This is a genomic window from Tolumonas auensis DSM 9187, assembly GCF_000023065.1.
GTDB classification, from domain to species: domain Bacteria; phylum Pseudomonadota; class Gammaproteobacteria; order Enterobacterales; family Aeromonadaceae; genus Tolumonas; species Tolumonas auensis.
Genome location: NC_012691.1, coordinates 864,559 through 910,000, shown reverse-complemented (window position 1 = coordinate 910,000; position 45,442 = coordinate 864,559). Strand labels below are relative to the sequence as shown.

General features: G+C 50.4%; 44 protein-coding genes (1 of these 44 cut by a window edge). 20 read left to right on the top strand and 24 right to left on the bottom strand.

Annotation, left to right across the window (positions count from 1 at the left end; translation table 11 throughout):
* Positions 1-218: 218 nt before the first annotated feature.
* The 5 genes from cydD (at position 219) to TOLA_RS04245 (ending at position 5,171) form a co-directional block, all read left to right on the top strand.
* Complete coding sequence (cydD, locus tag TOLA_RS04265) at positions 219-2,003, top strand: heme ABC transporter permease/ATP-binding protein CydD (protein ID WP_012729060.1); 1,785 nt, start codon at positions 219-221, stop codon at positions 2,001-2,003.
* Positions 1,996-3,741: a heme ABC transporter ATP-binding protein/permease CydC gene (gene cydC / locus TOLA_RS04260; protein WP_012729059.1), complete on the top strand. Its 1,746-nt coding sequence runs from the start codon at positions 1,996-1,998 to the stop codon at positions 3,739-3,741. The genes cydD and cydC overlap by 8 nt, the downstream gene beginning before the upstream one ends.
* Positions 3,742-3,828: 87 nt before the next feature.
* Positions 3,829-4,206, top strand: coding sequence for an Rcs stress response system protein RcsF (gene rcsF / locus TOLA_RS04255; RefSeq protein ID WP_012729058.1), 378 nt, complete (start codon positions 3,829-3,831; stop codon positions 4,204-4,206).
* Between the two features lie 3 nt (positions 4,207-4,209).
* Positions 4,210-4,935 carry a tRNA (N6-threonylcarbamoyladenosine(37)-N6)-methyltransferase TrmO gene (tsaA, locus tag TOLA_RS04250; protein WP_012729057.1) on the top strand — a complete coding sequence of 242 codons (726 nt, stop codon included), beginning with the start codon at positions 4,210-4,212 and terminating at the stop codon, positions 4,933-4,935.
* Between the two features lie 11 nt (positions 4,936-4,946).
* Positions 4,947-5,171 carry a hypothetical protein gene (locus TOLA_RS04245; RefSeq protein ID WP_012729056.1) on the top strand — a complete coding sequence of 75 codons (225 nt, stop codon included), beginning with the start codon at positions 4,947-4,949 and terminating at the stop codon, positions 5,169-5,171.
* Between the two features lie 36 nt (positions 5,172-5,207).
* Here TOLA_RS04245 and TOLA_RS04240 read toward each other — a convergent pair whose 3' ends face one another.
* Complete coding sequence (locus TOLA_RS04240; RefSeq protein ID WP_012729055.1) at positions 5,208-5,948, bottom strand: phosphatase; 741 nt, start codon at positions 5,946-5,948, stop codon at positions 5,208-5,210.
* Positions 5,949-6,144: 196 nt separating this feature from the next.
* Between TOLA_RS04240 and TOLA_RS04235 the strand changes: the two genes are divergently transcribed.
* A complete protein-coding gene (locus TOLA_RS04235; RefSeq protein ID WP_012729054.1) occupies positions 6,145-7,869 on the top strand; it encodes a proline--tRNA ligase in 1,725 nt (574 codons plus the stop codon).
* 45 nt (positions 7,870-7,914) lie between these two features.
* Here TOLA_RS04235 and tilS read toward each other — a convergent pair whose 3' ends face one another.
* From tilS to hemA, 6 genes are all read right to left on the bottom strand, one after another.
* A complete protein-coding gene (gene tilS / locus TOLA_RS04230; RefSeq protein WP_218916117.1) occupies positions 7,915-9,255 on the bottom strand; it encodes a tRNA lysidine(34) synthetase TilS in 1,341 nt (446 codons plus the stop codon).
* Between the two features lie 178 nt (positions 9,256-9,433).
* Positions 9,434-10,285 (bottom strand): 3-deoxy-8-phosphooctulonate synthase, encoded by an 852-nt coding sequence (kdsA, locus tag TOLA_RS04225; protein WP_012729052.1) that lies wholly within the window; start codon positions 10,283-10,285, stop codon positions 9,434-9,436.
* An 11-nt stretch (positions 10,286-10,296) separates the two neighbouring features.
* On the bottom strand, positions 10,297-11,097 hold the full coding sequence (locus TOLA_RS04220; protein ID WP_041609685.1) for a SirB1 family protein: 801 nt from the start codon (positions 11,095-11,097) through the stop codon (positions 10,297-10,299).
* Positions 11,098-11,104: 7 nt separating this feature from the next.
* Positions 11,105-11,953 carry a peptide chain release factor N(5)-glutamine methyltransferase gene (gene prmC, locus TOLA_RS04215; RefSeq protein WP_012729050.1) on the bottom strand — a complete coding sequence of 283 codons (849 nt, stop codon included), beginning with the start codon at positions 11,951-11,953 and terminating at the stop codon, positions 11,105-11,107.
* Positions 11,953-13,041, bottom strand: a complete 1,089-nt coding sequence (prfA, locus tag TOLA_RS04210) for a peptide chain release factor 1 (RefSeq protein WP_012729049.1) — start codon at positions 13,039-13,041, stop codon at positions 11,953-11,955. The genes prmC and prfA overlap by 1 nt, the downstream gene beginning before the upstream one ends.
* Before the next feature lie 48 nt (positions 13,042-13,089).
* Positions 13,090-14,352 carry a glutamyl-tRNA reductase gene (gene hemA / locus TOLA_RS04205; protein WP_012729048.1) on the bottom strand — a complete coding sequence of 421 codons (1,263 nt, stop codon included), beginning with the start codon at positions 14,350-14,352 and terminating at the stop codon, positions 13,090-13,092.
* A 109-nt stretch (positions 14,353-14,461) separates the two neighbouring features.
* Here hemA and lolB point away from each other — a divergent pair, with 109 nt between their 5' ends.
* From lolB to TOLA_RS04190, 3 genes are all read left to right on the top strand, one after another.
* Positions 14,462-15,046, top strand: coding sequence for a lipoprotein insertase outer membrane protein LolB (gene lolB, locus TOLA_RS04200; protein WP_012729047.1), 585 nt, complete (start codon positions 14,462-14,464; stop codon positions 15,044-15,046).
* Positions 15,046-15,903, top strand: a complete 858-nt coding sequence (gene ispE, locus TOLA_RS04195; protein ID WP_012729046.1) for a 4-(cytidine 5'-diphospho)-2-C-methyl-D-erythritol kinase — start codon at positions 15,046-15,048, stop codon at positions 15,901-15,903. Before lolB ends, ispE begins: the two co-directional genes overlap by 1 nt.
* A 69-nt stretch (positions 15,904-15,972) precedes the next feature.
* Positions 15,973-16,920, top strand: coding sequence for a ribose-phosphate pyrophosphokinase (locus TOLA_RS04190; protein ID WP_012729045.1), 948 nt, complete (start codon positions 15,973-15,975; stop codon positions 16,918-16,920).
* Between the two features lie 65 nt (positions 16,921-16,985).
* Here the strand turns inward: TOLA_RS04190 and TOLA_RS04185 are convergent, their stop codons facing one another.
* Together TOLA_RS04185 and TOLA_RS04180 are read right to left on the bottom strand one after the other, a co-directional pair.
* Positions 16,986-17,759 carry an ABC transporter permease gene (locus TOLA_RS04185; RefSeq protein ID WP_012729044.1) on the bottom strand — a complete coding sequence of 258 codons (774 nt, stop codon included), beginning with the start codon at positions 17,757-17,759 and terminating at the stop codon, positions 16,986-16,988.
* Entirely contained in the window at positions 17,756-18,673 is a 918-nt protein-coding gene (locus TOLA_RS04180; RefSeq protein WP_012729043.1) for an ABC transporter ATP-binding protein, read from the bottom strand. The genes TOLA_RS04185 and TOLA_RS04180 overlap by 4 nt, the downstream gene beginning before the upstream one ends.
* Positions 18,674-19,145: 472 nt before the next feature.
* Here TOLA_RS04180 and TOLA_RS04175 point away from each other — a divergent pair, with 472 nt between their 5' ends.
* Genes TOLA_RS04175 through TOLA_RS04165 form a run of 3 tightly spaced genes read left to right on the top strand, consistent with a single transcriptional unit; the run spans position 19,146 to position 23,016 of the window.
* On the top strand, positions 19,146-20,516 hold the full coding sequence (locus TOLA_RS04175) for a sucrose-specific PTS transporter subunit IIBC (protein ID WP_012729042.1): 1,371 nt from the start codon (positions 19,146-19,148) through the stop codon (positions 20,514-20,516).
* Positions 20,516-21,931: a sucrose-6-phosphate hydrolase gene (locus TOLA_RS04170; protein WP_012729041.1), complete on the top strand. Its 1,416-nt coding sequence runs from the start codon at positions 20,516-20,518 to the stop codon at positions 21,929-21,931. Before TOLA_RS04175 ends, TOLA_RS04170 begins: the two co-directional genes overlap by 1 nt.
* Before the next feature lie 26 nt (positions 21,932-21,957).
* Complete coding sequence (locus tag TOLA_RS04165; RefSeq protein ID WP_218916116.1) at positions 21,958-23,016, top strand: LacI family DNA-binding transcriptional regulator; 1,059 nt, start codon at positions 21,958-21,960, stop codon at positions 23,014-23,016.
* Positions 23,017-23,054: 38 nt separating this feature from the next.
* On the opposite strand, the gene hpt is transcribed toward TOLA_RS04165, so the two are convergent.
* From hpt to TOLA_RS04130, 7 genes are all read right to left on the bottom strand, one after another.
* Positions 23,055-23,585 (bottom strand): hypoxanthine phosphoribosyltransferase, encoded by a 531-nt coding sequence (hpt, locus tag TOLA_RS04160; protein WP_041609684.1) that lies wholly within the window; start codon positions 23,583-23,585, stop codon positions 23,055-23,057.
* A gap of 208 nt (positions 23,586-23,793) precedes the next feature.
* A complete protein-coding gene (locus TOLA_RS04155) occupies positions 23,794-25,053 on the bottom strand; it encodes a glutamate-5-semialdehyde dehydrogenase (protein WP_012729038.1) in 1,260 nt (419 codons plus the stop codon).
* A gap of 12 nt (positions 25,054-25,065) precedes the next feature.
* Complete coding sequence (gene proB, locus TOLA_RS04150; RefSeq protein ID WP_012729037.1) at positions 25,066-26,169, bottom strand: glutamate 5-kinase; 1,104 nt, start codon at positions 26,167-26,169, stop codon at positions 25,066-25,068.
* 92 nt (positions 26,170-26,261) lie between these two features.
* Positions 26,262-27,536 carry an esterase FrsA gene (gene frsA / locus TOLA_RS04145; protein WP_012729036.1) on the bottom strand — a complete coding sequence of 425 codons (1,275 nt, stop codon included), beginning with the start codon at positions 27,534-27,536 and terminating at the stop codon, positions 26,262-26,264.
* An 81-nt stretch (positions 27,537-27,617) separates the two neighbouring features.
* Entirely contained in the window at positions 27,618-28,082 is a 465-nt protein-coding gene (gene gpt, locus TOLA_RS04140; protein WP_012729035.1) for a xanthine phosphoribosyltransferase, read from the bottom strand.
* A gap of 56 nt (positions 28,083-28,138) precedes the next feature.
* Positions 28,139-29,869, bottom strand: coding sequence for a bifunctional metallophosphatase/5'-nucleotidase (locus TOLA_RS04135; RefSeq protein WP_012729034.1), 1,731 nt, complete (start codon positions 29,867-29,869; stop codon positions 28,139-28,141).
* Between the two features lie 79 nt (positions 29,870-29,948).
* Complete coding sequence (locus TOLA_RS04130) at positions 29,949-30,134, bottom strand: hypothetical protein (protein WP_041609462.1); 186 nt, start codon at positions 30,132-30,134, stop codon at positions 29,949-29,951.
* Here TOLA_RS04130 and TOLA_RS04125 point away from each other — a divergent pair.
* Both TOLA_RS04125 and TOLA_RS04120 read left to right on the top strand, forming a co-directional pair.
* Positions 30,133-30,423 carry a hypothetical protein gene (locus TOLA_RS04125; RefSeq protein WP_012729033.1) on the top strand — a complete coding sequence of 97 codons (291 nt, stop codon included), beginning with the start codon at positions 30,133-30,135 and terminating at the stop codon, positions 30,421-30,423. The genes TOLA_RS04130 and TOLA_RS04125 overlap by 2 nt on opposite strands.
* Positions 30,424-30,498: 75 nt before the next feature.
* Positions 30,499-31,959, top strand: coding sequence for an aminoacyl-histidine dipeptidase (locus tag TOLA_RS04120; RefSeq protein ID WP_012729032.1), 1,461 nt, complete (start codon positions 30,499-30,501; stop codon positions 31,957-31,959).
* A gap of 26 nt (positions 31,960-31,985) precedes the next feature.
* On the opposite strand, the gene dinB is transcribed toward TOLA_RS04120, so the two are convergent.
* The 4 genes from dinB to TOLA_RS04100 form a co-directional block, all read right to left on the bottom strand.
* Positions 31,986-33,041, bottom strand: coding sequence for a DNA polymerase IV (dinB, locus tag TOLA_RS04115; RefSeq protein ID WP_012729031.1), 1,056 nt, complete (start codon positions 33,039-33,041; stop codon positions 31,986-31,988).
* Between the two features lie 69 nt (positions 33,042-33,110).
* Entirely contained in the window at positions 33,111-34,022 is a 912-nt protein-coding gene (locus TOLA_RS04110; RefSeq protein ID WP_411354438.1) for an aldo/keto reductase, read from the bottom strand.
* A 117-nt stretch (positions 34,023-34,139) separates the two neighbouring features.
* Positions 34,140-35,177, bottom strand: coding sequence for an FAD:protein FMN transferase ApbE (locus TOLA_RS04105; RefSeq protein ID WP_012729029.1), 1,038 nt, complete (start codon positions 35,175-35,177; stop codon positions 34,140-34,142).
* 27 nt (positions 35,178-35,204) lie between these two features.
* The gene (locus TOLA_RS04100) at positions 35,205-35,513 is read right to left on the bottom strand and encodes a BolA family protein (RefSeq protein ID WP_012729028.1); all 309 of its coding nucleotides are present in this window, start codon (positions 35,511-35,513) and stop codon (positions 35,205-35,207) included.
* Positions 35,514-35,698: 185 nt separating this feature from the next.
* Here TOLA_RS04100 and TOLA_RS04095 point away from each other — a divergent pair, with 185 nt between their 5' ends.
* The 4 genes from TOLA_RS04095 to TOLA_RS04080 all read left to right on the top strand — a co-directional run bounded on the left by TOLA_RS04095 (position 35,699) and on the right by TOLA_RS04080 (position 38,270).
* A complete protein-coding gene (locus TOLA_RS04095; RefSeq protein ID WP_012729027.1) occupies positions 35,699-35,884 on the top strand; it encodes a DUF3606 domain-containing protein in 186 nt (61 codons plus the stop codon).
* Positions 35,885-35,998: 114 nt separating this feature from the next.
* The gene (locus TOLA_RS04090; RefSeq protein ID WP_012729026.1) at positions 35,999-37,135 is read left to right on the top strand and encodes a methyltransferase; all 1,137 of its coding nucleotides are present in this window, start codon (positions 35,999-36,001) and stop codon (positions 37,133-37,135) included.
* An 8-nt stretch (positions 37,136-37,143) separates the two neighbouring features.
* Positions 37,144-37,716 carry a YajG family lipoprotein gene (locus tag TOLA_RS04085; protein ID WP_012729025.1) on the top strand — a complete coding sequence of 191 codons (573 nt, stop codon included), beginning with the start codon at positions 37,144-37,146 and terminating at the stop codon, positions 37,714-37,716.
* The gene (locus TOLA_RS04080) at positions 37,716-38,270 is read left to right on the top strand and encodes a peptidylprolyl isomerase (protein WP_012729024.1); all 555 of its coding nucleotides are present in this window, start codon (positions 37,716-37,718) and stop codon (positions 38,268-38,270) included. Before TOLA_RS04085 ends, TOLA_RS04080 begins: the two co-directional genes overlap by 1 nt.
* Before the next feature lie 58 nt (positions 38,271-38,328).
* Here the strand turns inward: TOLA_RS04080 and TOLA_RS04075 are convergent, their stop codons facing one another.
* Both TOLA_RS04075 and TOLA_RS04070 read right to left on the bottom strand, forming a co-directional pair.
* The gene (locus tag TOLA_RS04075) at positions 38,329-39,567 is read right to left on the bottom strand and encodes an AmpG family muropeptide MFS transporter (RefSeq protein ID WP_012729023.1); all 1,239 of its coding nucleotides are present in this window, start codon (positions 39,565-39,567) and stop codon (positions 38,329-38,331) included.
* A gap of 75 nt (positions 39,568-39,642) precedes the next feature.
* Entirely contained in the window at positions 39,643-40,125 is a 483-nt protein-coding gene (locus tag TOLA_RS04070) for a YajQ family cyclic di-GMP-binding protein (protein ID WP_012729022.1), read from the bottom strand.
* Positions 40,126-40,265: 140 nt separating this feature from the next.
* Between TOLA_RS04070 and TOLA_RS04065 the strand changes: the two genes are divergently transcribed.
* Positions 40,266-41,171: a ketopantoate reductase family protein gene (locus TOLA_RS04065; RefSeq protein ID WP_012729021.1), complete on the top strand. Its 906-nt coding sequence runs from the start codon at positions 40,266-40,268 to the stop codon at positions 41,169-41,171.
* An 8-nt stretch (positions 41,172-41,179) separates the two neighbouring features.
* A complete protein-coding gene (locus TOLA_RS04060) occupies positions 41,180-41,746 on the top strand; it encodes a DJ-1 family glyoxalase III (RefSeq protein ID WP_012729020.1) in 567 nt (188 codons plus the stop codon).
* Positions 41,747-41,891: 145 nt separating this feature from the next.
* Here the strand turns inward: TOLA_RS04060 and mrcB are convergent, their stop codons facing one another.
* A complete protein-coding gene (gene mrcB, locus TOLA_RS04055; protein ID WP_012729019.1) occupies positions 41,892-44,195 on the bottom strand; it encodes a penicillin-binding protein 1B in 2,304 nt (767 codons plus the stop codon).
* Positions 44,196-44,211: 16 nt separating this feature from the next.
* Positions 44,212-45,442, bottom strand: the 3' portion of a protein-coding gene (hrpB, locus tag TOLA_RS04050) for an ATP-dependent helicase HrpB (RefSeq protein WP_012729018.1). Its footprint extends 1,211 nt past the window's final position; the window shows 1,231 of its 2,442 coding nt (coding positions 1,212-2,442); its start codon lies beyond the right edge, outside the window; the stop codon is at positions 44,212-44,214.

Below are 45,442 nucleotides of genomic sequence, written 5' to 3'. Positions count from 1 at the left end.
CTCTGTCGCGGCGTCTGCCGTCTCAGTGGGGCCGCATTATAGGGAGCCGAACTTTTTAGGCAAGCGCTTTTAGGGAGTTTTTGCGAAAAAGGATGCTGTTCGTCTAATTAACGACCACTTCGTTGATTATAGTCTGTTTTTTACCCAACAATTAAGCCATTGCTATTACCTATACGTATAAGTAGGCTTGCTGCATTCAATTTATATGTTTATTTATTATGGATAAAAGTCGTCAACAAGAGCTGACCAGATGGTTACGTCAGCACAGATCTCTTGCTAAACCATGGTCTTCTTTATGTATTTTATCAGGTGCCCTATCGACTTTATTGCTGATTGCTCAGGCATGGTTACTTGCAACCATATTGCATGGCGTCATTATTGCTCAGCTTCCGCGTGATATTTTCATTTGGCATTTTGCCGGGTTATTACTCGTCGCTTTACTGCGGGCAATCTTGAGTTGGGCAAAGGAACAATTTGCGTTTATCGGCGCGACGAAAATTCGTAAACATTTTCGTCAGCAAGTGATGCATCAGTTGCAGGCCCGGGGCCCTCTTTATATTCAGCAACAACCAGTTGGCAGTTGGAGCAGTTTATTGGTAGAGCAGATTGAGCATTTGCATGACTTTTATGCGCGCTTTCTGCCGCAGTCGATGCTCTCCGGCATTCAGCCTCTTCTTATTTTGTTATTTGTATTCCCAACCAATTGGGCCAGCGGACTGATTTTATTGCTGACAGCACCTTTGATCCCACTCTTTATGATCCTGACTGGTATGGGAGCGGCTGATGCGAATCGCCGTAATTTTCAGGCATTATCGCGTCTGTCAGCCCATTTTCTGGATCGGTTACAGGGGCTGATGACTCTGCGCCTATTTTACCGGACAAAAGCTGAAGGCGAGAAAATCACACTGGCTTCAGAAGATTTCCGCGGCCGGACAATGGAAGTACTGCGCATGGCTTTTCTAAGCTCTGCAGTTCTGGAGTTTTTTGCTTCTGTTTCTATTGCATTGGTTGCTGTCTATTTTGGCTTTTCTTATCTTGATCACCTCAATTTTGGTGATTATGGCCAACTGACACTGTTCAGTGGCTTATTTGTTCTATTAATGGCACCTGACTTTTATTTACCACTCCGTGAATTAGGTGCTCATTATCATGCAAAAGCACAGGCTATTGGTGCAGCTGATTCTCTGCAATCTTTCCTGGATACAGATGTCATTACTGCTACCGGTGGTGATCAGAAGTTAGCAGATAACACTGATTTCACGATTGAGGCGAATGACTGTTGTGTGCTGGCACATGACGGCAAAGTGCTGACCGGACCGCTCTCTTTTCATATCAAATCAAATCAGTTTGTAGCGATAGTGGGTAAAACAGGCTCGGGTAAAAGTTCATTACTGAATGCCCTGCTCGGCTTTGCGCCTTACACCGGAAGCCTGAAAGTTAATGGTCTGGAATTATCCTCTTTGGATTTTACCTATTACCGGCAATATGTAGGCTGGCTTGCTCAGAATCCGCGTCTTCTGCCGGGTAGTCTGCGCGCTAATTTATTATTGGGTCATCATGACATCAGTGAAGAGTCTCTTCTGATGGCTGTAGAGCAGGCGGGTGCTTCAGAGATAATTAAAGAGAAAGGTTGGGATTATACAATTTCTGAGCAAAGTGCCGGTGTATCTGTTGGCCAGGCTCAACGACTGGCTCTGGCACGGACATTACTGAAACCCTGCCGTTTATTATTGCTTGATGAACCTACCGCCAGCTTAGACCGGATTAATGAGAAAAAGATCCTGCAGGCATTAACCCCACTCTGGCGACGACACACAACACTGCTCGTAACGCACCGGATTGACCAATTACAGCAAGCCGATCATATCCTGCTGTTACAACACGGCCAGTTAATTGCGGAAGGTAATTACGCTGAATTACATAAAAACAATGAGACATTCAGAGCATTACTTGCTCAGCCGGACGCCGCAGTTTCCGGAATAGCGGAGAGTGAATATGCGTGAGTTGCGTCCTTATCTGAAATTATTCCGGCAGCATTGGGTTATGTTGTTTCTGGGGTTAGTGTTAACCCTGTGTACCCTCCTCGCCGGACTTGGGCTGTTATCACTTTCCGGCTGGTTCTTAACGGCCTGTGCAGTTGCCGGCTTAAATGCAGCCAGTAAAGATGCGTTTAACTATATGACACCTGCCGGTGCGGTACGTTTTTTCTCGATTGTACGTACCGCCAGTCGCTGGGGCGATCGTGTTGTCAGCCATGATGCTACTTTCAGGGTTCTGACCACATTACGGATACAGTTCTGGAACAGGATCGCGCCATTATCACTGCATCAGTTACATACCTGGCGACAGGGTGAATTACTGAATCGCATGGTTGCGGATATTGATGCACTGGATAATCTCTATCTACGACTGATTACGCCCGTGCTGGCAGCTGTTTTGATTATTATCAGCCTGTTTGGCTTCACTTTATTCTTTGATGTACAACTGGCGATACTGCTGGGCGGAACCTTATTGCTGCTCGCAGTGACAGTCCCGTTACTGTTTTATCGTTTGGGAAAACAGCCTGGACAAGCGCTGATAGTCAGTCAAAGCCACCTGCGCGAAGCCTGTACAACTTATTTGGCCAATCAGGCTGATTTATTGATGTTTACTGCTGATGAGCAGTATCGTCAGACGATAGAACGAGAAGAAGAGAAATTATTCACGGCTCAGCAACGTATGACAGCCATTAATGGGTTTGCCAGTGCGCTGATGCTTGGCTTACTCAGTTTGCTGGTATGTGTCATGTTGTGGCTGGCTGCATCAGGTGTCGGGGCTCACACGCAGGCCGATCCGTTGACGGCATTAATGGTCTTCTTTGCACTGGCTTCTTTCGAAGCATTACAACCGCTGGCGGGTGCTTTTCAGTATTTATCCTCCACCCTTACTGCAGCACGACGTCTCAACCAGATTATGGAAGCAACTCCGGCGATACAGTTTGGTCAAGATGAGCAACCGGCGACCCGAGGCAGCCTTGATATTCAGGCACTGGAATTTACATATCCTAATCAGTCGGCAGCAGTCATTAATAATCTTTCGCTGCAACTCAATCCCGGTGAAAAAGTCGCCATTCTGGGTCCAACAGGATGTGGCAAATCAACACTATTGAGTTTACTGACCCGGGAATGGTCGGCAATACAAGGCAAAATATTACTGGATAACCGCTCAATTACTGATTTCAGTGATGAAGCCCTGCGAGCGTCCATGTCTGTGGTTAGTCAACGGGTTCATATATTCAGCGCTACACTGGCAGATAACTTACGTTTAGCTAAACCATCAGCCAGTGATGAAGAATTGCAGGCGGTGCTGAATAAAGTTGAACTGGATAGCTTGCTTAGTGGCGATAATCTCAAGGAAAGTTTGCGTCAGTGGCTCGGTGAAGGTGGCCGGGCATTATCCGGTGGTGAGCAACGGCGTTTATCGCTGGCGCGAGCGCTGTTACACGATGCGCCATTATTGTTACTGGATGAGGTCACTGAAGGATTAGATCCGGCAACTGAGCAGAGGATTATGCAATTGATCCTGCAGCACAGCAGGGATAAATCCGTACTGATGATCACGCACCGGTTAACTGGATTACCACAAATGGATCGAATTGCACTTCTTGAGAATGGTCAGTTCCGTATTTCGGGAGCACACAGTGAATTGCTGCAGAACGATCCTTATTATCAGAGTTTATTTTATCATCTGCAGGATGAATGACGGCCTGATGATTAATAGCGGATAGTTATCGAATCTCTGGGTCAGCCTCTCTATAATGTTGTTTCTTATAAATGAGAGGCTGACTTGATGAAAACGCTGCCCTTTACCGCCCTGATGCTTACTATGCTAAGCGGCTGTAGCCTGTTTCAGGTAAATACCAATCTCGATAAAGAAAACTTCACCGAATATTTTAAACCAAGCTCAGTGGCCGTGATGGATAAGGCACAGTTACTGGATGCAGATGCAACACCGGTTGGTACTGTGGAAGGTGAATCCTGTCAGAGCGATACTACTCAGCCAGTTCCTAATATTACTGATGCGCAGACCGATGCCCGACGAAAAGCAGCAGATATGGGCGGTAATGCCGTGGTATTCGGCAAATGCGCGGTTGTGCCGCCATCTTCTGAATGTATATCCAGCCTGGTTTGTTATGGTCAGGTCTATCAGGTTAAAGACAGCGAATAATTTATGTCTGAGGTTGTGGCAACTCAAGCAATCACCCTGTCTACAATCGGGGTGATCCATTCTCCTTATCAGGAAAAGTTTGCTGTTCCGCGGCAGCCGGGACTGGTTACGGCGATCAATGCACAGCTGGAATTGTTACCACCATATAACGATCCCCATTGTGTGCGCGGACTGGAAGAGTTCAGTCACTTATGGCTGATGTTTCTGTTTCATGAAAATGGAACAAATGAATGGCATCCTACGGTTCGTCCTCCCCGGTTAGGTGGTAATCAGCGCGTAGGCGTATTTGCGTCGCGTAGCCCTTTCCGTCCTAATCCGGTGGGATTATCTGTGGTTGAGTTAAAAGCAATTCACCAACAAGGCAACCGGGTATGGCTGGAACTGGGTGGCGTTGATTTGGTCAATGGAACACCGGTGATAGACATTAAGCCCTATCTTCCGTTTGTTGACAGTCTGCCCCAGGCTCGCGGCGGTTTTGCGCCGGAAGCGCCGGTGACAATGCCGGTCAGTTTTACCGAAGAAATGGATATCCGTTGTCAGAAAATCTCGGTAACCCACCCGGGATTTAAAGAATTCCTGCAGCAGGTGATCGCACAGGATCCACGGCCGGCCTACCGCAAGCAGAATGATGACGATAAAATATACGGTGTCCGCTTGCTGACATTTAATATCAACTGGCAAGTAAAAAATGGAATTGCCACCATTTGTGCCATTACAGATATCGGATAAGGAGTCAGATCATGATACATGCAGCATGGTATGTGAGTTTTGTGCTGTCAGTATTACTGTTTTTATCTACTGGTTGTGATGCGGGGCATAAGCCGCCACCAGCAGAAAAACCAAGTACACAGGATACGATCCTGAAAGATCAGCTGAAGCCGCTGGATGATGCCAAAAAAGTTGAGCAGACATTACAGCAGGCAGCAGATAAACAAGCCGAAGAGATCAGGCAGCAGACTAAATAACGTAAATGGAGCCATCATGGCTCCATTTTTTATTGGCTATAAACCTGCAAATTCGGGAATATGCGGTTTACCACGGGATTCAAGAAAATCCAATAATACGCGGGGGCTACGGTTCAGCACTCTGTCAGCCGGAAAATCGACATCATCCAGAATAGCCTGACTCATCTCCAGATCACCCAGACTGTATGCAATATGTGAATCGGAGCCCATACTCACCCAGCCACCGGCATCACGCACCGCTTTGGCAATGGCTGTACAGTTAACATCACTGCCGACCCGTGAATGCAGAAATGAGGAATTATTGATCTCCAGAGCAACGTTATATTTTGCTGCTGCTTCAGCAATAGCATGGATATCAACCGGAAATTTTGGATTACCCGGATGGGTGATCACATGGACCAGACCTTTTTTCATCGCGTTGATCATGGCCCGGGTATTGGTATCACGATCTTTCGGTGCAAAAACCTGTTCATGAAAACCAGCCAGAACAATATCTAACTCATTCAGCATTTTTTCATTGCAGTCAATTTCACCGAATTCATCTTTGATGTTGGCTTCGATGCCACGCAGAATACCGACCCCATCCACCATTCGCGGGATTACCCGTGAATTGATGAAATGCCAGGCATGTGGTGCATCGGCCATGTCCGGACCGTGGTCGGTGGTAGCGAATAAGACGATGCCTTTGCGTTTGGCTTCGGCAATATAATCATGAATCGTGCTGTAGGCGTGTGAGCTGGCCAGGGTATGAGTGTGGGTATCGACCTGATAGCGCATGGTTTAACTACTCCCCTTCTGTCATTATTGTCAGCATATCACAAAAGTCTTTTTTCCGGCGAATCGCGGTGCTTTTCTCCACCTTGATCATTTTTCCCTTGGGGGGTTATCCCGCAGCCTGCTAGAATTTTGCCCCAATTTCAGAATATAACCGGCGATGATGCCGGGTTAACGCTCAATAAACGAAGGATCCAGCATGCGTACCAGCCAATATCTGCTTTCCACGCTCAAAGAAACACCGAATGATGCAGAAGTGATCAGCCATCAACTTATGCTGCGTGCCGGAATGATCCGGAAACTGGCTTCCGGCCTGTACACCTGGCTGCCAACCGGTCTGCGAGTGTTACACAAAGTTGAAGCTATCGTGCGTGAAGAAATGAATAAGGCAGGTGCAATTGAGGTTTCTATGCCTGTCGTTCAGCCAGCAGAATTATGGCAGGAATCAGGCCGCTGGGAACAATATGGTCCGGAACTGTGCCGTCTGACGGACCGTCACAACCGTCCTTTTGTATTAGGCCCGACACATGAAGAAGTTGTCACTGCGCTGGTCCGCTATGAAGTAAACAGTTACAAACAACTGCCACTGAATCTGTATCAGATCCAGACCAAATTCCGTGACGAAGTCCGTCCGCGTTTCGGTGTTATGCGTGGCCGTGAGTTCACCATGAAAGATGCTTACTCTTTCCATATGAACAAAGAAAGCCTGATCGAAACCTACGGCAAAATGCATCAGGCCTACTGCAATATTTTCTCTCGCATGGGGCTGGATTTCCGTCCTGTGCTGGCAGATACCGGCTCTATCGGTGGTACTGGCTCACACGAATTCCACGTTCTGGCCAACAGCGGTGAAGACCTGATTGCTTTCTCTACCGAATCTGATTACGCCGCTAACGTTGAAATGGCGGAAGCACTGGCCCCAGCCGGTGAGCGTCCTGCACCAACCGAATCTGCAACCAAAATCGCCACACCAAATGCGCATACTATCGCTGAAGTATCGGCTTACCTGAAAGTGGCTGAACAGCAAACGCTTAAAACATTGCTGGTCAAAGGTGAAGAAGACGAACAAGGTAAAGCTGGTGTCATCGCGCTGGTATTGCGTGGCGACCATGAGCTGAACGAAATCAAAGCAGAAAAAATTGCTGGTGTTGCTGCGCCACTGACGTTTGCCAGTGAAGAAGAGATCCGTGCCGTTGCCGGTTGTGATGCCGGTTCTATCGGCCCGCAAAATCTGCAGTGTCGTGTGATTGTTGATCGTAGCGCCGCTCATCTGGCTGATTTTGTTTGTGGTGCAAACGAAAACGATTTCCACATGACCGGTATGAACTGGGATCGCGATGTTCAGGGCTATGAAGTTGCCGACATCCGTAACGTTGTGGAAGGTGATCCAAGCCCATGCGGTAAAGGCACTCTGCTGCTGAAACGTGGTATCGAAGTAGGTCATATTTTCCAGCTCGGCACTAAATACTCCGAAGCGATGAACGCGACCGTACTGAATGAAGCCGGTAAAGCAACCGTCATGGAAATGGGTTGCTATGGTATCGGTGTTACCCGTGTGGTAGCAGCAGCCATTGAACAGAACTTTGATGATCGCGGCATTATCTGGACCGACTCTATCGCGCCATTCCAGGTGGTTATCATTCCAATGAACATGCATAAATCAGAGCGTGTACAGGAATTGGCAGAACGTTTCTACAATGAACTGCAGGCTGCAGGTGTAGAAGTACTGCTGGATGATCGCAAAGAGCGTCCGGGCGTGATGTTTGCCGATATGGAACTGATTGGTATTCCTCACTCTATCGTGATTGGCGACCGCAGTATTGATAACGGTGTTGTTGAATACAAATACCGTCGTAGCGGTGATAAAACTGAAGTTGCTATTGACGAGATCATTGCGAAAATCAAAGCGCAACTGAACAAGTAATCATTGGTCTGATAAACCGGCCTCTCAGGGGCCGGTTTTTTTATGTCAGCTATTTGGCTGCCAATCAATCCGGAGACCATTTCTATCTTCCGGGCAACAATATTCCTGACAAATAAACACGCCAGCTGCTGCGGCAACCTTATCCTGATAACAAATCACCGGCACGGTGCTGCGTAACCAGGGCGCTACACCATACTCCTGCCAGAGCTTCTTTAATTCTCTGGAATGTTGACGTCCGACAGGATGGACCTTCACCGAGCCCGGTAAATTAAATACCACTGTTAGCTGTTCATTGGGGACTGGCATACGCAGCTGAGCATGTGCGGAATGATCAGAACGCAAGGTCAAAATACCGCCAGGTAAAGACAATGGCATATCAATCTGCAGTCTCAGTATAGATGGAATGATCGGTGTGCTGACATCCGCATTCACCTGATACAACCGGTGCTGATATCGCCGGATAATCCCTTTCTGCCAGACTAGCTCCGGTGTGGCATCTTCCCGGGCTAATGCAACTTCCGGCCAGATCTTCTGCAATTGAACCTGCGACGGAACCGTGCCGGTCCGCTGTCGCAACCAGAAACGCAGCAACTGATGACGTCGTGCCAGCGAAAGATTGTCCAGCAGGCTGATATCCAAACTTCCGTCCGGATGCTGACTTGCCATCAGATCCTGTTGTGCGATTTCATCCAGCAAGGTTTCCTGTTCTGCGCATAAGCCTGCGGTACGGCTGGCTGTCGCGGTGATCTCCGGCCAGCGCTGACGCAGTAAGGGGATCACTTTCTGACGCAGGAAATTGCGATCAAAACGATCATCCTGATTACTGTCATCCTCAATCCAGCTTAACTGCTGACTGATGGCCCAGTCAGACAATTGTTGCCGGCTGAAGGTAAGTAAAGGTCGCACAAGGTGTCCGCCAGCAAATGCAGTTTTTACCGGCATTGCGGATAAGCCACGGGGACCGGAGCCCCGCTTCAGGGCCAGCAGCAAAGTTTCCAGCTGATCATCCTGATGGTGCGCGGTGAGTAAGACACCACCTTCCGGGAGGTTTTGGCGAAAAACGTCGTAGCGGGCCTGACGGGCAAGATCCTCAAGACTTTGCCGGGCCTTTTTCTCAATTTCAACACGTTTTGCTATGAATGGTACTGTCAGTACATCGCAAACCTGCGCGCAATGGGTCAGCCATTGGTCAGCCTTAGGATTTAAACCATGATGCACATGCACTGCCTGCAGGGAAAAGCCGTCTCGCTGAGATATATAACGGGCCAGCAATTCAAGTAACACGCGGGAATCGAGGCCGCCGCTGAATCCAACCAGTAAGTGCCCGGGCCGGATCAGCTGATCCAGCACAGAAAAGACACTTGCTTCCAATTCATGATGACTCACAACAGATACTTCATCGATAAAGTACAATATGCGGATATTAGCAGATCCTGTTTGTCATTACGTGAACCGGGATAATAAGCCATATTGCTTGCGGCTCGTTTACACGATAACGATGATCGGATGGAAGAAATAAAAAAAGCCCCTGAGCGGGGCTTAAAGAAAAGGAAAGCATTAATACTTAACGGGTTTCCAGCGGAGCGAAGCTCTTCACAAGATCATCAATGGCTTTCATCTGTTGCAGGAATGGCTCCAGCTTATCCAGTGGTAATGCACTAGGACCATCACAACGTGCATGTTCCGGATCAGGATGCGACTCAATAAACAAGCCAGCCAGACCAACCGCCATACCAGCGCGTGCCAGTTCAGTCACTTGCTCACGACGACCACTTGAAGCCGCACCCAGCGGGTCACGACACTGCAGGGAATGCGTTACGTCAAAAATCACCGGGCTGCCCTGGCTGGCATCTTTCATCACGCCGAAGCCCAGCATGTCGACCACCAGATTGTCATAACCGAAATTCACACCGCGTTCACACAGAATAATACGGTCGTTACCGCATTCGGCGAATTTCTCAACGATGTTCTTAACCTGTCCCGGGCTCAGGAACTGCGGTTTTTTCACGTTAATCACGTTACCTGTTTTAGCCAGAGCTTCCACCAGATCAGTCTGACGCGCCAAGAAGGCCGGTAATTGCAGCACATCCACGACTTCACCGATCGGTTTGGCTTGCCATGTTTCATGCACATCTGTGATCAGGCTGACACCGAAGGTTTTCTTCAGTTCTTCAAAAATACGCAGACCTTCTTCCATACCCGGACCACGGTAGGAATGAACTGAGGAGCGGTTGGCTTTATCCCAGCTGGCTTTAAATACCAAAGGGATGCCCAGTTTTTCAGTTACGGTGACGTAGGTTTCACAGATCGACATCGCCAGATCCCGTGACTCCAGTACATTCATGCCACCAAACAGTACGAATGGCTGATCATTAGCAACATTAATTCCGTTAAACTGAACGACTTTCTGTTTCATTCATCACTCCATCAGTGAAAAATTATGGCGTCATGATCCAGCATCGCCAGCTGTACTTTCAGTACGGCTGCAACCGGATCCTGAGGACATTGTTCAATAAAATAGGTGTAATCATGAGCTGCCAGCTGCGGACATTCCAGCTGTTCATATACCAGCCCGCGATCACGGATTTCATAGGGGTCATCGGGGTTCATCGCCAGCAAAACCTCGCTGCAGCGTAACGCCTCCGGCAAACAACGACTTTGTAACATACAACCTTTAATCACGCTCAATAAACGTGACATTATCTGACGCTGATCTGTCTCTTTTGTATATTTACTATCCATCCGGGTTAAGTCACCGAGTGTGGCTCGCAGCATTAATGACTGCTGCTCATAATCCCACTCTTCACCGGTAAACGGATCGATTAATACAGGCTTACTTTCCGGGAAAAGCAGCAAGAAGTTACCAGGGAAGCAAACACCACGCACCGGCAATTCTATCGAATGAGCCAGATGCATTAACACGATACCCAGCGTGAGCGGCAAACCAGTGCGCTGCATCAGCACCTGATCCAGCAGGCAGTTTTCCGGTGCATAGTAATTCTGCCAGTCACCGGAAAATTGCAATTCATGATAGAACGCATGCAACAGTTGTTCACGACGCCCTTTATCATCAGGGGCCGTAATATACGGCCGGAGCTCTGTACACAAAGCGCGTAGCCGCTGCAATCCGTCGATCAATACCGGTTTATCTTGTACATCTTCTGAGGCCATCAATGCCAGCATGGCAATATCCAGCCCTTCAAAATCAGTATCGTGTGTAATGTTCATCTGCGTACTACCCTGCAACATCACCGGGCCACTGACCGCCGGAAACCCGATCCTGACCACCTAAATCCGATTTGGTTGTGACTGCCTGAAAACCACGGGACGACAATAAGTCACGCACAGCCTCAGCCTGTTGCCAGCCGTGCTCCAGCAGCAACCAGCCACCGGCGGCTAAATATTCCGGAGCCTGATCAATAATTTGTCGGATATCCGCCAGACCATCTTCATCAGCAACTAAAGCTGAATGCGGCTCAAAGCGCACATCACCCTGAGCCAGATGCGGGTCAGCGGCATCAATATATGGCGGATTGGAAACAATCAGCTGGAAATTCCGCTCATTCAGCGCAGAAAACCAGTTACTCGCCAGAAAATTAACAGAAAAGCCCAGCCGGGCAGCATTGCGGCGTGCCAGATCCAGTGCGGCGGGTTCACGTTCCAGCGCCCACATTGCCAGTGCCGGGAACTCTGATTTCAGTGCCAGAGCGATCGCGCCGGTGCCCGTTCCCAGATCCAGTGCTTTCTGACCTTGCCCTTGTTCAGACAACAGCGTCAGCGCCCATTCCACCAGCGCCTCAGTATCCGGACGCGGGATCAGTGTCGCCGGGGAAACCTGTAACGGCAGTGACCAGAATTCACGCACACCGAGAATATAGGCAACCGGCTCGCCCTGTTCACGACGAACAGCAAATTGTTCAACCTGCGCCACCTGCTCCGGTGTCAGCTCCTGCTCCGGCCAGGTACGCAGATAAGTACGGGTACAACTTAATACGGCACATAACAGGCAGTCCGCATCCAGTGCGGCACTGTCACTATCGGTAAACCGCTGGATTAACTGCTGACGCAGGGAAGCTATTTGCATTAGTTATTCTCTGACAACGCGGCCAGCTGATCGGCCTGATATTCCTGCTGCAGCGGTTTGAGAAGGCTGTCTAAATCACCTTCCATCACTTCTGACAGACGATACAGCGTCAGGTTGATACGGTGATCACTGACTCGCCCCTGTGGATAGTTATACGTGCGGATACGGTCTGAACGATCACCGGTACTCAGAATACTGCGACGTGTCGAGTCAGCTTCAGCACGACGTTTGTCTTCTTCCTGCTGCGCCAGACGCGCGGCAAGAACAGACATCGCCCGCGCCTTGTTCTTATGCTGTGAACGCTCATCCTGACATTCAACGACCGTGCCCGTCGGAATATGGGTAATACGGATCGCAGAATCCGTTTTGTTGATGTGCTGACCACCGGCACCCGAGGCCCGGAAGGTATCAATACGCAGATCGGCCGGGTTGATCTCCGGGATCTCTTTTTCCGGGATCTCCGGCAACACCATGACTGTACAGGCAGACGTATGTACACGGCCCTGAGATTCGGTTTCCGGCACACGTTGTACGCGATGACCACCGGATTCAAACTTCATGATTCCGTAAACGCTGTCGCCTTCCATGCGAACGATGATCTCTTTATAGCCTCCATGTTCGCCATCGCTGGTGCTCATGATCTCCATGCGCCAGCCACGACGTTCAGAATATTTGGAGTACATGCGGAACAGATCTCCGGCAAAAATAGCCGCTTCGTCACCACCGGCACCGGCACGGATTTCCAGGAAACAGTTGCTGTCATCTTTTGGATCTTTCGGCAACAACAATACCTGTAATTCAGCTTCCACACGTTCAATCAGCTGTTTAGCTTCCGCCAGCTCTTCCTGTGCCATCGCTTTCATTTCAGCATCATCGCCAGACAACATTTCTTCAATGGCTTGCAGATCAGCTTCTGCCTGCTGATATTGCTGGAAACCCGCAACCACCTCACCCAGTTGCGAATATTCCCGGGTCAGAGCACGGAATTTATCCTGATCGGAAACCACATTCGGTTCACCCAGCAGCGCCTGAACTTCTTCATAGCGCTCCATCAGTCCTTCCAGTTTTCTGATCACTGTTTCTTTCATAGTATTCCTGTTTATATTTGTTTTTTATCAGTGCAATTTGCCTGATATTTAATTCTTTTCGTCGAGCTGTAGTGCCTGACTCAATAATGACAGTGAGGTTTTATCTCCGGCCTCACCTGCCTGACGTAACGCTTCCGTCGGAGCATGAATTAACTTGTTGGTCAGCCGTTCGCTGAACTCGGCTAACACCGCTGCCGCATCTTCACCTTGCTCGAGTTTGCGTAATGCCTGCGATAACTGTTCCTGACGAATCGCATCGGCCTGCTGACGGTAAGTACGCACCTGCGTTTGCGCTGACAAACTACGGAACCAGTTCATGAACTGCTCCCGTTCATCCTGCACTATCTGCTCAGCCTGCCGGGCCGCATGTTCCCGATGGCGCTGATTTTCAGCCACTATGCTTTGCAGATCATCAACCGTATACAGATAAGCATCGGATAACTCGCCGACTTCCTCTTCAATATCACGGGGAACCGCAATATCAATCAGCAACATGGGTTTATTACGGCGCTGTTTCAGTGCCCGCTCTACCATGCCTTTACCCAGTATTGGCAACGGACTGGCGGTCGAACTGATCACCAGATCAACATCCGGTAATACCTGCGGGATCTCATTCAAAGTGATCACATCAGCCTGCCAGGCACCGGCTATCGCCTGCGCCCGCAATAACGTACGGTTAGCAACCGTCATTTGCGATACCGATTGCCCATACAAGTGTTGTCCAACCAGCTCAATGGTTTCCCCGGCACCGATCAGCAAGACTTTTACCTGAGAGAGATCACCAAAAATCTGCCGTGCCAGCGTGACGGCCACATAAGCGACAGACACACCATAGGCACCGATCTCTGTTTCGGTTCGAACTCGCTTTGCCACACTGAAAGTCCGCTGAAACAACCGGTTTAAAAGCCCTTTGACCGATCCTTGCTTACTGGCAGTATCCAGCGCCTGTTTTACCTGACCTAATATCTGCGGTTCACCGAGCACCAGTGAATCCAGTCCGGCTGCGACACGCATCAGATGACGCACCGCCTCAGCATCCTGCATCTGGTACAGCGCTGGCTGTAATTCATCGTCACTCAGATGCTGGAAACGCGACAGCCATAGCGCAACCTCTTCACTGGCGCCGCTATCAACAGCGCAGTAAAGTTCAGTGCGATTACAGGTGGAAAGAATCACCCCTTCCCTGACACCGGGAACCGATGTTAACGCCGTCAAAGCATCATCAATACGTTCCGGACCAAAGGCTACCCGTTCACGCAATGATAATGACGCCGTTTTATGGTTTACCCCCAGCACAAACAGATGATGCATCAGGCCGTGGACTCGTCAGCAAATTTAAGGTGCTCATTCTACGAAAAAGCGGGGATCTTTGAAAGCGAAGCGCCAGCGCCTATACTGTCGCATCGTCAAAGGAGGCGTCGTGAAACTATTACAACACCTGACACTGATTTTCTGCCTGCTGATACTGACCGCCTGTAGTTCCCGTCAGCAGCAACCGGATAACACCAACTGGCGCCAGCAACGTGAAAAGCTGGAGTCAGTCACCCACTGGACCATTTCCGGCAAACTCGCCATCATCACGCCGGAGAAAAAAGGCTCGGTACGTATTCGCTGGCAGCAGAATGGTGATGACTATCATCTTAACCTGACCAGTTTGCTCGGTACCCGGGTCATGGAAATGCGAAAAACCGGCGAGCAGATCGTTATTATCGACGATAAAGGGCAGGAATACCGCGGAACAGATGCTGAATATCTGGTTTATCGTCTGACCGGCTGGCAAATGCCGGTCTACAAGTTACCGATGTGGATAAAAGGACTGCCCGGAGATACTGATTATCAGATCAACCCGAACGGTCAGGTTACCCAAATCAAAACGGCTCAGTGGCAAATGCAATATCAGACATATCAGCCTGTTGACGGCTGGATGATGCCGGAAAATATCACGTTTAAAGGTCAGCAAACCGAATTACGTCTGGTGATTAATGAGTGGAAACTGGCAAAATAATGAGTACACCTGAAAACATGGCCTGGCCGGCTCCCGCCAAACTGAATCTGTTTTTGCATGTAAATGGCCGTCGCAGCGACGGTTACCATGAATTACAGACGTTATTTATTTTCCTCGATCACTGTGACTGGTTACGTTTTCATATTAATAACAGTGATCTGGTGGATATCAAACCAGCGCTGGCAGACGTTCCGCCGGAGCAGAACCTGATCTATCGGGCTGCCATGCTGCTGAAACAATATTCCACGCAACCACTGGGTGTGATGGTCGAACTGGACAAACGTCTGCCTATGGGGGGCGGTATTGGTGGTGGCTCCTCCGATGCAGCAACCACGCTGGTGGCACTGAACTATCTCTGGAAAATAAATCTTCCTGTGGATGAGCTGGCAGAGTTGGGTCGTCAGCTGGGCGCTGATGTGCCGGTGTTTGTCCGCGGACATGCTGCTTTTGCTGAGGGTGTTGGCGAAAAACTACTCCCTGTTGAAGTGACTCAGAAATGGTATCTGGTATTAGTGCCTGAATGCCATGTCTCTACCGCAGAGATATTTCGCCATAAAGATCTCAAACGGGACACTCCCAAGCAGAACTGGCGTGAATTACAACAGGGTAACTGGCATAATGATTGTGAACCATTGGTGAAAAAGAATTACCCCGAGGTTGAAAAGGCCTTACGCTGGTTGATAGAATACGCGCCGTCGAGAATGACTGGTACTGGTGCATGTGTTTTTGCGGAATTTAAGCACGAGCACGAGGCCCGGGAAGTCTTGGCGTTGATACCGACATGGTTACGAGGTTTTGTAGCCAGAGGGGAAAACTTATCACCCCTCCATGTCGTTTTGCAACAGGTTTATGCTTGAAATGACTTAGCCGTCAACATTTCCTGCTAACCTTCACCCCCAACTGGACAAACCCAGAGGTTTAATCCCGTGCCTGACATGAAGCTGTTTGCCGGTAACGCCACACCGGAATTAGCGCAAAAGATTGCCGACCGTCTCTTCACTAAACTTGGCAGTGCAGCCGTAGGTCGCTTCAGCGATGGAGAGATCAGCGTACAAATCAACGAAAATGTACGTGGTAGTGATGTATTCATCATTCAATCAACCTGTGCCCCTACCAATGACAATCTGATGGAACTGATTGTTATGGTCGATGCGATGCGTCGTGCATCCGCAGGTCGTATTACTGCGGTAATTCCTTACTTTGGCTATGCTCGTCAGGATCGTCGTGTACGTTCTTCACGTGTACCAATTACAGCTAAAGTTGTTGCTGATTTTCTGTCCAGCGTCGGTGTTGACCGCGTATTGACTGTTGATTTGCACGCTGAGCAGATCCAGGGCTTCTTTGATGTGCCTGTTGACAACGTATTCGGTAGCCCGGTTCTGCTGGAAGACATGAAATCACGTCAACTGGAAGATCCTGTGGTTGTATCTCCGGACATCGGTGGCGTAGTGCGTGCCCGTGCTATCGCTAAACTGCTGGATGATACTGACATTGCGATCATCGACAAACGCCGTCCACGCGCCAACGTCTCTCAGGTTATGCACCTGATTGGTGATGTAGCGAATCGTGACTGCATTATCGTTGATGATATGATCGACACTGGCGGTACATTGTGTAAGGCAGCTGAAGCTCTGAAAGAGCGCGGTGCAAAACGTGTATTCGCATATGCAACCCACCCAATCTTCTCTGGTCTGGCAGCAAAAAATATTGCTGAATCAGTCATTGATGAAGTGATTATTACTGATTCTATTCCGTTGACCGATGAAATTCGCGCTCTCGGTAAAGTGAAACAGCTGACCCTGGCTCCAATGCTGGCAGAAGCTATTCGCCGTATCAGCAACGAAGAATCTATCTCTGCAATGTTTGAACATTGATTCAGATTTTTCAGAGTATAAAAAAAGCCTCCGAATTCGGAGGCTTTTTTGTTGGTAGTTTTTTCTTAATGCCGCAAACCAGTCCCTTTCTTCACCAGCCACCAGCAAGTGGTATAAAGTGCCAGAATAAACAGCGAGACCACCAGATAGGATGTCCACATCGGCACGTCAGAGATTCCGATAAAGCCATAGCGGAAACCGTTAATCATATAGATGATCGGGTTTACATGCGAAGCAGCCTGCCAGAACGGTGGTAATAATTCGATGGAGTAAAACACCCCGCCCAGATAAGTCAGTGGTGTCAGTACAAACGTCGGAATGATGCTGATATCGTCAAAACTCTTGGCAAAAATCGCATTCAACAACCCGCCCAGAGAAAATAAGATCGCCGTCAGCACTAACATGATGAATACGCTGACAGGATCATGCACCTGAAACGGCACAAAGAATAATGACACCGCCGTGACAATCGCACCAACGCATAATCCACGCGCCACACCACCCGCGACAAAGCCCCAGATGATCAGATAATTTGGCACTGGCGCCACCAGCAGCTCTTCAATATTGCGCTGAAACTTTGCACTGTAGAATGACGATGAAACATTCGAATAAGAGTTCGTGATCACCGCCATCATGATCAGACCCGGTACAATAAACTGCATGTACGTCACACCATGCATATCGCCAATCCGGCTGCCGATCAGATTACCGAAAATAACAAAATAGAGAGTCATGGTGATCGCAGGTGGCACTAAAGTCTGGATCCAAATTCGGGTAAAACGGTTAATTTCTTTACGAACCAAGCTCTGGAACGCGATCCAGTAAACGGCGCTATTCATGCCTGACGTCCTTTTTCTACTAATGAAACAAACAATTCTTCCAGCCGGTTGGCTTTATTGCGCATACTCAGCACTTTGACGTTCTGATTATTCAATTGCTCAAACACGCCATTCAGGCCATCACTTTTCTGAATTTCAACTTCCAGACTTTGCTCACCTGCCGGATGAGATTTAAAACCAGCCAGCTGAATACCGGCAGCCGGACGATCTAAATCCAGCAAGAAAGTTTCAACCTGCAATTTACTCAGCAGATTACGCATGCTGGTGTTTTCCACAATCCGGCCTTTATCGATGATGCCGATGTTACGGCACAGCATCTCGGCTTCTTCCAGATAATGGGTAGTCAGAATGATGGTGACGCCTTCTGCATTTAGTTTTTGCAGGAATTGCCACATCGAACGGCGGATCTCAATATCCACACCTGCCGTTGGTTCGTCCAGAATCAGCAGTTTCGGCTCATGCATCAGTGCACGGGCAATCATCAGGCGACGCTTCATACCACCGGACAAGGTGCGTGCCTGTTTATCCCGTTTTTCCCATAAATCGAGTTGAGTCAGGTATTTTTCCGCTCTTTCTTCCGCAATTTTACGGGGAACGCCGTAGAAACCGGCCTGTTGCACCACAATTTGTTCAACTTTCTCGAACTGGCTGAAATTAAACTCCTGCGGTACCAAGCCAATCTGTGACTTGGCATCTTCCAGGTGTGTATCTATGTCATAGCCAAAAACTTTGACAGAACCGGAAGTTTTATTGACCAGTGAGCTGATGATGCCAATGGTGGTGGATTTTCCTGCGCCATTCGGGCCAAGCAAGGCATAAAAATCACCTTCTTCCACCGCAAGATCAATCCCTTTCAGGGCTTCAACGCCTCCCTGATAGGTTTTGCGTAATTGATGAATATCGAGAGCAAGCATAGTGTCAGTGTTCTTCATATTAGAGAGAGGTAATGCACGAGGCAGACGCTCCGATTATAACCTGATCAAGATCGATCCGGCTAATAGCAAAGGTAGAACCAAAAGGAACCTTATTGGTTAAATTTTGTTAGATCGATCGCATTTGCTAAAACGGTTTAGCGAGTTTAGTTGTTTAGCTAAACCGTTTTAGTAAACTAAATATCACGTAATCAGTGACGAATTGGCATGGCAAATCGGATTTGGGTTTTAGGTTTGGAAATGCGGCAACACTGAATAGGTAAAAGATTTTAATCAGTAACGAGTTCCTGAGAAGAGTGTGCTTCCTGGCCTGGTTTCACCCCTACAGCAAAACAGACCAGGTCGCACGATATCACCCCAAAGCCGCTGTTGTGAAACAGCATCGGTTAGTGTCGTAACGGATTGAGCCCCCGTTATGACATTTAACCGGTTACATCCATTAAAGAGGAAAATCATGAATGTAACTTCTGTAGCAAATGAGCTGATCCCATTACTGGGCGGCAAAGAGAATATCGTCAGTGCAGCACACTGTGCAACACGTTTACGTCTGGTTTTGCAGGACGATAACAAAATTAATAAAAGCGCCATCGAACAGGTTGACGGCGTAAAAGGCTGCTTCAGTAATGCGGGACAAATCCAGATCATTTTTGGTACCGGCATCGTAAACAAAGTCTATGCCGCTTTTACTGCGGTTGCGGGTATCAGTCAGGCCAGTGAAGGTGATGTGAAAAAACTGGCAACACAGAAACTGAACATCGTGCAACGCGCGGCCCGTACGCTGTCGAACATTTTCGTGCCTATCATTCCGGCAATCGTGGCATCGGGTCTGCTGATGGGAACACTGGGTCTGGTACGGACTTACGGCTGGGCCAACCCTGACAGCGCTATTTTCATCATGCTGGATATGTTCAGCTCGGCGGCATTTATCATTCTGCCAATTCTGATCGGCTTTACTGCGGCACGTGAATTCGGTGGTAACCCGTATCTGGGTGCAACACTGGGGGGGATCCTTACCCATCCGGCGCTGACTAACGCCTGGACCGTCGGTAGCGGTTTTAAAACGATGGATTTTATGGGTATTGACGTAGCCATGATCGGCTACCAGGGTACAGTCTTCCCGGTATTGATCGCAGTATTGTTCATGAGCCATCTGGAAAAACAACTGCGTCGCGTTATTCCGGATTCATTAGATCTTATCCTGACTCCGTTCCTGACAGTTGTGATCACCGGGTTTGTTTCTCTGCTGTTCATTGGCCCTGCTGGTCGTGGGCTGGGTGAAGGTATCACTTTCGTTCTGACAACCCTGTATGAGCACGCTGGCTGGTTAGCAGGTCTGCTGTTCGGCGGTACTTACTCAGCAATTGTAATCACTGGTATCCACCACAGCTTCCATGCAATTGAACTCGGTCTGCTGGCGGATAAGAGCGTAGGTGTTAATTTCCTGCTGCCAATCTGGGCTATGGCGAACGTGGCGCAAGGTGGTGCTTGTCTGGCCGTTTATTTCAAAACGAAGGATGCCCGGATTAAATCTATCGCGGTTCCGGCGGGTTTATCTTGCCTGCTCGGTATCACTGAAGCCGCCATTTTCGGTATTAACCTGCGCTTTGTGAAGCCATTCTTGGCAGCACTGGCCGGTGGTGCATTGGGTGGTGCCTGGGTTGTTGCCAGCAAAGTCGGTATGACTGCGGTGGGTCTGACCGGTATCCCTGGTATCGCGATTGTGCAATCCAGCTCAGTACTGACCTATATCATCGGTATGGTTATCGCGTTCGGTGCAGCCTTTGCTATCGCTACCGTACTGCGCTACAACACGGACGCAGAATAATGTCTGAGGTTTCTTTACTGAAACAACTGGCCCGGTCGTTAATGACCGGGCAACTTATTGCCGCCAGTGACCCGCATCGCCTGCACTGGCATCTGGCACCACCGGTTGGCCTGCTGAATGATCCGAACGGTTTCATTGAAGCTCATGGCCGTTATCACCTGTTCTATCAATGGAACCCCCTCGCCTGCCGTCATGGCGCCAAATGGTGGGGACACTGGAGTTCTGCCGATTTAGTTCATTGGTGTCACGAGCCGGTTGCCCTGCTGCCGACGGAAGAGTATGAGATCAACGGTTGTTATTCCGGTTCTGCAGTACTGAACGACGGTAAAATCACGCTGATCTATACCGGCAACGTCAAATATGCCGATGGTTCCAGAACCGCTTATCAGTGTCTGGCCAGTGAAAGCAGTGATGGGTCCTACCAGAAACTGGGCCCGGTTATCTCCCTGCCGGAAGGTTATACCGGCCATGTCCGTGACCCGAAAGTCTGGCAACACGACGTACTCTGGTACATGGTGCTGGCCGCTCAGTCACCGGAAATCAAAGGCAAGGTACTTTTCTACCGTTCTGAAGATCTGCAGCAATGGCAGTTACTCGGTGAGATTGCCGGAACACATCTTAACGGCCTGAAAGAATTCGGTTATATGTGGGAATGTCCGGATCTGTTTCATCTTGACGGTCAGGATGTGTTGCTCTGCTGCCCGCAGGGGCTGGCTGCCGAAAAATATCACTATCTGAATCTGTATCAGTGTGGCTATTTTGTCGGAGCGCTGGATTATCAGCAGGCAAAATTCCCGCACGGCCAGTTCCACGAACTGGATCTCGGGTTTGAGTTTTACGCTCCGCAAACTACCGAAACAGCCGATGGCCGTCGCCTGATGTTTGGCTGGCTTGGCTTGCCGGATGATAACGAGCTGGCGCAGCCTACTGTGAAATACGGTTGGGTTAACAGCATGACCTGCCCGCGTGAGCTTTCACTGCGCAATGGCATTCTGTATCAGCAACCGGTGAAAGAGCTGCAACAGTTACGTCAGGGCAACGGCAGTCAATGGCAGGGAACAGCCGCTGAAGCACCGGCAATGGCCGCAGTATCAGCAGAACTGCTGATCGGGGTTAATGGCCCCTTCACGTTATCGCTGCGGGATAATGCGACACTAGACTGGAATGGCGAATGTCTGACACTGACCCGTCATAACTGGCGTACGCAGGAGGCGGAATCACGTTACTGGTTTGGTACACTGCAGTCATTGCAATTGCTGCTGGACAGCTCTTCGCTGGAGTTGTTTATCAATGACGGTGAAGCCTGTATGACCGCCCGCTATTTCCCTGATCCGGCAAAACAAAATCTGCACTGGCAGGGACACGGACAGCTCTCGATTCATCACTGGTTGTTGTCATCATGCGTGATAGAATGAAAAAGCTTCCCGTTACCGGATCAGATGTGAAACAACCAAACCGTATTACCATTAGTAACATCGCAGAATTAGCGGGCGTCTCTAAGGCGACCGCTAGTTTGGTATTAAACGGCAAAGGTGATGAATACCGGGTGTCGGAAGAAACGCAGCAACGGATCCTGTTGATTGCCGAAGAACACCGTTATCAACCCAGTTTCCATGCCCGGGCATTGCGTTCGTCACGCAGCCATACCATTGGTCTGGTGCTCCCTTTTCTGACCCAGTTCACGCATGCCAGTCTGGCGCGGGAGCTGGAATCACTGTTCCGTAATGTCGGAATTCAGATCATCATCGCCTGTTCGGATGAAGATCCGGAGCAGGAAAGAGTAGTGGTTAACAATCTGCTGCAACGCCAGGTAGATGGTCTGATTGTTATTTCCAGTAACACCAGTGATGAAGCTTACAGCAAGATCCACAGCTATGTACCGGTGGTACAGCTCGGCCGTCAGATTGGCGATTCCAGCCTGCCGCTGATCATGACCGATGCCACCGCCGCGACCGCCAATCTGATTCAGGTATTAGCCACGCAGTATCCGGATGAAGTCTACTATTTTGGCGGAGAACCAGGTCTCACACCGAGTAAGCAACGGCTGGAAGGGTATGCTCTTGGCCTGCAACGGGCTAATGTTTCGCCCCGTGCAGAATGGATCCGCCAGCGGAATTATTTCTCCTATTCCGGTTATGACATGATGGAAGAAGTCTGCAATGAACTGGGGCGTTCGCCCAAAGCGCTGTTCACGGCTTCGTTTTCTCTGCTGGAAGGTGTGCTGCAATATCTGAATCAGAATCCGCAGATGCAACAGGGCTTACATCTGGCCAGTTTTGATGATCATGAACTGCTGGATTTTATGCCACTGCGCATCGACAGCATCGCTCAGGATTATACCGCCCTTGCCTTCAATGCTTTCAGTGCGCTGATGGCGCTGATGGAAGACAAACCACTGTCTGCACCAGTCACCCAGAATATTCCGGCGCGTATTCGCTGGCGCCATCCGGAATCCCGTCGGCTGAGTAAACTGCTGGCAACTGATTTGCTGCCCCAATAAAAAAGCCACCCGCAGGTGGCTTTCTAAATCGCATAAGATCACTCTTGCGGGATCACTTTGCCGATAAAACGTAGGTTACGGTACAGCTGTGCGTAATCGATACCATAGCCCACGACGAATTCATCCGGAATAGTAAAGCCTGTCCATTCAACCGGGACCTGCACTTCACGGCGCGCCGGTTTATTCAGCAGCGTACAGATAGCCAGCGATTTAGGCTCACGCAGACCGATGATGTCGCGGATTTTGCTTAAGGTAAAACCGCTGTCGATGATGTCTTCCACGATCAGGACATCTTTGCCCTTGATCTCATCATCCAGATCTTTCAGTACCCGCACTTCACGGGAAGAGGTGGTGCTGTTGCCATAGCTGGACGCGGTCATGAAATCGAGACTGACCGGTAAATCGATATGCCGGCTCAAATCAGCCAGAAACAGGCAGGAACCACGCAATAATCCGATCAGCACCAGTTCAGAGGTTCCCTGATAATGCGCGGTGATCTGACGCCCCAGCTCTGCCACCTTGGCCTGTAATTCATCTTCCGGGATCATCACATCAATTCTGTGCTTCATCATAACGACTATCTACCTGTTTAAATTTGGCTGCGGGTTAGCCCGCATATTAAAACGAAAATGTGGCAATACTGCATTATACCTTGTTTATCATCGGAAGATCGCGCCGAAAGCAGGATCAACCAACTAAAATCCCGGTTAGTACAGAAACAAAAATAAAAAAAGCCACACGAACACGGGTGTGGCTTTTTCAGATTGCGGCAGTAAATCAGCTACGGCTCAGATAATCCGCCTGACCGATCCACTTGTAACTGGTCAGTTCGGTTAAGCCCATCGGACCACGGGCATGCAATTTCTGAGTAGAAACAGCAACTTCTGCCCCCAGACCAAATTGGGCGCCATCCGTGAAACGAGTCGAGGCATTCACATACACAGCCGCAGAGCCCGCAGCATTAATGAAATACTCGGCGCACTTCAGATCGTTGGTCAGAATTGCATCCGAATGGCAGGCATTATGTTCCTGCAGATGAGCAATTGCTGCTTTGACATCCGCGACCACTTTCACACCCAGCGTCAGACTCAGCCATTCGGTGTCAAAATCTTCCGCACCGGCTGCACGCAACTGTTCCGCACCCGCGGCCTGCAGCAATGCAAACGCTTTCGGTTCTGCCACCAGCGTGACTTTCTGCTGATTCATACGGGCAACCAGCGCGGGCACGATCTCAGCGGCGATTTTTTCATTCAGCAGCAACGTATCCAGTGAGTTACAGGCTGACGGACGCTGTACTTTGGCATTATCAATTACGTCGATAGCACGAATCAGATCGGCACTTTCATCCACATACAGATGGCTGACACCGAAACCACCGATGATCACCGGAATGGTGCTCTGATCTTTACACAGACGATGCAGATTCGCACCGCCGCGTGGAATGATCATGTCGACATACTGATCCATGGTCAGCAATTCGCTGACCAGCGCACGATCCGGACTTTCAATATATTGCACTGATGCTGCAGGCAGACCGGTTTTCGCCAACGCAGCCTGAATGACTTTTACCAGCGCCATGTTGGAATTAAATGTCTCACGGCCACCGCGCAGAATGCTGGCATTGCCGGTTTTCAGACACAGCGCCGCGATATCAATGGTGACGTTCGGACGCGCTTCATAAATCACGCCGATCACGCCAATCGGTACGCGGCGACGCGACAGGCGCATCCCGTTTTCCAGCACGCGACTGTCAATTTCAGAACCGACCGGATCGTCCAGCGTCACGACTTTGCGTACATCCGCCACAATCCCGGCCAGACGTGACTCATTCAGCAGCAGACGATCCAGCATGGCATCGGTTAACCCTGAGGAGCGACCGGCTTCGATATCTTTGGCATTCGCCGCCAGGATCACATCCTGCTGCAATTCCAGTTCTTCTGCCATCGCCAGCAATGCCTGATTTTTGCGTGCCGTAGCCGCAACAGCCAGCTCAAATGACGCTTCACGGGCTGCCTTGCCCATTGCTAATAAACTCATGCTCATTCTCCCTTACAGCAATACCATGTCATCGCGATGGATTGCCACCGGACCATAGCCGTAACCTAAACACGATTCGATTTCATCGGAATGATGACCGCGTACACGTTCTAATTCATCAGCAGTATAACGGGTAATACCACGCGCCAGCTCTTTACCTTCCGGTGTGATAATACGCACCGCTTCACCGCGGCCGAATTCACCGGCAATCTTAGTGATACCTTTCGGTAACAGACTGGAACCTTTGTCATGAACCGCTTTCACGGCACCGACATCAATGTGAATTTCACCGTGTGACTGCGGACCGGCCAGGATCCAGCTCTTGCGTCCTTCCAGCGGGTTGGCCTGTGCTTTAAAGCGGGTGCCCACTTTTTCGTTATTAGCCAGACGGCCCACCACTTCCGGTGTCTTGCCACTGGCAATAACCACTTCAATACCCGCACGGCAGGCAATATCGGCCGCCTGCAGTTTGGTAGACATACCACCGGTGCCGAGGCCACTCACGCTGTCACCGGCCAGACTACGCAGCTGATCGGTGATTTCGGTCACTTCCTCGATCAATGTTGCATCAGGATTAGTACGCGGATCAGCAGTAAACAGCCCTTTCTGATCGGTCAGCAGGATCAATAAATCCGCATCGGCCAGAATTGCAGCGCGAGCTGACAGGTTGTCATTATCACCGACTTTGATTTCGGCAATCGCAACGGCGTCGTTTTCGTTAATAACAGGGATAATACGGTTGTGCAGCAATGTCTGCAGCGTATCGCGCGCATTCAGATAACGTTCGCGATCTTCCAGATCAGCGCGGGTCAGCAATAACTGACCAATCTGCAGCCCGTAAATGCTGAACAGATTCTGCCATACCTGCATCAGGTGACATTGTCCCACCGCCGCCAGCATCTGTTTGTTGGGCATTGTGGGGGGAAGATCGGGGTAACCCAACTTCTCACGACCGGCAGCAATTGCGCCGGAGGTCACAACTACGACCTGATGCCCATGACGATGCAGAGCAGCACACTGACGAACCAGTTCAACCATATGAGCCTGATCCAGTTTACGTGTGCCGCCGGTAAGAATGCTGGTGCCCAGCTTGACGACGATGGTTTTGCTTTTCATTGCTGCGATAACCCTCCATGAAGGGCTTCTTTATACCGAGGCTAACCGCCCCCTGCAACGGAATTTCGCAGCAATTTTATGCGATCAGTCAATCAGAGATTAAAATGCAAACGCAACCACTCGCCGATCTCGCTTAACATGCGGTTCATCTGCTCTTTGACCGGTTCTTTATCCAGCACCACCGCTTTTCCGTTCAGACTGGAAGAAGCCAGCATCCGGATATCAGACTCCGGACAAATAAAGTCCCGGCGATGGCCAATACTGAGGATTGGCACACGGGTTTTGCTCACCCCGGCCAGCCCCTGCCGTTTCAGTGAAAACACCTGACAGCTCTTTTGCAGGCCATCCCAGTCGGCGGCATCCATGTTCAGACGATTGGCCAGGCAAGCACGCATCATCGGCGGCGATAAGGCGAACTGCGTCGGATCGGTGAAATAGTTGTGCATACCCGGTCCGATACAGACCACGGCTTTTAAACGCAGTTGTTCCAGATAAGAAAGCCGCACCGCCACGTTGCCGCCAAGGCGGAAACCGATCATGCCGATACGTTGATCATCGACCCACGGCACATCTTTCAGATATTGCAGTACCGCCTGATGCAAACGACTGGAGTCCTGCACCAGCGGCCAGTGACTGGAATAGCCACAACCGGGCAGATCCAGTGACAGCATACCAATGCCCAGCGGTGCTAAAACTTTTTCGAACAAACGAATAAAATCGAGCTGTGAGCTGTCTATCGCGCCGGTCACCATCACCAGCGGCACAGGATGATCATCATTAGGTAAGTGAAGATAGCCTTTGATCTCTTTGCCACGGAAAGGCACTCTCAGCTCTTTCAGTGGCACCGGTAAAAAACGGCCTCCGTCACGGTACGCAAGGTTTGCCTGAACCTGTGCCTGCTCGGCCAGTTCATCCCCTTTCAAAAAAGGATAACTGGCAATCGAATAATACCGGGCTGCCAGAAAATACTCTTTACGGGCGGTGCGTTGCTGGCCCGCCTCTTCAGCCTCTTTGGCTTTACGATTGTGTTCCCCGGCTAGCTGGCTCCATTCATAACTCCAGTTACCCGGTACAAATCCCTGCACAGTATCCAGTTGCCGGGGATTGGAGCGTTCACCATCGCTGGTAGCGATGCGCGCCAGAATCTCTTCCACTTCGATGGGGTTGGCCCCCTGCCAGATCCAGAAAGCGCGGCGTAAAATCCGGAACCATGAGGCAGTGCATAAACCATCAATCAGGTATTGTTCCTGCGGTTCACAAGGGAACGGTGCTCCGGAGTTGGAGATTGTTGAAGTTTCACGAATTTTATGTGGCTGAACTTTATTAAATAAGGTTTCGCTTAAATTTTTTTCGGATGGTGCAGACATATCCACTCCGCATGCGGTTTTTTGTATTTATGCACCTTGCTGCGGAAAAAAGAAAGGCTCCATGATGGGAGCCTTGCTTATTTACTGATTTTCTTCACAGATTGGCGGCACGAAGCAGTGAACCATATCCCATGGTTGCTCGATCCAGGTATCCTGAGGGATAGCTACTTCGAAGTCATCAACCAGATGTTCACCTTTCGGCTTGGCAAATACAGTGACCAATTTTGCTTTTGGGTACATTTCGCGTAACAAGCGCGCTGTGTTGCCGCTATCAACCAAATCATCAACGATCAGAAAGCCTTCACCATCCCCGTCAATGCGTTTCAAAACGTTCAGGTCACCCTGATTATCATGTTCGTAGCTGGAAATGCAGATAGTATCAACAAAACGGATACCCAGTTCACGCGCCATGATTGCAGCTGGTACCAGACCGCCACGACTAACCGCTAAAATGCCTTTCCATTGGCTTGCAGGAAGCTGGCGACGAGACAAACGACGCGCTTCACGATGCAGATTTTCCCACGAAACATAAAACTTTCTGCTCATAAACTAACCTATCGGGATGTAAAAACGGTTAACTCGTTAGCTTACCAGAGCTAACGTTAACTGACCAGCCGCGCAAGATTGAGCTGATACAGAATTTCAGCCGGCGGCGTCAGAATACCGCGGGAGCGGGCATAATTAATAAATGCGTCTGAAATGATCAGTCCCAGCAGCTCCGGCTCTGAACGTTGTTCCAGTAAGGCGTGATAACCCTCTTTGCCCATGGCGGTATAACTGGTGGTGATCAGCCGATAATCGCGCTGTTCATCAAACAGCTGCCAGCGGCCATGGCGATCTTTGACATGCAGTTGCTGTATGCGTTGCCCCCGCGGCGCACTGGCTTGATAGCTGTAACGCAGATCGGCCGGATAAGGAAAACTGCCGCTGCCGCCCAGTTCCAGCGCATTGACGATCGCGCCTTCTAATGCTTGCCGTAATTGTCCGCCACGCACATCAAAATGACTGATCGTGCTGGCAAACGGTAGCAGACGGCCAGCCAGTTCGGCAGCGCTGACCGGCCCGGGTGGCAGTGAAATGCGGGCACCGCCGGCATTAAAAATGGCAACATCCACCCCGACGCCCATCTCCCGGGCCTGAAACAGCATGGCTTCGGCAACTAATGGTGCGACCTGACTGCCGCCCCGTTCATCCGGTATACGCACATGACGCAAACCCCGGGGTAACGACACCACCTGATCACTGGCATAGCGGTGCAGTTTGGAACGGTAGTTACGGGCAATGATACGTTCCATGGCCGCATCCTGCTGAATCATCGTAATCTGCGGTTGCTGACGCAGAAAACGACGGATTGTGCGCTGTTGTAACGGAAACAGAGGTTCACCATGCTGTGATTGCAGTTTGGCATCGTCACTGGTGAGCAGGACGTTACCTCCCTCTTCGATCCGCATTTGGCCTCCGGACAAGAGTGCGATATTCGCCAGCCCGACCATCAGTGAGTTGTAGCCCGCCTGGAGTACCAGCGTCTGGTTGCAGCGTTCGCCGTAGGGATGTTCATCCGCCAGGCCGACAGCACTAAAATCCCCCTGCAGGGTGTGCGTGTGTCCGCCGACAATCAGCGAAATCCCGTCGACTTCCTGCGCCAGCTGACAGTCCCGTGTGTAACCCAGATGGCTGAGCAGAATAATATGTTCGATACCGGCGGCATGGATCTGTGCAATGACTGATTTGGCCGTTTCCACCACAGGCAGAAACCGGGAATCGCCATCCGGGGCGGCAATGTCAGCCATATTTTCCAGCACCAGTCCGAAGACGGCGACCGGAACATCATTCATCCATTTCACAATGTAAGGTTTGGGATGCGCCGGATTCTGCCAGCTCACCATCAGCGGATGATTCTGCATGCGGGTCGGTTTATCTTCTGCTTCACCGGCAAGATCCCAGTTCGCAGCTAGCAACGGAAAGCGGATCTGACGCAGGAAATTAGCCAGCGGGGTATTACCGGTATCCAGTTCATGATTGCCGACTACCATGGCATCCACACCCAGCTGATTCAGTAAGGCCGCATTCGCCTGCCCTTTGAAGCAGGAAAAATAGAGTGTGCCCTGAAAGCTGTCACCGGCATCCAGTAACAGAAATGGCATTTGTTCGATGATTGCCCGCTGCCGGGCATGTTTGATAAAACCGGCTAAACGCGGAAAACCACCACAATGCAGACGAATATCCGTATGACCGTCAGGTAATGCCAGCCGCAGCGGTAGTGTGGTTTCATCAAAATGAGAGTGAGTATCGTTGATATGCGCCAGATAGAAGCGCCCTAATAATGCAGACATGCAGGCTCCGTAACGACACTGAATGTTACAGGGTGTCTGGTTATACACCCTCTTCATCCTGTCGGGCAATGACAAACTCTTATCCTGTTTCACGCTGCCCGTTAAAGATGACAATATAATGACTGATGAATGACAAGCTGATATCCGTCGACATCAGGCTTTGTACGCAGCATTTTCCTCTTTGGATCGCTGATGCGACTTCTGCCATGTCGGCTTTCATGGCATCATCTGCAACGTTTTCAGTAAAGAACAAGGTCACACCCATGGCGCTGTTTTCATATATTTTTATTACGGTCTGGTTCTGCTTCTGGGTAGGGCTGATGTATAACCAGCCGCACCGTTCGCAAAAACAAAAGATCATCTGGATTGCGGGTTGGTCATTGGCGGCACTGGCAATCAACCAGCTGATTAACCGGGGCATTATTCATTTGTTACCTGAAACTGCAGACCCGATGCAGCATGCCTATTATGTAATGTATCTGTTTAGTGCCAGCTCACTGGTCACAGGGGTGATCCTGTTTATCGGCTTGCAGCTGTTCCGTCGTCCCGTCTGATTTTTTAATTCTGAATTAAATCTGCGCTGCAACCTTTTGCCGCGTCTTTTGTTGCTATAGCAGGAGAAATGCTTCATGAGTGAATTACTGCGACTCTCACCTTCGCATTTGTGGTTCTTTTTCGATAAGTTCTGTCAGATCCCGCGTCCATCAAAACATGAAGCTGCGCTGAGTCAATGGATTCAGAATTGGGCAACGGCGCAAGGTATCATGATTAAGGTTGATCCAGTTGGTAACCTGATCCTGAAAAAACCGGCAACCCCCGGATTTGAAAACCGTAAAGGAGTGATCCTGCAGGCGCATATCGATATGGTGCCGCAGGCCAATGCCGATACCAAACATGATTTCACCCGCGATCCGATTCAGGCATACGTCGACGGCGAATGGGTACGCGCACGCGGTACGACACTGGGTGCTGATAACGGTATCGGCGCGGCCGCTTGTCTGGCTGCTCTTGCTGATAACACGGTACAGCATGGTCCGCTGGAAGTTCTGCTGACCGTTGATGAAGAAGCCGGTATGGGTGGCGCTTTCGGTTTACAGGCCGGCTGGCTGGATGGTGAAATTCTGCTGAATACCGATTCCGAACAGGATGCCGAAGCCTATATGGGCTGTGCCGGTGGTGTGGATGCCAATATTCGATTCCATTTCACGCATGAAACGACACCGGCCAATCTGCAGGCCTTCCGTTTACAGGTCAGAGGGCTGCGTGGCGGTCATTCCGGTGTCAATATTCATCAGGATCGCGGTAATGCCAACAAGCTGCTGAGCCGTTTATTGCTGGATCTGCAGACAGAAAATATCCGTCTGGCAAGTATTGCCGGTGGCACACTGCGTAACGCCATCCCGCGTGAAGCGGAAGCCGTGATTCTGGTCGAACCGGCCCGTCTTCACGCTGTTCAGCAGTTAGTGGCTGAACGAGCTGCCGTATTACAAGCTGAACTGAAAGAGGTGGATAGCAACCTGCAGATCGAAATTCTGCCGACGGAATTGCCTCAGGCGTGCTTCAGTCAGCCAGATCAGCAACGTCTGCTGCAGATGTTGCTGGCCTGCCCGAATGGCGTGATCCGCATGAGCCATGCCATTGAAGGTGTGGTGGAAACGTCAACCAACCTTGGTGTGATCCAGACTACGGAAGAGGGTGTTTATATCCAGTGCCTGATCCGTTCACTGAATGACGAAGGTCGTCATTATGTGCAGCAGATGACCGCTTCGTTATGTACGCTGGCGGGAGCAGATTGTCAGTTCGATGGCGCTTACCCGGGCTGGGCACCGGATCCAACGTCTCCGGCCCTGGCTTTGTTGCGTCAGAAACATGAAGAATTGTTTGGCGAATTACCGAAACTGATGGTGATCCATGCCGGGCTGGAGTGCGGTCTGTTCAAGGCACAATATCCACACTGGGACATGGTCTCCTTTGGCCCGACCATTCAGGGCGCACATTCGCCGGATGAGCGGGTACACATTCCTGCGGTAGCGCGTTTCTGGCAATTGCTGGTCGCGATGCTGGCGGCGATCCCGGAAAAGCAATCCTGAACGAGCAGCTAGTTACCCGGTAATATTTACTGTAAATCTAACGGAAGCTGCAATACATTCGCAGCTTCCGGCAGACCAATACTGATCCCCACCAGCCGCACAGGCTTACCACCACCACGTAACCAGGCCTCATGCAGCAGTTCATCATATAGCTGTGGAGAAAAACGGTTTACCGAGCGTTCGACTGTCGTCTGATGGAAATCAGAGAATTTGATTTTCACCCCCTGCCGGGCAATCTGGCCCTGCCATTCCCGGCGTTGCAGCCGTTTTGACAGCTCAGCCAGCAGTTCAGGCAACATCGCATGCCCCTGCTCTTCCTGCACAATATCGATTGGAAACGTAGTTTCGACACCCACGGATTTACGTTCCCGTGAAGTCTGTAACGGTCGCTCATCAATACCATAAGCCCGTTCCAGCAACATCAGCCCGGTTTTACCCAACAGATATAATAATTGCCGGCGTGGGAATTGCTGTACGTCTGCGCAGGTATGTAACCCCAGCTGTACCAGCCGCTCCGCGGTTTTACCACCAATACCGGGAATTTTTGATAACGCCAGTTGCCGGACAAACGGCGGCACACCTGCCGGTGACAAGACAAACAGACCGTCCGGTTTATTCTGTTCAGAAGCAATTTTGGCGAGAAATTTATTCGGCGCCACACCCGCCGAGGCCGTCAGTTGCAGTTCCTGACGAATGTCGGCACGGATTGCTTCTGCAATACGGGTTGCACTCCCCTGAAACAGGGTACTGTCGGAAACATCCAGATAGGCTTCATCAATAGAAACCTGTTCGATGATTTGACTATAGCGGGCGAAGATCCGCATCACCTGACGTGAAACTTCACTATATAACGCCATCCGCCCGGGCAGCAGCACCAGGCGCGGACACAGCCGCAGGGCATATGCCGTCGCCATGGCAGAACGAACACCATAACGACGGGCAACATAATTACAGGTAGCGATTACGCCGCGGCGTTCTGCTGAGCCGCCAATAGCCAGCGGCAGAGACACCAGCGCCGGATTGTCACGCATCTCCACAGCCGCAAAAAAGCAGTCCATGTCGACATGGATAATTTTTCTCATATAAATACTGTACAAATACACAGTATTTATAAGTTTATCCCGCCTTCAGATTTCCTGCAAGTCAGGAAATTATGCGACTTCGTGACCTTTTGACGCTTCCCAGATCTGGAACCACTGTTCACGCGTCAGGGAGAGTTCTTTGGCTGCTACCGCAGCACGGACCCGTGCGATATTACCGGAACCAATGATTGGCAATGGCTGAGATGGCAGTTTTAACAACCAGGCATAAATCACCTGATCAAGACCTGCCCCACCCAGCTCTTCGCTGATGTTACTTAAGACGGTGCGCAGACGATTTGCCTGTTCTGTCTGAGCGGTAAAAACAGAGCCGCCACCCAGTGCAGACCAGATCATCGGACGGATACGTTTCATCTGCATTTGATCTAACGTGCCATCATCCAGGGCAAACATATTGACCGGATTCACTTCAACCTGATTCGTTACCAGTGAAAAACCCAGACGGGATTGCAGCAGATCAAACTGATAAGGCGTGAAATTAGACACCCCGAAATGACGCACTTTGCCACTCGCTTTCAGCTGAACAAACGTTTCTGCCACTTCATCCGCATTCATCAGCGGATCAGGACGATGGATCAGCAGCAGATCAAGATAATCCGTGTTCAGATTTTTTAATGACGTTTCAACCGATGCAAAGATATGTGCGGCAGAGGTGTCATAGTGTTTAACGGTACGTTGCGGATATTTAGCGGATAACAGCTTGATATCGCATTTAGTCACGATTTCCAGCTGCTGACGCAGAGAGGGTTCCAGTGCCAGTGCTTCACCAAACAGCTGTTCACAGCTGTAATTGCCATAAATATCTGCATGGTCAACGGAGGTGATACCGAGTTCGAGGTGTTGTTTCAGAAAATCTAACCGCTGCGCAGCTGACATATTCCATTCAGCTAATCGCCAGTATCCCTGAATAAACTCTGATAACTGAAAACCACCGGGTGCCGCGTCTACACGTGAAATCATGATTGTTACCCATAACATAAAATATCAGGGTAACAATCCTAGGGAGATAACCACCTGACAACAGCAAAATTCATCTGTCAGGCGATAAAATTTTGACCAGCACCACAAGGCTAATAAAAATCAGGAACCTGATCTTATCAGGTAGGGTTCAAAAGCAGCCGAATATTCCGCTTTAAAGCCTTTGTCCGTTTTACTCACCAGATAGACCGCCAGATTGTGCTCTCTGGCAAAATCCAGCGCTTTTTCAGGCCCCATCACCATCAGAGCGGTATCCAGCCCGTCAGCTTCAAGCGCAGTGGAAGTGATCACGGTTACTGACACCAGCTTATGCGTGATCGGTTTACCGGTTACCGGATCGATAATATGCGAATAACGCTTTCCATCCAGTTCGAAATAATTACGGTAACTACCGGAAGTGCTGACCGCACGGCCATCCGGCACAATAACCGCCTGAATATCTTCAAGCTCATCGGTTGGCTTCTGGATCGCCAGTTTCCAGGGTTCACCTTTGGCATTGACGCCCCGGCTGCGTGAAGCGCCCGCTATTTCGACCAGATAATGATGTACACCATTCGCTTCAAGAAATTCCGCCACTTTATCGGCACCAAGGCCCTCGCCTACCGTGGAAAGATCGACATACAGATCAGGAACATCTTTACGTAAAGTGGCATGCTCCGCACTGACTTCAACATGCAGGCGTTCAATACCAACCCGGGCGCGTGCAGCCACAATCTGTTCATCTGACGGCGTTTTGATCGGGCGCTTATCCGGCCCGAACCCCCACAGATTCACCAGCGGTCCGACCGTTACATCCAGTACACCCTGCGTCCGTTGTCCGACCCGCACGGCACTGATGACAATGTCGGCCATATCCTGTGAGACAGGAAACGGTTGCGTGGATTGCTGCTGATTAAACTTCGATAATGCAGAATCAGGATCATAGGTGGAAATTTCATCGTTGTAATGTTTGAGCAGACTATCCACCTGCGTTTGCAGTGCCTGCTGCCCGCCGGGAAAATCACCGACGACTTTGACATCATAAAACGTGCCCATCGTGCGGCCATGAATTTCCAGCATTGGCCGTTCAGCTGTCTGCTTTTCACAACCCAGCAAAGCCGTCAGCATCAATACAACAATTCCGAATTTATTCCACGACATACTACCTCTCCTGCCGTCAGTTAATAATTAATGCCCGGCACATTTAGTTGAATCAGGCAACTGCTCACCACGCGCCAGCCACTCAGCCGGCGTATAGGTATGCAGCGCCAGCGCATGAACACTGTTCTGCAAAGCCTCTGCCAACAACAAATTTACCCGGCGATGCCGCGCGACCAGACGTTCCCCCTCAAAAACCGGGCTCACGACCACTACTTTAAAGTGACTTTCTGCATCAGGGCCACTGGAACGATGCAAATGACTTTCGTTAGTTACTGACAACCAGTCAGGTTTCAGTCCTTGTTGTAAGGTTTGTTCAATATATTGTTGCATCGACATTTTTTCATTCTCCTCACTGATTTCTGCACCAACAGCATAACGGTTAAGCCATTTCATACAACCCGATAGCCAACAGGGTTAATCAGAAAACATGTGCATCCTTACATGATGTAAAAATTCACACATTGCCGGGAAAAGATGCTGGTGAGATGTTATTAATGCACATACATCCATAGGAGGTCATCATGGCCAGCAAGAAAGCAAAATCGGGTCACCCACTGGATAGCAAAACGATTGATACTCACAACAAGAGCGATTATCGCCACTGGTGTAAAGAACTGGGTTGTACCGATCGGGAACTCGCGGCAGCCGTCCGTGCAGTTGGTGGATCGGGTGCTGCAGTCCGGGAATATGTTGAATCGCATCACTGATTAGTCGCTATTCTTAACGCTTATAAAGTTTAACGAGCGTTATTTCCAGCCGGTTGATTGGTCTCAGGCGCTATGACAGGTAGAATAGCGCCATTTTTATGAGATGGAAACGGCATGAACCTGTTGAACCTGGATACGAGTGAGCTAACGCTGCACCGCTACCCTTCTACCAATGATCCCAATCTGCAAGCCTGGGATGCTGCCGATGAATATCTGCTGAGTGAGCTCACTGCCGAACAACTGCAAACGGCTGCAGCCCAAGGCGCGATTCTGATCCTGAATGACAGCTTTGGTGCGCTCGCCTGCGGGCTGGCAAATTATCAGCCAATTTCCATCTGTGATTCGTTGTTAAGTCAGGAAGCTACCCGCCGTAACTGGCAGACCAATGAGCTGGAAAACCACCCCCTGCATCTGCAGGATATGCTGGCACCGTTACCGGCTGCACCATCACTGGTGATCATCAAAGTACCGAAAACACTGGCGATGCTGGAATATCAGCTGCTGCGTCTGCGGGACGTGGTCACACCGGACACCCGCATTATTGCCGCCGGCAAAGTCAAAGAGATCCATAACTCGACACTGGCGCTGTTTGAACAGATCCTGGGTACCACCAAAACGTCGCTGGCCCGGAAAAAAGCGCGTCTGATTTATACGCAAGTCGAAGATCGTCCGGCCATCGTCAATCCTTACCCTACCATCTGGCCGTTAGATAATACCGATTATCAGATCGCCAACCACGCCAATGTGTTCGCCCGTGCCAGTCTGGATATCGGTGCCCGTTTCCTGCTGGAAAACCTGCCACGGCAAAAACGTGGTGTCATGGTCGATCTCGGCTGTGGTAACGGCGTGCTGGGGCTGATGGCGCTGGAATATAACCCGGAAGCTGAACTGCTGTTCCTTGATGAATCCTATATGGCCGTTGCTTCCAGCCAGTTAAATGTTGAACAAAACCGGCCGCAGGATCTGGCTCGTTGCCGTTTTCAGGTAGGTCATTCGCTGAATGGTATCGACAGTAACAGTATCGATGTGATCTTATGTAATCCGCCGTTTCATCAGTTACAAACGATCACCGATGATATTGCCTGGCAGATGTTCAGAGATGCCAAACGCTGTCTGAAACGCGGTGGTGAACTTTGGATCGTCGGTAACCGTCATCTGGATTACCACATCAAACTGAAACGTCTGTTTGGCGGCACGGAATGTATTGCCAGCAACAGTAAATTTGTTATTTTACGCACCATTAACCGATAGGAGCTTCTATGAAAAAAATAATTTTACTCCTCAGCGCTATATTGTTTGTTGGCTGTGCGGCATCCTGGCCACAGAAAGCCAACCTGAATCCGGTGGTCGATGATCAGCTGGACGGTTTCTATCAGCCAGGCCTTGATGTTTCTATTGATGGTCAGGACGAACGTGCCGGCAGTCAGATCATCAAAATCGCGCTGCCAGAAAGTCCGGTTACGCTGATCCCGAATCAGGTTTCACCTCATGTTCTGCTGGCCGAACGTCTGCAGGATGGCTTCCGCCAACAAGGACTTGCCAGCGGAAATCAGTCCAATATCACCATCAGCATCGTCGTTGAAGAGTTGCAGGCCACGCTGACCAAACCGGGCGTGATGTTTAATGCCAACGCGAAGAGCCGCATTAAGCTGACCGTAACTAACAACGGTAATATTCTGAATAAAGAATATAATCGTGCTTCCTCACAGGATAGCGTGACCCGGCCGGACATTCATGATCTGGAAGTCTTGCTGAACGAGCAGTTGTCTGAAATCATGGCTCAAGCACTGGCTGATAATCAGATCCGTGGTGCAATCAAAGGGCAATTTTAATGACGTGTCGTAAACTGGCACTGCTGGCCGCCTTACTGCCAGGTTTAGTCTGGGCAAGCGGTCCGCGTGTAGAAATGCAAACTAATCTCGGTAGTATTGTCGTTGAACTGGAAGCTGAAAAAGCGCCGAAAACTGTCGCTAACTTTTTAAGTTACGTCGACGAAGGCAGCTATAACAACTCGCTGTTTCACCGTGTGATCCCCGGCTTTGTGGCACAGGGTGGCGGTTATAATTCCAGTTTCACACCGTTACCAACGCATACTCCGGTAGAAAATGAATCGACCAACGGACTGTCTAACCGCCGCGGCACACTGGCAATGGCGCGTATGAGCGATCCGAATAGTGCGACTCGTCAGTTCTATTTCAATCTGAACGACAATGCATCACTGGATGCGACTGTTCAGCCAGGATACACCGTGTTTGGTACTGTAGTATCCGGCATGGAAGTACTGGAAAAGATTGCCGATGAGCCAACCAGCGTTGATCCGAAATTGCGGGCCAGCGATGTGCCAAACAATCCGATCATCATCAGCAAAGTGACTCGTCTGAACTAACACTGACGCGCTGCTGCATTGTTAAAAAACCGGCCCGGGCAACCCAGCCGGTTTTTTATTATTCGCTTGTTTCAGCTCGCCACGGTGCGACTTTAAATAACAGCAACATGCCCGGAACGGCCAATAAGGCACAAAGCAGGAAGAAGTTCTGCCAGCCCATTGCTTCGACTAGCCAGCCGGTACTGGCATTAAAAAAGGTGCGTGGTACCGCCGCCAGACTGGTGAACAACGCAAACTGGGTCGCGGTGTAACGCGGGTCGGTGGTGCGGGCAATAAAGGCAATAAAAGCAGCGGTGCCGATGCCAACCCCAAAAGCCTCAAAACCAATCGCAAAGCCCAACGCCACACGATCATGCCCCACACCGGCCAACCAGTAAAAGCCAAAAATCGCCAGTATTTGGACGATGCCAAATAACCAGAGTGCGCGGTTGATGCCAAGCTGTAACATCCAGATCCCGCCCAGCATACCGCCGATCACACTGGGCCAGAGCCCCGCATGTTTGGCAATCAGACCAATCTCTGTTTTGCTGAAACCGATATCCTGATAAAACGGCGTTGCCAGCGACGTCGCCATGCTGTCACCGAGTTTATACAGGAAGATAAATGCCAGAATTAACAGTGCATTCTGTACGCCCTGGCGCTGAATAAATTCATGGAATGGTTCAATCACCGCTTCCCGTAATGTACGCGGTACCGACGACGACGCCGGTTCTTTACACATCAACGTCAGCATCAGGCCCGGCAACATAAACAACGCCGTGATCGGAAATACCCAGTGCCATGGCAGATGATCGGCCAGAATCAGTGACAAAGAGCCCGGCACCAAACCAGCTATCCGGTAGGCATTCACATGCACCGAGTTACCTAACCCCAGTTCGTGATCAGATAAGATCTCGCGACGATACGCATCCAGCACAATATCCTGACTGGCACTGAAAAAGGCCACGCCAAAAGCCAGATACGCAATCGTCCACAGCGAGGTTTGTGGCGAGAAAAAACCCAGCGCCGCAATAGCGACAATCAATGCCAGTTGTGAGATCAGCATCCAGCCACGACGGCGGCCTAAATTCAGAATGGGGTAGCGGTCGATCAGCGGTGACCAGATAAATTTCCAGGTATAGGGAAACTGTACCAGTGATAATAAGCCAATTGCTTTCAGATCGATTTGCTCTGTCTTCAGCCAGGCCGGAACCAGGTTCAGCAGCAGATACAGAGGAAGACCCGAACTGAAGCCGGTGAAGACACAAATCAGCATCCGACGGGTAAACAGCTGTTGATACCAGTGCATTTGAGGCATGAACACTCCCTGAAAAATAAAGCCTCCTGAGGGAAACACACTCAGGAGGCTATGTACTGTGCAGTGTAAAGCAGCTTAGTCGCGGAAGTTGGTAAACTGGAATGCCTGTCCCAGTTCAGCCTGACGCACCAGCGCCATGGCTTCCTGCAAATCATCACGCTTTTTACCGGTTACGCGGATCTCATCGCCCTGAATCGCAGTCTGCACTTTGATTTTGGCGTCTTTAATGATTTTGATGAGTTTTTTCGCTACATCGGTTTCGATGCCTTGCTTCAGCTTCACAACCTGGAAATAACGTTTTCCCGAATGTTCAACATCACCAACATCCAGACAGCTGGTGTCCATCCCACGTTTCACAATCTTATCACGCAGGATTTCAATCATCTGTTTCAGCTGGAAATCAGCATCCGCGCCCATTTTGATCTCTTCTTTGTTCAACTCAAAGGAGGCGTCAACGCCACGGAAATCAAAACGGGTCTGTATTTCGCGATTCGCGTTTTCTACGGCGTTCTGAACTTCGTTCATCGCGACTTCAGATACAATGTCAAAAGACGGCATAGTAAATTCTCCTTATTACAAATTGCCGCCAAATTTAGCAGAAATCAGCGCCTGAAAGAAGGTTCTACACTGCTAAAGCTAGCAGAACTGCTTTAGCATCTTACAATTATTCTTAAACCAGACAGAGAGTTAACCTGTTTATGCAATGGACAATCCTGGGAGCCGGCGCGGTTGGCTCGTTGTTTGCCACTCATTTGCTGCGTATCGGCCAGAAAGTAAATCTGCTGGATACCCGTCAGGCGCACCGGCAACAGTCGTGTCCTATGACGCTGGCGTTATTAGACAGTTCCTCTTTTACCTGTGAACTGCCCTGCATCGGCTATCAGGATTTATCACAGATCGGTTGTCTGCTGGTGACAACCAAAGTCTGGCAAGTGATACCTGCGTTACAACCGTTAGTTGGAGGGTTGCCGGAATCCTGTCCGGTTATTTTGTTACACAATGGTATGGGCACCACGGAGTGGTTAGTGGAACACTTTCCGCATAATCCGTTGCTGGCCGGGGTAACAAGCTGTGGTGCGCTGAAAAAAGATAGCAATCACATCAGCCACACCGGCTTTGGTGAAACCTGGCTGGGGGCACTTAATCCGGCAGGAGAACAATGGCAAGCGCTGGTGCCGCCACTGGCTGAAGCGCTGGGGCATGCCGGGTGGAGTGAACAGATCAGTGAACGGCAATGGCGCAAGCTGGTGGTTAACGCCATCATTAATCCTCTGACTGCAGCGTATAACCAGCCGAACGGTGTATTGCTTCAGCATCAACACGAAGTCGAAGCACTGTGCCAGGAATTACATCCGCTATTATTACAGCAAGGTTTTAATGAATCCGTCGCTGAGTGGTGCGATCTGGTATTACAGGTCGTGGAACGCACGGCACAGAACTATTCCTCCATGCAGCAAGACCTCGCATACCAGCGTAAAACCGAAATTGACTACATTACCGGTTATTTGCTGCAGCAGGCAGAAAAACAAGGACTTGAACTACCACGGCACCGTGCGCTATACCTGAAAGTCAAAGTATTAGAATCGCAACACACTACTTCATGAGGTTGAAAATGATGAGCAAAAGAGCACTGGTTATTATCGCTCCTGGCTGCGAAGAAATAGAAACCGTGACGAGTATTGATACGTTAGTCCGCGGTAATGTCAAAGTCACCGTGGCATCCATTAACCCGAACAAACAACGCGAAGTGGTGGCTTCCCGCGGTGTTCATCTTGTGGCCGATCATCTGCTGGAAGAGGTGGCACACGAGACGTTCGATGCCATTGTATTGCCGGGTGGTTTACCGGGCGCTGAATATCTGCGTGATAATCCGCTGGTGATTGAATTGCTGAAGAAGCAGCATGCCAAAGATCTGTGGCGGGCAGCTATCTGTGCCACACCCGCTTTTGTATTGGCTCACCATAATCTGATTGGCGATGCACTGGTCACTGGCTATCCCGGCACTGAAGGTCAACTGCCGGCGGCGCAGGTACGTAAAGATCGCGTTGTCGTCGATAAGCCGAATAAACTGATCACCAGTCAGGGGCCGGCAACCAGTATTGATTTCGCACTGGCAATTGTTGCCGCGCTGCAAGGCCGGGAAACTGCCGATAAAGTACGCAAGGATATGCTGGCCTAGGCAATGGCATATTCTGCCGGATGGCGGCAGGTTACCGACTCATAAGTCGACTGTGCGCCGCAAGGATGCGGCGCTCAAGCCTCCATGGATGGATTTACGGCGTGTCAGCGTTGAGTCAGTGACCAGAGCCTTTACGCCGAATTAACTATTCTCCTAGCGCGAACATGTTTTTAATCCAGTCGACCGGTGTACTACTGCAACCCTCCGCCGGTGGTAATTTATCGCTACGGGCCGGTAACATTAGTGCACCGCCACAACCACTAGCAACAGGTTTACCGCTCAGGTTGAAGTTGACCATAGAGATCCCCTGCGGCACCGGTAATTTCAGCGAATTCACACCACGGCGAGTCATATAGTCACTGAACAGCGGCAATGCACCATTGGCGCCGGTCAAACCAGCCGGCTTATTGTCATCCCGTCCGACCCAGACCGTAACCACCTCATCGTTATCCATGCCCGTAAACCATGCATCACGCAGGTTATCCGTGGAACCTGTTTTACCCGCCAGCACAGCATTCGGGAATTTCGCCGCCAGACTGCGCGCAGTCCCCAGACTGGCGACCTTCGTCATCGCGAACAGCGTCAGATATGCTGACTGACTGCTTAAACGACGTTCAGCTTTTTCAGCACGCTGATAAATGACTTTGTCACTGTTATCCTGAATCGTCCGGATAGCGGTCAGCGGCTGATATAACCCTTCTGTCGCCAACGTCAAATACGCCTGATTCACCTCATACGGAGAAAGTTCCAGTATCCCCAGAAACAGTGACGGGAAGAGCGGGATATCCTGCGTCACCCCCATCTTTTTCAGGGTTTCCGCTACCGCAGGGACCCCCACCGCCATACCTAAACGAACCGTCGGCACATTCAGTGAATTCGCCATGGCAGCATATAACGGCACATTGCCACGATAGGTCTTATCGTAGTTTTGCGGTGCCCAGGTTTTGCCGCCCTGATTACGTAACTGCAGCGGTTCATCCTTCAGTGGCGTTGCCAGCTGATAGCCCTGATCAAGTGCGGTCAGATACACCGCAGGTTTAACCTGTGAACCGATAGGGCGACGCGCATCCAGCGCACGGTTTAAACCGGCATAACTGGTGTCACGTCCACCGACAAGCGCAGAGACTTCACCGGAATGACGATTGGTTACCACCATCGCACCCTGCAGTGATTTCCGGTTCAGACGTTTTTCGATACTGTTCAGCTGGGAAGAAACGGACTCTTCCGCCGCCTGTTGTGCGACCGGATCAAGACTGGTGAAAATTTTCAGACCAGACTGTTCAAGGAAACCGGCACCGAAACGCTGGCGCAGTTCACGGCGCAGCAGATTCATAAAGGCCGGCGTGCGGCCATAGGTCATCTGCCCGCGTTCAATCAAACCTAACGGACGTGCGGCATAACTCTGGAACTGCTCCGGTGTCAGCTGATTATTTTCCAGCATCAGTCGCAGGATCATGTCACGTCGCTGCTGTGCCCGTTCCGGATAACGCCATGGGTCATAATAAGAAGGACCGCGAACCATAGTAACCAGCAAGGCCATCTGATCCGGTTCCAGCTCATTGAGTGGCATACCGAAATAGAAATACGACGCCAGCCCGAAACCATATACACCTTGCGCAAAATTCTGACCGAGATAGATCTCGTTCATATAGGTTTCAAGGATCTGGTTTTTGTCATAGCGATAATCAATGATCACCGCCATGTACGCTTCCTGCACTTTACGCCAGATGCTGCGTTCACGGGTCAGGAAGTAGTTTTTAGCCAGCTGCTGTGTGAGCGTACTGCCACCCTGTACCGTATGACCAGCCCGCAGGTTGGCCAGAAAGGCACGGCCAATCGAAAGTAACGACACACCGCCGTGGTTATAAAAATCACGGTCTTCCACCTGCAGCAGCATATTGGCAAACGACTGCGGTACCTGATTGATCCGCAGCAGAATACGGTCTTCGATCTCTTCACCACTCAGGCGATCCAGCAGCACCGGATCCATGCGTATATAACCGAGCTCACGCTGGTTATCCGCATTCTTGATATTCGCCAGACGTTGTCCGCTGAAGGTCAGCAGTAATGGCCGTGCTTTTTCTGTACCATCGGCAAAATTAAACGACCGCCGGATAACCACCATCCGCTGGCCATTCACCGCATACTGCCCCGGTCCTTTCGGATTGCTGCTTTCGCGGTAATTCAGCAGTTTCAGCTCATGCAACATCTGCTGCAATGACAAACGCTGGCCGGGAAACAGCTCCAGTGGCCGGCTATAGACCACGGCCGGCAACTGCCATTTCTGGCCGCTATCGAATTTACTGTGGATCAGACTGTCGAGATAGATGCCAAACAGCACCATGAAAGCGATCCCTACCAGCCCAAGTTTTATCGCCAGTCCAATCCAGCGACGCCAGTGCCAGAATGGATAAACCGGCGTACTTTTCTTTGTTGGTTTCTTAGCCACGTGAAATTTATTCCTGTTACATTAGTCGTTTAACAGTTTTGGTTGGCATAGCCTGCAGTGGATCATCAGGCCAGTAATGCTTCGGATAACGCCCTTTGCCCTCTTTTTTCACTTCGCTGTAGGCACCCTGCCAGAACGCTACCAGATCCTGTGTGATCTGTAATGGTCGTTTTGCCGGTGACAGCAACTCTATCTGCAAAGCCACTTTACCGTTAGCCACTTTCGGCGTTTCACTCTGCCCGAACATCTCCTGAATACGCACCGCTAATACCGGCGAACGGCCGGCTTCATAGCGCAGCGCGATCCGGCTGCCAGTTGGCGCGGTGAAATAGACCGGTAATAGTTCATCCAGTTTCTGCTGTTGCGGCCAGCTCAGGCAGCCACGCAAAATAGTCAGCAAGGACAGACGCTTTAACTCCTCCAGCCGTGATAAACCATCCAGATGCGGGAGCAGCCATTGCTCCAGTCCTGCCAGCAAAGTGACATCATCTGCCGCAGGCAACGCCAGTTCCGGCAGCCATTCTGCCGCACAGCGCCAGCGTTGTAACCATTGCTCACTGTCGGTATTCCACGGTAAACAGGACAAGCCATGCACTCGGATACCTTCCAGCAAACATTGGGCTTTCTGTTCAGCACTGAGATCGGTCAACGGCTGACGCTTTAATACAATGGCACCGAGACGAAACTGTTTTTCAGCCCGGACACGTTCTTCTTTGCTATCCCACCCCAGATATGTCTCTTCACGGAACAGCTGTGGCTCGGTTTTTTCTAATGTGGTGATATCCAGCGGTTCCGCTGTAAAAATACGTAACCCCTGATCTGTTTGCTGCAATGACACCGCCACCAGCCACTCTTTGCCCTGACAAGGATGATCCGGTACCAGATCCGCACGTTGTCCGTTGGCCAGCTGATAACGGAGCTCGCCACTTTTTCTGGCAATCCGATCCGGCCAGGCCATGGCAGTCAGGATATCGGTTTCCGCTACCGGACAGGCAGGCAATGCGCCATTCCCCTGCATGCGCTGCCACCAGCGTTGTGCGGCCGGACGCAAGCTATGACTCAGCCGCTGTAACTGAACAGAGACGGGATCATTGCCCAGCACCCGTTCCTCCTGCAGCGCCACCAGATAGCAAGCAGCGGCAAGCAAGCCCTGATGACCTTGCTGCTCCAGCACTTGCGCACCGGACAACAAATGGCCCATACGGGGTTCACAAGGCAGTAACGCTAACTGACGGCCTTTGGCTGTC

What these genes read in the sequence shown, in the direction of transcription:
- cydD (WP_012729060.1), top strand. Translation starts at nt 219, where the DNA reads ATGGATAAAAGTCGTCAACAAGAGCTGACCAGATGGTTACGTCAGCAC.
- cydC (WP_012729059.1), top strand. Translation starts at nt 1,996, where the DNA reads ATGCGTGAGTTGCGTCCTTATCTGAAATTATTCCGGCAGCATTGGGTT.
- rcsF (WP_012729058.1), top strand. Translation starts at nt 3,829, where the DNA reads ATGAAAACGCTGCCCTTTACCGCCCTGATGCTTACTATGCTAAGCGGC.
- tsaA (WP_012729057.1), top strand. Translation starts at nt 4,210, where the DNA reads ATGTCTGAGGTTGTGGCAACTCAAGCAATCACCCTGTCTACAATCGGG.
- TOLA_RS04245 (WP_012729056.1), top strand. Translation starts at nt 4,947, where the DNA reads ATGATACATGCAGCATGGTATGTGAGTTTTGTGCTGTCAGTATTACTG.
- TOLA_RS04240 (WP_012729055.1), bottom strand. Translation starts at nt 5,948, where the DNA reads ATGCGCTATCAGGTCGATACCCACACTCATACCCTGGCCAGCTCACAC.
- TOLA_RS04235 (WP_012729054.1), top strand. Translation starts at nt 6,145, where the DNA reads ATGCGTACCAGCCAATATCTGCTTTCCACGCTCAAAGAAACACCGAAT.
- kdsA (WP_012729052.1), bottom strand. Translation starts at nt 10,285, where the DNA reads ATGAAACAGAAAGTCGTTCAGTTTAACGGAATTAATGTTGCTAATGAT.
- TOLA_RS04220 (WP_041609685.1), bottom strand. Translation starts at nt 11,097, where the DNA reads ATGAACATTACACACGATACTGATTTTGAAGGGCTGGATATTGCCATG.
- prmC (WP_012729050.1), bottom strand. Translation starts at nt 11,953, where the DNA reads ATGCAAATAGCTTCCCTGCGTCAGCAGTTAATCCAGCGGTTTACCGAT.
- prfA (WP_012729049.1), bottom strand. Translation starts at nt 13,041, where the DNA reads ATGAAAGAAACAGTGATCAGAAAACTGGAAGGACTGATGGAGCGCTAT.
- hemA (WP_012729048.1), bottom strand. Translation starts at nt 14,352, where the DNA reads ATGCATCATCTGTTTGTGCTGGGGGTAAACCATAAAACGGCGTCATTA.
- ispE (WP_012729046.1), top strand. Translation starts at nt 15,046, where the DNA reads ATGAGTACACCTGAAAACATGGCCTGGCCGGCTCCCGCCAAACTGAAT.
- TOLA_RS04185 (WP_012729044.1), bottom strand. Translation starts at nt 17,759, where the DNA reads ATGAATAGCGCCGTTTACTGGATCGCGTTCCAGAGCTTGGTTCGTAAA.
- TOLA_RS04180 (WP_012729043.1), bottom strand. Translation starts at nt 18,673, where the DNA reads ATGCTTGCTCTCGATATTCATCAATTACGCAAAACCTATCAGGGAGGC.
- TOLA_RS04175 (WP_012729042.1), top strand. Translation starts at nt 19,146, where the DNA reads ATGAATGTAACTTCTGTAGCAAATGAGCTGATCCCATTACTGGGCGGC.
- TOLA_RS04170 (WP_012729041.1), top strand. Translation starts at nt 20,516, where the DNA reads ATGTCTGAGGTTTCTTTACTGAAACAACTGGCCCGGTCGTTAATGACC.
- hpt (WP_041609684.1), bottom strand. Translation starts at nt 23,585, where the DNA reads ATGAAGCACAGAATTGATGTGATGATCCCGGAAGATGAATTACAGGCC.
- TOLA_RS04155 (WP_012729038.1), bottom strand. Translation starts at nt 25,053, where the DNA reads ATGAGTTTATTAGCAATGGGCAAGGCAGCCCGTGAAGCGTCATTTGAG.
- proB (WP_012729037.1), bottom strand. Translation starts at nt 26,169, where the DNA reads ATGAAAAGCAAAACCATCGTCGTCAAGCTGGGCACCAGCATTCTTACC.
- frsA (WP_012729036.1), bottom strand. Translation starts at nt 27,536, where the DNA reads ATGTCTGCACCATCCGAAAAAAATTTAAGCGAAACCTTATTTAATAAA.
- gpt (WP_012729035.1), bottom strand. Translation starts at nt 28,082, where the DNA reads ATGAGCAGAAAGTTTTATGTTTCGTGGGAAAATCTGCATCGTGAAGCG.
- TOLA_RS04135 (WP_012729034.1), bottom strand. Translation starts at nt 29,869, where the DNA reads ATGTCTGCATTATTAGGGCGCTTCTATCTGGCGCATATCAACGATACT.
- TOLA_RS04125 (WP_012729033.1), top strand. Translation starts at nt 30,133, where the DNA reads ATGGCGCTGTTTTCATATATTTTTATTACGGTCTGGTTCTGCTTCTGG.
- TOLA_RS04130 (WP_041609462.1), bottom strand. Translation starts at nt 30,134, where the DNA reads ATGGGTGTGACCTTGTTCTTTACTGAAAACGTTGCAGATGATGCCATG.
- TOLA_RS04120 (WP_012729032.1), top strand. Translation starts at nt 30,499, where the DNA reads ATGAGTGAATTACTGCGACTCTCACCTTCGCATTTGTGGTTCTTTTTC.
- dinB (WP_012729031.1), bottom strand. Translation starts at nt 33,041, where the DNA reads ATGAGAAAAATTATCCATGTCGACATGGACTGCTTTTTTGCGGCTGTG.
- TOLA_RS04105 (WP_012729029.1), bottom strand. Translation starts at nt 35,177, where the DNA reads ATGTCGTGGAATAAATTCGGAATTGTTGTATTGATGCTGACGGCTTTG.
- TOLA_RS04100 (WP_012729028.1), bottom strand. Translation starts at nt 35,513, where the DNA reads ATGTCGATGCAACAATATATTGAACAAACCTTACAACAAGGACTGAAA.
- TOLA_RS04095 (WP_012729027.1), top strand. Translation starts at nt 35,699, where the DNA reads ATGGCCAGCAAGAAAGCAAAATCGGGTCACCCACTGGATAGCAAAACG.
- TOLA_RS04090 (WP_012729026.1), top strand. Translation starts at nt 35,999, where the DNA reads ATGAACCTGTTGAACCTGGATACGAGTGAGCTAACGCTGCACCGCTAC.
- TOLA_RS04085 (WP_012729025.1), top strand. Translation starts at nt 37,144, where the DNA reads ATGAAAAAAATAATTTTACTCCTCAGCGCTATATTGTTTGTTGGCTGT.
- TOLA_RS04080 (WP_012729024.1), top strand. Translation starts at nt 37,716, where the DNA reads ATGACGTGTCGTAAACTGGCACTGCTGGCCGCCTTACTGCCAGGTTTA.
- TOLA_RS04075 (WP_012729023.1), bottom strand. Translation starts at nt 39,567, where the DNA reads ATGCCTCAAATGCACTGGTATCAACAGCTGTTTACCCGTCGGATGCTG.
- TOLA_RS04070 (WP_012729022.1), bottom strand. Translation starts at nt 40,125, where the DNA reads ATGCCGTCTTTTGACATTGTATCTGAAGTCGCGATGAACGAAGTTCAG.
- TOLA_RS04065 (WP_012729021.1), top strand. Translation starts at nt 40,266, where the DNA reads ATGCAATGGACAATCCTGGGAGCCGGCGCGGTTGGCTCGTTGTTTGCC.
- TOLA_RS04060 (WP_012729020.1), top strand. Translation starts at nt 41,180, where the DNA reads ATGATGAGCAAAAGAGCACTGGTTATTATCGCTCCTGGCTGCGAAGAA.